52 protein-coding genes (1 of these 52 running past the window's edge) are annotated in these 56,048 nt (G+C 71.0%); 23 read left to right on the top strand and 29 right to left on the bottom strand.

Features of this window, described 5'->3' with window-relative positions; genetic code table 11:
• Positions 1-159: 159 nt before the first annotated feature.
• Positions 160-2,952 carry a BTAD domain-containing putative transcriptional regulator gene (locus tag ACGFMP_RS13380; protein ID WP_393672326.1) on the bottom strand — a complete coding sequence of 931 codons (2,793 nt, stop codon included), beginning with the start codon at positions 2,950-2,952 and terminating at the stop codon, positions 160-162.
• A 234-nt stretch (positions 2,953-3,186) separates the two neighbouring features.
• Here ACGFMP_RS13380 and ACGFMP_RS13375 point away from each other — a divergent pair, with 234 nt between their 5' ends.
• Both ACGFMP_RS13375 and ACGFMP_RS13370 read left to right on the top strand, forming a co-directional pair.
• On the top strand, positions 3,187-3,651 hold the full coding sequence (locus tag ACGFMP_RS13375; protein ID WP_393672325.1) for a peptidase inhibitor family I36 protein: 465 nt from the start codon (positions 3,187-3,189) through the stop codon (positions 3,649-3,651).
• Entirely contained in the window at positions 3,651-4,664 is a 1,014-nt protein-coding gene (locus tag ACGFMP_RS13370; protein WP_393672324.1) for a hypothetical protein, read from the top strand. Before ACGFMP_RS13375 ends, ACGFMP_RS13370 begins: the two co-directional genes overlap by 1 nt.
• A gap of 143 nt (positions 4,665-4,807) precedes the next feature.
• Here the strand turns inward: ACGFMP_RS13370 and ACGFMP_RS13365 are convergent, their stop codons facing one another.
• From ACGFMP_RS13365 to ACGFMP_RS13345, 5 genes are all read right to left on the bottom strand, one after another.
• Positions 4,808-5,485 (bottom strand): hypothetical protein, encoded by a 678-nt coding sequence (locus tag ACGFMP_RS13365; protein ID WP_393672323.1) that lies wholly within the window; start codon positions 5,483-5,485, stop codon positions 4,808-4,810.
• A 135-nt stretch (positions 5,486-5,620) separates the two neighbouring features.
• A complete protein-coding gene (locus ACGFMP_RS13360) occupies positions 5,621-6,814 on the bottom strand; it encodes a hypothetical protein (RefSeq protein ID WP_393672322.1) in 1,194 nt (397 codons plus the stop codon).
• Between the two features lie 134 nt (positions 6,815-6,948).
• Positions 6,949-7,827: a patatin-like phospholipase family protein gene (locus tag ACGFMP_RS13355; RefSeq protein WP_393672321.1), complete on the bottom strand. Its 879-nt coding sequence runs from the start codon at positions 7,825-7,827 to the stop codon at positions 6,949-6,951.
• Positions 7,828-8,112: 285 nt separating this feature from the next.
• Positions 8,113-8,430, bottom strand: a complete 318-nt coding sequence (locus ACGFMP_RS13350; protein ID WP_393672320.1) for a hypothetical protein — start codon at positions 8,428-8,430, stop codon at positions 8,113-8,115.
• Between the two features lie 1,077 nt (positions 8,431-9,507).
• A complete protein-coding gene (locus tag ACGFMP_RS13345) occupies positions 9,508-10,434 on the bottom strand; it encodes an NADP-dependent oxidoreductase (protein WP_393672319.1) in 927 nt (308 codons plus the stop codon).
• A 383-nt stretch (positions 10,435-10,817) separates the two neighbouring features.
• Here ACGFMP_RS13345 and ACGFMP_RS13340 point away from each other — a divergent pair, with 383 nt between their 5' ends.
• Positions 10,818-11,615, top strand: coding sequence for a TetR/AcrR family transcriptional regulator (locus tag ACGFMP_RS13340; RefSeq protein ID WP_393672318.1), 798 nt, complete (start codon positions 10,818-10,820; stop codon positions 11,613-11,615).
• A gap of 15 nt (positions 11,616-11,630) precedes the next feature.
• Here ACGFMP_RS13340 and ACGFMP_RS13335 read toward each other — a convergent pair whose 3' ends face one another.
• A complete protein-coding gene (locus tag ACGFMP_RS13335) occupies positions 11,631-12,125 on the bottom strand; it encodes a cupin domain-containing protein (RefSeq protein ID WP_393672317.1) in 495 nt (164 codons plus the stop codon).
• 313 nt (positions 12,126-12,438) lie between these two features.
• Here ACGFMP_RS13335 and ACGFMP_RS13330 point away from each other — a divergent pair, with 313 nt between their 5' ends.
• The 3 genes from ACGFMP_RS13330 to ACGFMP_RS13320 all read left to right on the top strand — a co-directional run bounded on the left by ACGFMP_RS13330 (position 12,439) and on the right by ACGFMP_RS13320 (position 14,031).
• Entirely contained in the window at positions 12,439-13,020 is a 582-nt protein-coding gene (locus ACGFMP_RS13330; protein WP_393672316.1) for a hypothetical protein, read from the top strand.
• A gap of 187 nt (positions 13,021-13,207) precedes the next feature.
• A complete protein-coding gene (locus ACGFMP_RS13325; RefSeq protein ID WP_393672315.1) occupies positions 13,208-13,678 on the top strand; it encodes a hypothetical protein in 471 nt (156 codons plus the stop codon).
• A gap of 161 nt (positions 13,679-13,839) precedes the next feature.
• Positions 13,840-14,031: a hypothetical protein gene (locus ACGFMP_RS13320; protein WP_393672314.1), complete on the top strand. Its 192-nt coding sequence runs from the start codon at positions 13,840-13,842 to the stop codon at positions 14,029-14,031.
• Between the two features lie 143 nt (positions 14,032-14,174).
• Here ACGFMP_RS13320 and ACGFMP_RS13315 read toward each other — a convergent pair whose 3' ends face one another.
• Entirely contained in the window at positions 14,175-14,798 is a 624-nt protein-coding gene (locus tag ACGFMP_RS13315; RefSeq protein ID WP_393672313.1) for a TetR/AcrR family transcriptional regulator, read from the bottom strand.
• Between the two features lie 85 nt (positions 14,799-14,883).
• Between ACGFMP_RS13315 and ACGFMP_RS13310 the strand changes: the two genes are divergently transcribed.
• The 4 genes from ACGFMP_RS13310 (at position 14,884) to ACGFMP_RS13295 (ending at position 18,362) form a co-directional block, all read left to right on the top strand.
• Positions 14,884-15,819, top strand: coding sequence for an aldo/keto reductase (locus tag ACGFMP_RS13310; RefSeq protein ID WP_393672312.1), 936 nt, complete (start codon positions 14,884-14,886; stop codon positions 15,817-15,819).
• A 124-nt stretch (positions 15,820-15,943) separates the two neighbouring features.
• Positions 15,944-16,492 (top strand): hypothetical protein, encoded by a 549-nt coding sequence (locus ACGFMP_RS13305; RefSeq protein ID WP_393672311.1) that lies wholly within the window; start codon positions 15,944-15,946, stop codon positions 16,490-16,492.
• 158 nt (positions 16,493-16,650) lie between these two features.
• Positions 16,651-17,700: a sensor histidine kinase gene (locus tag ACGFMP_RS13300; protein ID WP_393672805.1), complete on the top strand. Its 1,050-nt coding sequence runs from the start codon at positions 16,651-16,653 to the stop codon at positions 17,698-17,700.
• The gene (locus tag ACGFMP_RS13295) at positions 17,697-18,362 is read left to right on the top strand and encodes a response regulator (RefSeq protein WP_393672310.1); all 666 of its coding nucleotides are present in this window, start codon (positions 17,697-17,699) and stop codon (positions 18,360-18,362) included. The genes ACGFMP_RS13300 and ACGFMP_RS13295 overlap by 4 nt, the downstream gene beginning before the upstream one ends.
• A 240-nt stretch (positions 18,363-18,602) precedes the next feature.
• On the opposite strand, the gene ACGFMP_RS13290 is transcribed toward ACGFMP_RS13295, so the two are convergent.
• The 5 genes from ACGFMP_RS13290 to ACGFMP_RS13270 form a co-directional block, all read right to left on the bottom strand.
• Positions 18,603-19,037, bottom strand: coding sequence for a YdeI/OmpD-associated family protein (locus ACGFMP_RS13290; RefSeq protein ID WP_393672309.1), 435 nt, complete (start codon positions 19,035-19,037; stop codon positions 18,603-18,605).
• Between the two features lie 133 nt (positions 19,038-19,170).
• Positions 19,171-19,764, bottom strand: coding sequence for a VOC family protein (locus ACGFMP_RS13285; protein WP_393672308.1), 594 nt, complete (start codon positions 19,762-19,764; stop codon positions 19,171-19,173).
• Positions 19,765-19,769: 5 nt separating this feature from the next.
• The gene (locus ACGFMP_RS13280; protein ID WP_393672307.1) at positions 19,770-20,288 is read right to left on the bottom strand and encodes a helix-turn-helix transcriptional regulator; all 519 of its coding nucleotides are present in this window, start codon (positions 20,286-20,288) and stop codon (positions 19,770-19,772) included.
• Positions 20,289-20,331: 43 nt separating this feature from the next.
• Positions 20,332-20,742: a VOC family protein gene (locus tag ACGFMP_RS13275; protein ID WP_393672306.1), complete on the bottom strand. Its 411-nt coding sequence runs from the start codon at positions 20,740-20,742 to the stop codon at positions 20,332-20,334.
• A gap of 379 nt (positions 20,743-21,121) precedes the next feature.
• Positions 21,122-21,721 carry a hypothetical protein gene (locus ACGFMP_RS13270; RefSeq protein ID WP_393672305.1) on the bottom strand — a complete coding sequence of 200 codons (600 nt, stop codon included), beginning with the start codon at positions 21,719-21,721 and terminating at the stop codon, positions 21,122-21,124.
• 478 nt (positions 21,722-22,199) lie between these two features.
• Here ACGFMP_RS13270 and ACGFMP_RS13265 point away from each other — a divergent pair, with 478 nt between their 5' ends.
• The 5 genes from ACGFMP_RS13265 to ACGFMP_RS13245 all read left to right on the top strand — a co-directional run bounded on the left by ACGFMP_RS13265 (position 22,200) and on the right by ACGFMP_RS13245 (position 29,493).
• The gene (locus ACGFMP_RS13265) at positions 22,200-23,390 is read left to right on the top strand and encodes a PP2C family protein-serine/threonine phosphatase (protein WP_393672803.1); all 1,191 of its coding nucleotides are present in this window, start codon (positions 22,200-22,202) and stop codon (positions 23,388-23,390) included.
• A gap of 165 nt (positions 23,391-23,555) precedes the next feature.
• A complete protein-coding gene (locus ACGFMP_RS13260) occupies positions 23,556-23,897 on the top strand; it encodes an STAS domain-containing protein (protein ID WP_393672304.1) in 342 nt (113 codons plus the stop codon).
• Between the two features lie 217 nt (positions 23,898-24,114).
• Entirely contained in the window at positions 24,115-24,519 is a 405-nt protein-coding gene (locus tag ACGFMP_RS13255; RefSeq protein ID WP_393672303.1) for an ATP-binding protein, read from the top strand.
• Between the two features lie 558 nt (positions 24,520-25,077).
• Entirely contained in the window at positions 25,078-26,562 is a 1,485-nt protein-coding gene (locus ACGFMP_RS13250) for a condensation domain-containing protein (protein WP_393672302.1), read from the top strand.
• A 354-nt stretch (positions 26,563-26,916) separates the two neighbouring features.
• Positions 26,917-29,493 (top strand): glycoside hydrolase family 9 protein, encoded by a 2,577-nt coding sequence (locus tag ACGFMP_RS13245; RefSeq protein ID WP_393672301.1) that lies wholly within the window; start codon positions 26,917-26,919, stop codon positions 29,491-29,493.
• Positions 29,494-29,616: 123 nt separating this feature from the next.
• On the opposite strand, the gene ACGFMP_RS13240 is transcribed toward ACGFMP_RS13245, so the two are convergent.
• Positions 29,617-31,212: an FG-GAP repeat domain-containing protein gene (locus ACGFMP_RS13240; protein WP_393672300.1), complete on the bottom strand. Its 1,596-nt coding sequence runs from the start codon at positions 31,210-31,212 to the stop codon at positions 29,617-29,619.
• Between the two features lie 425 nt (positions 31,213-31,637).
• On the opposite strand from ACGFMP_RS13240, the gene ACGFMP_RS13235 reads away from it, so the two are divergent.
• The gene (locus ACGFMP_RS13235; RefSeq protein WP_393672299.1) at positions 31,638-34,361 is read left to right on the top strand and encodes a glycoside hydrolase family 97 catalytic domain-containing protein; all 2,724 of its coding nucleotides are present in this window, start codon (positions 31,638-31,640) and stop codon (positions 34,359-34,361) included.
• Positions 34,362-34,463: 102 nt separating this feature from the next.
• Here ACGFMP_RS13235 and ACGFMP_RS13230 read toward each other — a convergent pair whose 3' ends face one another.
• On the bottom strand, positions 34,464-36,953 hold the full coding sequence (locus ACGFMP_RS13230; protein WP_393672298.1) for a discoidin domain-containing protein: 2,490 nt from the start codon (positions 36,951-36,953) through the stop codon (positions 34,464-34,466).
• Positions 36,954-37,237: 284 nt separating this feature from the next.
• On the opposite strand from ACGFMP_RS13230, the gene ACGFMP_RS13225 reads away from it, so the two are divergent.
• Positions 37,238-37,690 (top strand): SRPBCC domain-containing protein, encoded by a 453-nt coding sequence (locus tag ACGFMP_RS13225; RefSeq protein WP_393672297.1) that lies wholly within the window; start codon positions 37,238-37,240, stop codon positions 37,688-37,690.
• 85 nt (positions 37,691-37,775) lie between these two features.
• Here the strand turns inward: ACGFMP_RS13225 and ACGFMP_RS13220 are convergent, their stop codons facing one another.
• A complete protein-coding gene (locus ACGFMP_RS13220) occupies positions 37,776-38,354 on the bottom strand; it encodes a GNAT family N-acetyltransferase (protein ID WP_393672296.1) in 579 nt (192 codons plus the stop codon).
• A gap of 166 nt (positions 38,355-38,520) precedes the next feature.
• Positions 38,521-39,210, bottom strand: a complete 690-nt coding sequence (locus tag ACGFMP_RS13215; protein WP_393672295.1) for a hypothetical protein — start codon at positions 39,208-39,210, stop codon at positions 38,521-38,523.
• 239 nt (positions 39,211-39,449) lie between these two features.
• Between ACGFMP_RS13215 and ACGFMP_RS13210 the strand changes: the two genes are divergently transcribed.
• Both ACGFMP_RS13210 and ACGFMP_RS13205 read left to right on the top strand, forming a co-directional pair.
• Positions 39,450-40,022, top strand: a complete 573-nt coding sequence (locus ACGFMP_RS13210) for a TIGR03086 family metal-binding protein (RefSeq protein WP_393672294.1) — start codon at positions 39,450-39,452, stop codon at positions 40,020-40,022.
• Positions 40,023-40,695: 673 nt separating this feature from the next.
• Entirely contained in the window at positions 40,696-41,025 is a 330-nt protein-coding gene (locus tag ACGFMP_RS13205) for a MerR family transcriptional regulator (protein ID WP_393672293.1), read from the top strand.
• 191 nt (positions 41,026-41,216) lie between these two features.
• On the opposite strand, the gene ACGFMP_RS13200 is transcribed toward ACGFMP_RS13205, so the two are convergent.
• Both ACGFMP_RS13200 and ACGFMP_RS13195 read right to left on the bottom strand, forming a co-directional pair.
• On the bottom strand, positions 41,217-42,677 hold the full coding sequence (locus ACGFMP_RS13200) for a ricin-type beta-trefoil lectin domain protein (RefSeq protein WP_393672292.1): 1,461 nt from the start codon (positions 42,675-42,677) through the stop codon (positions 41,217-41,219).
• A gap of 484 nt (positions 42,678-43,161) precedes the next feature.
• A complete protein-coding gene (locus tag ACGFMP_RS13195; RefSeq protein ID WP_393672291.1) occupies positions 43,162-44,199 on the bottom strand; it encodes a hypothetical protein in 1,038 nt (345 codons plus the stop codon).
• A 221-nt stretch (positions 44,200-44,420) separates the two neighbouring features.
• Here ACGFMP_RS13195 and ACGFMP_RS13190 point away from each other — a divergent pair, with 221 nt between their 5' ends.
• Positions 44,421-45,032, top strand: coding sequence for a hypothetical protein (locus tag ACGFMP_RS13190; RefSeq protein WP_393672290.1), 612 nt, complete (start codon positions 44,421-44,423; stop codon positions 45,030-45,032).
• 110 nt (positions 45,033-45,142) lie between these two features.
• Positions 45,143-46,204, top strand: a complete 1,062-nt coding sequence (locus ACGFMP_RS13185) for an aldo/keto reductase (protein WP_393672289.1) — start codon at positions 45,143-45,145, stop codon at positions 46,202-46,204.
• A gap of 181 nt (positions 46,205-46,385) precedes the next feature.
• Here the strand turns inward: ACGFMP_RS13185 and ACGFMP_RS13180 are convergent, their stop codons facing one another.
• The 9 genes from ACGFMP_RS13180 to ACGFMP_RS13140 form a co-directional block, all read right to left on the bottom strand.
• The gene (locus ACGFMP_RS13180; RefSeq protein WP_393672288.1) at positions 46,386-46,589 is read right to left on the bottom strand and encodes a hypothetical protein; all 204 of its coding nucleotides are present in this window, start codon (positions 46,587-46,589) and stop codon (positions 46,386-46,388) included.
• 90 nt (positions 46,590-46,679) lie between these two features.
• Complete coding sequence (locus ACGFMP_RS13175; RefSeq protein ID WP_393672287.1) at positions 46,680-47,708, bottom strand: YihY/virulence factor BrkB family protein; 1,029 nt, start codon at positions 47,706-47,708, stop codon at positions 46,680-46,682.
• 143 nt (positions 47,709-47,851) lie between these two features.
• Positions 47,852-48,265, bottom strand: a complete 414-nt coding sequence (locus tag ACGFMP_RS13170) for a hypothetical protein (RefSeq protein WP_393672285.1) — start codon at positions 48,263-48,265, stop codon at positions 47,852-47,854.
• Between the two features lie 45 nt (positions 48,266-48,310).
• The gene (locus ACGFMP_RS13165; RefSeq protein WP_393672284.1) at positions 48,311-48,691 is read right to left on the bottom strand and encodes a protease inhibitor I42 family protein; all 381 of its coding nucleotides are present in this window, start codon (positions 48,689-48,691) and stop codon (positions 48,311-48,313) included.
• 91 nt (positions 48,692-48,782) lie between these two features.
• Complete coding sequence (locus tag ACGFMP_RS13160; RefSeq protein ID WP_393672283.1) at positions 48,783-50,366, bottom strand: peptidoglycan-binding protein; 1,584 nt, start codon at positions 50,364-50,366, stop codon at positions 48,783-48,785.
• Positions 50,367-50,377: 11 nt separating this feature from the next.
• On the bottom strand, positions 50,378-50,740 hold the full coding sequence (locus ACGFMP_RS13155; protein WP_393672282.1) for a hypothetical protein: 363 nt from the start codon (positions 50,738-50,740) through the stop codon (positions 50,378-50,380).
• A gap of 201 nt (positions 50,741-50,941) precedes the next feature.
• Entirely contained in the window at positions 50,942-51,475 is a 534-nt protein-coding gene (locus tag ACGFMP_RS13150) for a TerD family protein (protein ID WP_393672281.1), read from the bottom strand.
• A 229-nt stretch (positions 51,476-51,704) separates the two neighbouring features.
• A complete protein-coding gene (locus tag ACGFMP_RS13145; RefSeq protein ID WP_393672280.1) occupies positions 51,705-52,190 on the bottom strand; it encodes a hypothetical protein in 486 nt (161 codons plus the stop codon).
• Between the two features lie 140 nt (positions 52,191-52,330).
• Positions 52,331-53,527, bottom strand: coding sequence for a glycoside hydrolase family 76 protein (locus ACGFMP_RS13140; RefSeq protein WP_393672279.1), 1,197 nt, complete (start codon positions 53,525-53,527; stop codon positions 52,331-52,333).
• A 162-nt stretch (positions 53,528-53,689) separates the two neighbouring features.
• Between ACGFMP_RS13140 and ACGFMP_RS13135 the strand changes: the two genes are divergently transcribed.
• On the top strand, positions 53,690-54,184 hold the full coding sequence (locus ACGFMP_RS13135; RefSeq protein ID WP_393672278.1) for a DUF664 domain-containing protein: 495 nt from the start codon (positions 53,690-53,692) through the stop codon (positions 54,182-54,184).
• 85 nt (positions 54,185-54,269) lie between these two features.
• On the opposite strand, the gene ACGFMP_RS13130 is transcribed toward ACGFMP_RS13135, so the two are convergent.
• Positions 54,270-55,463 carry a cytochrome P450 gene (locus ACGFMP_RS13130; RefSeq protein ID WP_393672277.1) on the bottom strand — a complete coding sequence of 398 codons (1,194 nt, stop codon included), beginning with the start codon at positions 55,461-55,463 and terminating at the stop codon, positions 54,270-54,272.
• A gap of 422 nt (positions 55,464-55,885) precedes the next feature.
• On the opposite strand from ACGFMP_RS13130, the gene ACGFMP_RS13125 reads away from it, so the two are divergent.
• Positions 55,886-56,048, top strand: the 5' portion of a protein-coding gene (locus ACGFMP_RS13125) for a universal stress protein (protein WP_393672276.1). 704 nt of this gene lie beyond the right edge of the window; 163 of the gene's 867 nt are visible here — the first part of the coding sequence; its start codon is at positions 55,886-55,888; its stop codon lies off the right edge, out of view.

The following is a 56,048-nucleotide window of genomic DNA, read 5'->3' as shown; positions in this document are numbered from 1 at the left end:
TTCCCCTCGTACCGCCCGACGACGGCGTGGGCGATCGTCCGCGCCGGAGCGGTGGCGCCGGGCCGCGGGCCGGGCACGTCGGCACGGTGATGCCGGCGTCGACCCGGTTCACGTACGGGGTCGTCGAGGTGGCACAGCGCAACAGGGCAGAGCGTGTGCTCACGGGCGCCCGCTCGGGCGAAGCGTGAGGGCGGCGAGCTTGGCCTGGATCCGGGCGGCATGCGGATGCTCGAGTTCGGTGAGGATGGCCAGGGCGCTTTGCCACGCGCTGCCGGCGGCATCCGGCCGGTGTGCGGCCAGGAGGGCGTCGCCGAAGCGGTGAAGGATGTCCGCCTCCAAAGGGCGGTCGCCGAGGCCGCGGCAGAGATCCAGGGCGCGGCGGTAGCACAGGGCGGCCTGGGAGTGCCGGCCGAGGTGGTGGTGGGCGAAGGCGACGCTGTCCCAGGTGTGGGCCAGCCTTTCACGGTCGTCGAATTCCTCGAGGACCGGCAGAGCCTGGTGGCAGCAGGCCAGCGCCTGTGCGTAGTCGCCGAGGCGGGCGTGGGACCAGCCGATGGCCGTCAGGCTCTGGGCCTGTCCCAGCCGGTGATCACAGGACTGGTAGAGGGCGTGGGCTCGGCGGGCCAGTGTGAGGAGTTCGGGAGCGGTCTGTGGACCCTGCCATGCCTCCAGCCTTGCGAGTTCGATGTACGTCTCCGCCTGACCGGGCACGTTTCCGGTCAGGACGAAAAGGCTCAGGGCGCGGCGCAGGTGGGAGCGGGCGTCGTCGTGGTTGCCGTGCCTGCGGTAGGCGCGGGCAACGATGTTGTGGGCCACGGCCTGCGCGAAGTGGTCGCCGAGCCGGTCGGCGGCTTTGATCGCGGCATGGCCGACAGCGGCCAGGTCGTGCCACTGCCCGCGCCGGTCGAGGTAGGTGGCCATTGAGCGCGCCAACTGCCAGGTATGGGTGTCGAACCCCGTGGCGGCGGCATGCTGCAGGGTTGCCAGCAACACCGCATGTTCGGCGGCGAACCACGCCAGCGCCTGCTCGCGGCCGGCGAATTGCTCCGTGCGGGCCCCGGCGTGCGGTACGGAGAGGGCCAGTAGGTCCCGAGCGGGTTCCAGCAACCGGTCGGCGGCGCAGGCGGTGTTCACGTAGTGGTCGAGCATCCGGTGCACCGTGGCCTGGCGTTCATGGTCGGTGTCCGTCGAGTCGGCCTGCTCCGCGGCGTATTCGCGCAGCAGGTCGTGGTGGGCGTAGCGGCCGGGGGCGTGCTCGGTCAGCAGGCTGGCTCGGGTCAGCTCGGCCAGCAGACCCCGTGCCTCACGCGCGGGCAGGGCGGCCAGGCCGGCCGCGGCCGCGCAGGAGATGTCCGGGCCCGGGTGCAGCCCCAGCAGCCGGAAGAGCCGCGCTGCCGCCGGGGTGAGCGCGGTGTAGGACCAGGAGAACACCGTCCGCACCTCACTGGCCGGGTCATCGGCGGACAGGACATCGAGCCGCTGAGCGGCCTGCGAGAGCTCCGCCGCCAGCGTGGTGAGCGGGAAACCGGTCTCGGCGGCGCGGGTGGCGGCGATGGTCAGCGCGAGCGGGAGGCGGGCGCACCGGGTGATGATCTGCCGCACCGCTTCGGGCTCTTGGGCCACCCGCCCGGGTCCGAGGCGGTGGTCGAGCAGTTGCCGGGCCTCCTTCTCGGTGATCAGGTCCAGGCTGATGGGGTGCGCGCCGTCCACGGCGACCAGGCCGGACAGCCGGTTGCGGCTGGTCACCACCGTCACTGCCCCCGCGCTGCCGGGCAGCAGTGGCCTGACCTGCTGGGAGTTGCGGGCGTTGTCGAGCACCAGGAGGATCCTCTTGCCGTCCAGCAGACTGCGATACAGACCGATCTGTGCCTGCGTGCCCGGCGGGATGTGCTGCCGGACGACACCGAGCGCGTCGAGGAAGCCGCGCACCGCTTCCGCCGGGTCCATCGCCTGCGCCCGCGGGTCGAAGCCCCGCAGGTTGACGTACAGCTGACCGTCGGGAAACCGGTCCCGAGCCTGGTGGGCCCAGTGCAGGGCCAGCGCGGTCTTGCCGATGCCCGCGGTCCCGTCGACCGAGGTGATCACCACGGACCCCGCAACGGCTGCCGACTCCACCTGGGCGGTGAGCGCGGCCGTTTCGCGGGCCCGGCCGACGAGGGGGTTGGCCGCTGCGGGAAGCTGGTGCGGGACCACCACGCTCTCCGGACCGAGGACGACGGCGGTGCTCGGCAGCGCCAGTGACGGATCAGCGGTCAGTATCCGCTGGTGCAGGTGCTGAAGGTCCTGCCCGGGATCGGTGCCCAGCTCGTCGGCGAGCCGACGGCGTAACCCCTGGTAGTGCTCCAAGGCGTCGGCTTTGCGGCCGCTGCGGTACAGCGCGAGCATCATCTGGACGGCCACCCGCTCGTCCAGCGGGTACTGCGCTGCACGGGAGGACAGGTCAGGGACAAGCTCCGCATGCCGGCCGCACCGCAACGCGGTGTCGGCACGGTCGAGTTCGGCGGCCAGCCGTTCGTCGTCCAGGGTGACACGCAGGCCGTTGGCCCACGGCGTGTCCAGGCCGAACAGCGGCTCACTCCGCCACAGCCGAAGGCCCTGCTCGAACAGCTCAAGGGCCTGCTGATCGTCGTGGACGGTCCGGGCCTTCGCCACGACCTGGCGGAACCGATGGATGTCCACGGTCTGCTCGTCGATGTGGAGGAGATAGCCTCCCGAGCGGCGCGCCAGGCGGACATCATCGACGGCATGCAGGGCGGCTCGCAGCCGGGACAGGTAGTTGTACACGGTTTCCCGCCCGCGCCTCGGAGAGTTCTCCGCCCACACGCGGTCGAGTAACTGGTCTGTGGAAACAGGCCGGTTGGCCTCCACCAGCAGCACTCCCAGCACCGCGCGCTGTTTCGGATGCCCCAGATCGAGCGCCACGCCGCCGACCTGAGCCTCGACGCCGCCCAACAGCCGAAACCTGACCTCCCCCATGGCAGCCCCCGACCTCTTCGGCGTCATCCCTGGTGCACCACTGTGAACAGGGATTTTAGGTTCCTCGCACGGTTTCCGCACGATCGGCGATGCATCGTGTCTCCGCAGTGTCCGCAACCGGCAGGAGTGCACGGGCGGCAAAGGACCTACGCAGCCCTGGCAGAGCCTCACCCGCCGGACGAGACCACCATCACTGGGAGGGAATTGAAGATGCGAAAGCATCACGCATTGGCTTTGCTGGCGTCGATCGCCGCCTTCGGATTCTTCGGCTCGACTTCGGCTTCCGCAGCGCAGCCGGCGGCGTCCGTCGAGACAGCACACGGTTCGGTCGCCCCCGCCGCGAAATCGGACTGCCCTGCCGGGTCCTTCTGCGTATGGGTGAACTCGAACTACTCCGACGGGCCGGCGAAGTTCTCCGGCAACAATTCGGACTGGACGCAGTTCTCCCACGCGAGCTGTGCTTCGGGCACGTGGAACAACTGCGCCACGTCCGGCTTCAACAACGGCACCTCAGGCCTCGGCGTCGTGGTGTGGCAACTCGTCGGCGGCAGCGGCGACGGCGCCTGTCTGCCGCGAGGCTGGGCGCTGAGTGACTTCCAAGGGTACGTCTGGCCGAATACGACCGATTCGTTCAACGACTCCATCAGCGCGAATGTCTGGAGTTCCAACTGCTGATGGCCGACAACGAGCAGGGCGGGCGGCGGAGTTCACGTACGTGGCTGCGCCGCCCTGCCGTTCGCATCGCGGCCGTCACCCTGACGCTGCTGGCCGCACTTCCCGGCTGCGCACACCGGACGCGCACTCCCGGTCCGCAACTTCCGACAGCGTCCGTCCCGCGGACCACGGCGTTTGGCGAGGCAGCGTCGCTGCTTACCATCGATGTCGCCCAACGGCGCCAGCGGTGGCTCCTGTTCCGGGCTGAGCAAATCCTCGACGAGCAATGCATGCGGCGGAAGGGCTACACCTACCTGGTCACCGAGCTGAGCCACGAACCTGTCGCGGGCGCGGTCACCGAGGACACGCCGGGCAGTGGCACCGCGACGTACGATGTCGCGGCTCTCATGCCCGACATCCCCACCGCGAGGACGACCGGCGGCCGAGCCGACGAGCAATCCACTGTCCTGCCCCAGGACCGCTATGTGAGCCGGCTGGCTCCGGCTGTCAGGAGCCGCTATCTTGCCGCCCTCGACGGAAACCCCCAGGACTCCGGTTCGCTCACGCTGCCCAGCGGTGCGAGCGGCACATATACGAGGGGCGGATGCGTGGGTGAGGTCCGCGCTCGGATCTACCACAGCGTCAGGGCAGCGCTGCAGGACGAACTCGTCCCGCAGGATGTGACGCGGACCTTCCACCGATTCCTCACATCCGATCACTCCTATCAGTCGGCGCTCACCACCTGGCAGCAGTGCATGGCCCGCAACGGACTGAGAGTGCTGACCCCGGCGGACGCCATCCGCACGATCGAGGCGCTGGCGGAGAAGGAACCCGACATCGCCTCTCTTGACCGCCGTCAACATGCGACAGCGCAGCAGGACAGGGCCTGCGACGCGCGTTCCCATCTGCGGGAGCGCATCGGTCAGGCGCGTGGGGTCTTCCTCAAGGAAGAGCCACAAGCGGTCCTCCTGGCGCTGCACCAGGTGTACGTATCGCGAGCGCAAGCCCTGCGGTCCATCTCCTCGGTGGTATGAATCCGGTATCGGCCCAGCGCCGGACACACGATCAGCCGGATGCTGCGGAGGCGTTCGGGTCCGACTCGGTGACTGGGGCGCGAACCGGAGCGCCCACAAACGACTGGATGTCGAACATCCGGCGAGGACGTCCGGGAGATCTTCTACCAGCCGCCCTGGGGGCCGCCGAGGTCGAGGCCGCAGGTCTCCCGCCACAGGGGGGAGACCGAGCGGATCTCCTCGCTGTTGCCGACGGACACCCACAGTCCGAACTCGCCGGGCGCTTCGGGAATGCACTGCTCGCCCCACACGCCGTTCAGGCACAGTTGCAGCCCGCACATCTTGGCGTGAGGCAGGCCCCGCCACTTGCAGTCCCACCGCACCTCCAGGGAGAGCGGACCGAGGGCGGCGACCATCTCGTCCACTTCCGCATCGGTGCTGTCGTCCTCGTCGGTGCTGTCAGGGCCGCCGAACGGGCTGGTCATGCCCAGGCTCATGCGCAGCCCGTCCGGCAGCGGCCACAGGTCGAGGAGTCCGGGCCCCAGCCGCAGGTCGATCATGAATCGGTAACTCGGATCCTCACGGTCGAACACCGCACCTCGACGCGCAAGCTCGTCGAGGAAGAGCGGCACCGCCGGCAGATCGCGGCTCCCGTAGACCTGGGCGGCCGGGAACCCGGCCACCGCGTGCTCGAACTGTTCGCGCGTGGCGATCGGCCTCGGCCGGACCCAGGGAGCGGTCGACCACTCGGGCAGCGCACCGAGGATCTCCCGCGCCCGTGCGACGCCCGTCGCCGCGTCGGGGATGGGCTCGAGCACCCGGTGGAGAGTGGAACTGCCCATGGACACACCGTTCGCAGGCGGCAGAAGCGCAAAGATGCTTCATTCTCGGCTCACCCTGGCGAGGGCGAGCGGCCGCCCCCCTCCGCGCCCGCACATCCGGGGGCGTAAGGCACCCGCGGGGTCCGGCCCGCGGGTTCAGACGTGCGGGGTCTGCGGGACGGCGTGAGCCGCAGTCCAGCGGTCGACGCGTTCCCACTGGGCGAGCAGCCACTCGCTGCGGGCCTCCTCGCCGGGCGGGACCTCCGCGGCCGGTACGCGCCACCAGTGGGCCTGCACCGGGCGTTCCAGGGGCAGGGCGGACCAGGCGCTGCGCGGCGAGTCCATGATGTCCAGCCCCGCGTGCGTGACGAAGACGACGTCCGCGGTCGGTGCGGCGGCGAGCGCGGCCAGCGCCCCGCCGTCCCGGGGCGGCAGGACGTAGTGCAGGTGGGAGGCGCGCTCGGCGCGCCGCCAGAGGCCCCGGCGGCGCAGCGCGGCGATCGCCCGGCGGTGGCGGCGCGGGGTGAAGTTGCCGCCCTCAGGGAAGAGCACGAGGGCGTCCCCCGGGCGCAGGCCGGCGGCGAGCGTGGCTATGCCGTCCGCGGAAGTGCCGGAGGCGGGCGGCAGGAAGCGGTGCGGTACGCGTCCGAGGAGCACGTCGAGGCAGGGATCCGCGCGCAGTACGCCCTTGAGCACGGTGTGGGGGAGCAGTCCTGCCTCGGTGAGCAGGATCTGGAGCAGCAGGAAGGAGTCACCGAGGCCCGCGTGCCGGACCAGGACGAGCAGCGGTGCCCGATGGGCGCTGCCGCGCGGGGGGATGGTGGGAGTGATGTCGACACTGAGCCGGAAGACGCGTTCGGCGGCGCGGCGCAGCAGGGACAGCAGCCGGGCCAGAACACCGAAGGCCGTGGCCTGCCGCCTGCGGCGGGCGGCCGGGTTCGCGAACGGGTCCCGCAGGAACGACACGGTGGCCAGCACGAGTCCTGCCAGGTCCGCCAGCAGGTACAGCAGCGCGAAACCGGTGAACCGGGTCTGCCGCCACGGACCGCGCGCGAGCAGGGAGACGGGTGCGCCGATGACGGTCCCGGTCACCATCACGGCGGCCGTGACCGGGATGAGTGCAAGCAGCAGAGCCAAGGTGGCGGTGCGCCGCGCGAAGGACACCGCGGCAGAGACGGCCGAGTTGACGGAGTGGCTGGAGCGGGCCGCGCGGGGTGGACCGGGGGACGCTGCCTCCGCCGTCGCGGCGCCCGCGGTGTCGGGCGAGACCGCGCCGGTGGCCGATCCGGGCGGGGGAGCGGCGGCGGGGGCGGTGAGCGCGGGCGTGGCGGGCGGCGCTGGCGAGGGCACGGCCGACTCCGGAGTGCCGCCCGTCGAAGCCTGCGGCACTACCTGTCCGGGCACCGTCGGCGTGGCTCCGGGCACACCGCCGCTCCGGGCATGGGGAGTTGCCGGGGGGCCGTCCGGCCGGGGGGACGAGGCCGTCATGCTCGCGGGCCGCCTTTCGCGTCCGGGACGCCGTCGAGGTAGCGCGCGGACGCCGCGTAAGCCCGTTCGATGCGTGCGGCGGTCTGGTCGAAGGCAGCCCGGTGGCGCAACCCGCGCAGGGTTCCGCCGGTCTCCTCCCGGGTGGAGGCGCTGGGCAGGACATGGACCGTGACGCGCGGGGGCAGGTCGGCCATGTCCCGGGCGAATCGGTGCCTGCGGGCGATCTCGAAGGCGACCGTGGCCACCTCCCAGGGCAGGCGGGGCGGGGTCAGGGCGTGCTCGACCCGCCCGACCTGGAGGACGTAGATCTCGCGCGCCCCCAGCGCGACGGCCCGGCCGACCGGGATGCTGTTGACCAGCCCGCCGTCCACGAAGTGCGCGTCACCCAGCCGGACCGGCGGCAGCAGCCCCGGCACCGAGCAGGACGCGACCACCGCGTCGACGAGCGGCCCGCTGCAGAACCAGTGCTCGGCCGCGTCCTCGATACGTGCCGCGACGCACTGGAACGGTACGGCCAGGTCCTCGATGCGGGTGACGGGCAGGTGCGTGCCGAGCAACGTACGCAGCGGCCCGTCCGCGTACAGGTGGGTGCCGGTGCGCACCGCCGTGGTCACCCGCCCCATCAGCGACCCGGTGAACACCCCCGCCCGCCCGAGGCCGGTCCACAACTCCTCCAGCCGTGCCACCGCGTCCTGCGACGGATCGGCCGCGACCGCCGCGCCGTTTATCGCCCCCACCGAAGTGCCGAGTACCAGGCCGGGCCGCACCCCGGCGGCGAACAGGGCCTTGAGCATGCCCACTTCGTGCGCCCCCAGCGCCCCACCCCCGCCGAGCACGAACGCCGGGCCGCGCACCGCTGCAGGACTGCTTTCCATGTTCCCCCGCGTGCCCCGCCCCGGCGCCCGCATTCCCGCGATCCCCGAGCGGCCGGCGACGTGGCCGCCCTCGCGGAGGTGCCGGAAGACCGGAATCTCCCTCATCCGGCCACGCGGGGTCCACAGCGGCGCGGACGGTCGCCGCCGATGCCCCGGCCCCCGGCCCAAGGGGGCGGCCCGCCCGAATCGAGGCGGAGGGGGAACCCTCCGGCCAGGCGCCCGCTTTCAGGCAACGCCCCTTCCTCCGGCATGCCATGGCCGCCGCTCACCGATGGATGAAGCCGGTCACTCGGTCGCGATGAGCAGCTCGCCGACAGCAGTGCGGATGTCCTCGTCCTCGGTGAAGGCCCGCCAGCCGCCGGAGTAACGGAGTCGCCGGTCACTGGTGGGCAGGCCGCGCAGAAGGTGGGCGGCAGGCCGAGCGGCAGGGCCGATCCGGGCCAGGTGGTGCACCGCGGGGAGCATGACCGGCAGGTACGTGCCCTCGGCCAGGTCCCGCACGACCTCCAGGAGAGCCGGGACGGTGCTCTCGGTCTCGCCGGTCGCGGCCCACAGGGCGTGCGCGGCCTCGACGCTGGTCCAGGTGTCGGAGACGCCGACCATCGTCCGGAGCCGATGCGCGAGGGGAGCCGCGTGCGGCCCGAGGTCTGCGACCTTGCGCAGGGTGGGATGCGAGAGGCCGCCCCCAGCGGCAGGCCCCAGCACTTCAGCGCCGTGGCGGGATCGCCGCCGACCCGGCAGTACGCCGAGGCGGCGAGTACCGCATCCGCGCCGGCGGCTTCGGCCGACCGGGCCAGCAGCGGTTCACGTCCGCCCTTGCCCGCCGAACCGATTCCGGCCAGGGCCTTCGCTGCCGCAGTCCACCTCTGGTCGCCCCCCAGCAGGTCGATCAACTGTGGCACCGCTGCCTTCGCGACCGGTCCCCAGGCCGCAAGCATGTCGGAGACCCGATTGAGGATGCGAAGGTCCGTGGCGGTGCCGAGTCGGCCGCAGCTCTCGGGCAGCAGCAGCTCCGCATGGTCCGGAAGGCGGATCAGAACCTCATGGAGAGCAGGGAGGGCGGGATGGTGACCCGAGCGGGCGCTGCCGTAGGAGGCAGAGTCCCATCCGAAGCCGGACGGGGCACCGGCCACCCGCCTGGCCAGGCCCGGACCGCAGCGCGGATCGTTCATGCGTGCCAGCGCCCACAGAGCCGCCTCGGCAACCGTCTCGCCGGGTCGTGGCGTCCGGGCGGCGGTGTCGCCGAGCAGCCCGGCGACCGCGTCGGCATGGGCAGCGGCTGATGGACCGAGGCAGGCGAGCAGCTCGGCTGCCCGGTAACGGACTTCGGTGACCGGGTCGTCCAGTCGCGACACGATGGCCGGCAGCAGGGCATCCGCCGGTGAGCGCCACTGCGACAACAGCCCGCCCGCCTGCGAGCCGGGGCTCACCGTGGCCGTGGAAAGCCGCGAGCCACGGCCCGGCCGGTCGGGGAGCCGACACGGGTCGGCTGCCGCGCCCGGCCCGCCGCCCGCGACGGCCAGTGGGTACCGCTGCGTTCACGCCGCGGCACCGGCATGGCAAAGGCGTCCCCGGATCGTCGCGCGCCGCCGGCTTTCGGGAGACTGTGGGAGGGGCAGCGTGATGTGCCACCGTCGGACCCGTGCAGCGCCGCGGGTGCTCAGCCCGGAATCCGCCAGGTCACCCGGCGGGCGGCGGCTGGATCAGCACGATCTTTCCGCGCAGGTGGCGCTTCTCGATCTCCCGGTGCGCGGCGGCAGCGTCGGCGAGCGGGAACTCCTTCCAGATGGACACTTTGACCTTGCCTCCGGTGTAGGCGTCGACCAGGCCCTTCAATCGCTGCGCGGCCCGGCGGGTGCCGATGGCCCGCAGGCCCAGGCGCGCCGCCCCGGCCTGGTCGGCGATCGTGCCGATCCGCTCCCGCTCCGCGACGAGCTCGATCGAGGACTCCAGCGCCTCATCGCCGCCGGCGCCGTCCAGGGCCGCGTCCACACCGTCGGGGGCGACGGCCCGCACACGGTCCGCCAGACCGGGGCCGTAGGCCACCGGAATTGCGCCGAGAAAGCGGAGGAACTCGTGGTTCTCCTCGCTTGCGGTGCCGATGACGCGGGCGCCCGCGGCACGGGCCAGCTGAACGGCCAGGTGGCCCACCCCGCCCGCGGCGGCGTGGATCAGAAAGGTCTCGCCGGAGCTGACGCGCAGGTCCTCGATCGCCGTTGAAGCCGTCTGGCCCGAGGCGGACAACGCCCCTGCCTCGCTCCACGGGATGACCGCCGGCTTGTGGACGATCTGGTCCGCCTCGAAGATCACCGACTCCGCGTAGGCACCGCCGGCCGGGCCGAGAATCTCATCACCGGCTGCGAACGCGGTGACCCCGGGGCCGACCGCTTCGACGACTCCGGCGCCCTCGTTGCCGAGCCGGGAGGGAAACGTCGCCGGCATCCGCGCCCTCCATGCGCCGCTGCGCATCCGGATGTCGGCGGGCTGGACACCCGCGGCCCGGATCGAGACCCGGACCTGTCCGGGCCCGGGCTCCTGCTCGGGGACGTCGACCAGACGCAGGACGTCGGGGTCGCCGTACTCGGAAAAGATGATCGTTCGTGCCATGTCCGGCTCCTGTACCTCGTGTGCATCGCATGGAAGCTCTATCTCAGGGGAACGTCGCGATTCCCGACCGCACTCCGCCGTCGGCCGGCGCTGCTCCTGATGGGCCGCCTCAAGGCTGGACGCGGCAGCTCACCGTCCGATCGACCGCCCGCCACCCGGGAGCGTCTGTCCAGTCGACGTCTCGCGTGCCCCCGCAGTCCTGAGCGTCCCGGTCCTCCCGCTCGGCCGCCCCGCAGGTGCGGCACCAGGTCATGACGGCTGCCTCGCAGGAGTGATGAGCGGCGGATGGACGTTCCCCGATCGCTGCTCGTTTTGCGAATGCCATTCGACTAACGATCGTTGATCGTGTCAAGTACGCTGGTCGGGACGTGAGGAGACGGCGCATGACGGAGACGCAACAGGACCTCGACCTGCCCGCGCCGCCGTGGCGGTCCAGGCGGGCACCGAAGCGCAAACCGCGGCAGCGGGCCCCCTTGTCGAAGGACCTGATCATCGCGACGGCGCTACGAGTGGTCGTCGCCGAGGGCCTGGACGCCGTGACGGTCCGCCGCATCGCCGAGGAACTGGAGACCGGTTCTGCGAGTCTCTACACGCATGTATCGGGCAAGGAGGAGATCTTCGATCTCGTCCTGGACCTGGCCGCGGCCGGGATCGAGGTGCCCGCTCCCGAACCGGAGCAGTGGGCCGAGCAGGTCAAACAGGTGGCCTGGGACATCTACCGGGTGTTCTGCGCGCACGGCGACGTGGCCCGGATCGCGCTGGGCACCATCCCGACCGGGCCGAACATGCTGCGGATCGCCGAGGGCCTGCTCGACCTGATGGTCAGCGCCGGCATTCCGGTGCAGGCGGCGGCCTGGTCCATCGATCGACTGCTGCTCTATGTGGCCTCGGACGCGTATCAAAGCGCGCTGTTCCTGACCCACCGCCGCGATGGCCAGACCATCGCGGAATTCGGCGCGCAGTTCCTGGGCGAGATCCGCGACTTCTACGCCTCGCTTCCCGCCGACCGCTTCCCGCACACCAGTGCCAACGCGGTGACGCTCACCACCGGGGGCGGGGACCAGCGCTTCGGCTACGGGCTGGAGTTGCTGCTGGACGGGTTGACCGGGCGACTGGCCGCGGGTTGCGGGACGGGCCTGGACGCAAGGGCGGACGGGAAAACGGAGCGGAAGGCGCACTGACAGGTCCGCGCCTGATCAGGCCGGCGGCTCGTCCACGAAGAAGCTGTCGTGGCGGACGAGGAAGTCCCTGAACTCCTCACCCCCGCGTTGCGCCATCTCGGCGACCTGCTCGAAGTACTCCTCGCGCGGCGCTCCGGGGGAGAACAGCAGAAGCATCGAGGCCGGCTCGTCGGACGGGTTGCGGAAGGCGTGCAGGCCGCCGACGGGCACGTAGAGGAAGTCGCCTGCCTGGGCGGTGACCCAGCTCTCGCCGCCGAAGAGCTGCATCGTCCCCGACAGGATGAAGAAGGACTCCGAGATGGACCGGTGGAAGTGGGTGCTCGGCCCCGGGGAGCGCGGGCCCATGTCGATCCGGTAGAGGCCGAACTCGCCCCCGGTCGAGGCCTGGGTGGCGAGATGGTGCGTCCGGTTGCCGGACGCGGCCGTGAGCTCCGCGGGGGTGTCGGCGGGCCGGAAGGTCGCGTTGACCTCGCCGTCCTCTCCGAGATAGCGCGGCGGCGGGTAGGACATGAGCCGTCTCCTTCGCATCGGGTAGGCGCATCCTCCCGCGCATCACCCCAGGACGAGGGGAGGCGCTTCACGCGTACGACCGGACGGCTGAGGCGGCGGCACCCGGCGGAACGGGGTGACGATGTGGCCATGGGGAACCTGTCCGCGGCCCTGCATTGCAACGGGGTGATCGGGCAGGCGCGTTGCACTGGTGGGGCCGGGAGACGGCTCGAAGAGGCCGACAGGGTACGGGCCGCGGAAGTGCGGCGGGGGAGGGAACCCGCGTTGTCGCGGCGCCGTCTCACCGTGCGGGACACCACTGGGAGGGGACGGCATGAGCCACCGGGCGGGTAGGCGGATCGGGCGGGGACCGGCGGTCGTCGCGTTCGTGCTCGCGGCGGCGGGAGCGGGCCTGCTGGCCGTGCACGACCGGGCGTCGGCCGCGCCCCCGCACGTCGACCCGGCACTGGGACGCGAGGTCCGCCCGGTCGTGGACCGCTACGTGCTGACGGCCGCGGCCGGGCCGCTCGGCAGCGCCAGGCCCGCCGAGCCGGGCGGCAACGCGCCCCGTGCCTTCTGCACCGAGCGCGTCATCGAGATCCGTCCCGCCGGGTCGGCGGTACGCGTCGGCCTGGTCGCCTGGTGCGGGCACTACGTCCGGGACGGCGACGGCGTAAGTGCGGTGGACGCGGGCATCTCGGCCGGCGTGCTGACCGTGTCCCCGGCCTCGGCACCCGCCCGGGTGACCGGGGCCTCATGGGAGCCCGACGACCGGCTCTCCACCTGGGCACCTGCGCACTTCTCCCCGGAAGGAACCTCCGAGGTCGAACGCGTCCTGGGCGACAGCGCCGCGCACCTCGACGACCCCGTGGCCCTGGCCCGCACCGCGTTCGGCGTGGGAGCGCCCGCCCGCTGAGCGCGACCAGCCGTTCACCTCGGCGTCGGCTCGGGCGAGGTGCGCGGTCGGCCGGCTCCGGCGAAGCGCCTCCCGGCGCAGGTCGGTACGGATCCGGCGCTGACCGCTCACCGCTCGCCGCGGTGCCCGCGCCCGGCGGCTGCCGTGGTCCCAACGACCGTGCCGTACAGGACAATAGGATCAGCCCATGGAATGGGGACTACTGGCCAGCACCTCCCTGGGTGCCCTGATCGGTATCGGGACCACGCTCGCTGCCGACCACCTGCGGGCCAGGCGCAGTCGCCAGGACGCCGACGACGCCACGAGGCGGCAGCTGTACGGCGACTATCTGGCCGCCCTCGCCCGGACCAGGAACCACCTGCGCGTGGCGGCCAGGCCGTCCGGGCTGTCCCCCGACGAGCGGGCGCGCCGGGCCGCCGAGGCCTTCCACGAGTCCAGTGCCTACGAACTGCGCTACCAGATCGCGGTGGTGGCGCCCGTGGGCGTCGTCGAGGCGTCCACGTCCGCCTTCCGTGCCCTGAGGGACATCAAGGACCAGGTGGAGGTCGGGGCCCTCCACACCGACGACAGCTACGTCGCGGCACGTGAGCGATGGGAATTCCTGCTCGCGGAGTTGCGTATGGCCATGAGGCGTGACCTCGGCCGCCCGGTGTTCTGAGAGGGCGTCACAGCGGTGTGGTTCGCGGACGCGAAATGCCCGGTCGGGACACCTGGCCCCGCTGCGGCAGGTTTCCCGGGCTTTACCGCGAATGGGCGGCAGGCGACAATACAGGTCAACGAGGGACCGCGGGCCGGTCCCATCAGCCGTACGGGGGGAACATGATCTTCGTCGTCTCCATGCTGGTCGCGCTCGCGGCCACGATCGGGGTGTGCTCGCTCATACTGCGGCGCGCAGGCGGTTCGGGGGAACGCGGGTCACTGGAGCGTGCGGCGGCGGCCCAAGCACTCGCACAGGGGATGAGCGCCGCGAGCGCCGCGAGGCAGAACACGGGTCCCGGTGGAGGGGCCTGACATCCGTTCGTGATCGCCCCGTTGAGCCGGGGGACTCACAGGGGGGCGAGGGCGGAGAGGGCAGCGCGTAGGCGCACGGCATCGCGGCGGTCAGGGCCGCCAGGCCGAGGACGGCAGCGATGACGCCGGTGAGTCCCGCAGGGTCACTGCGAGGGTGGCCCGTCCGTCGTGGGCCGCAGTGCATCCGCCACCAGATCCAGTAGCCGTTCCGTCAGGTGGGGGCTGTTGGCGGCTGTCGTCGACATGAACACTCCGAGGAGCATCATCGTGACGTCCTCCGGTTCCACGTCCGCCCGGAGGGAACCCGTCTTCGCGCCTGCGTCGAGGATCGCCCCGATCGCTGCGGTGATCCGCTCCCTGGTGGCCGGTGTCGCGATGGTGCCCGAGGTCCACCCCGCGTGCAGGGTCTCGGAGATGCCGCGCTTGACCGCGAAGAACCCCGCGTAGCGGTCCATCCATGCGCGCAGCGCCACCTCGGGCGGCAGATCCGAAAGGAGCGCGGGGGCGCTGGTGACGACGGCGTCGAGTTCGGCGGAGTAGATGGCCTCGACGAGCGCTTCGCGGGTGGGGAAGTGGCGGTAGAGCGTGCCGATCCCGACGCCGGCCTCCCGGGCGATGGCGTCCAGGGCGGCTTTGCCGTCAGTCGCGGCGAAGGCTTCGCGGGCGGCGGTGAGCAGCCGTTCCCGGTTGCGCCGTGAGTCGGCCCGGGCCGGGCGTCCTGGCGCTTTCGCCGACGGGTCGGGGGTGGGGGAGTCGGGCGACGCCAAAACGGAGACCCTCCGGTTGCTGTACGGTGGTTCGTAAACGGAGTGTCTCCGTTTACCTCCATCATCTCATGAGAGTGAGACTGCCATGGCGTCCACTGCCAGGTCCGACGAACTCACCGCCCTCGGAGTGGCCCGACCCGGCGGGCCCGGCGCGCTCGCGGGCCGCAGCGTCTCCCGTGTCGGCTACGGCGCCATGCAGTTGCCGCGGCTGGATCGTGATGCCGCGATCTCCCTGCTGAGGCAGGCCGTCGACCTGGGTGTCGATCACGTCGACACCGCGCACTTCTACGGCAACGGCTTCGCCAACGAGGTGATCGCGGCCACGCTCCGCCCCGAGGACGACGTCCTGGTCGTCAGCAAGGTCGGTGCCGAGCCCGACCCCACCGGGCCGCGCCCGCTGCGCCTGGCCCAGCGGCCCGAGCAACTGCGGGCCGGCGTCGAGGACAACCTCAAGAGCCTCATGCTCGACCGGATCCCCCTCGTCAACCTGCGCCGCGCCGACCACGGTCCGGGTCTGCGCGCCGAGGGCGACCAGATCGTCGACCTCGACGACCAGCTCGCCGTGATGACCGAAATGCGCGACGAGGGCAAGATCGGCGCCATCGGTCTCAGCAGCGTCTCCCTCGACGTACTGCGCCAAGCCCTCCCGGCGGGCATCGCCTGCGTGCAGAACGCCTACAGCCTGGTCTCCCGTGCCGACGAGGACATGGTGCGCTTCTGCCTCGCCGAGGACATCGCCTGGGTGCCGTACTTCCCGCTCGGCGGCGCCTTCGCAGGCCTGCCGAAGGTCACAGAAGAGCCTGCCGTCGTCGCAGCGGCGCGAGCACTGGGTGCCTCCGCCGCGCAGATCGGCCTGGCATGGCTGCTCCACCACACCCCCAACACGCACCTCATCCCCGGCACCGCCGACCCCGAGCACCTGCGGGCGAACGTCGACGCAGGCGCGATCACCCTCGACGAGGCGACGCTCGCCACGCTCGGCGCCGTCCCCTCGCGCTCGGGCGATTTCGAGGACCGGTGACCTGAGCGGGATGCTCGCGCCGGGGGAGCGAGGCGGCCGAGCGTGACCGGCCGCCTGCTTCTCCACCCCGGGTTCCACCCGTGGGTCCAGGCGTCGCGGGCCGTGTGACAGCAGGCTTGAGGGCATGACAACGACCGAGTGGATCACCGACATCGCTCTCATCCTCGTCGTCTTCCGGCAGCTGCGGGAAGACCGGTTGGACCTCAAGACCTTCCTGATCCCGCTGGGGATCGTGGCCTTCGTGGCCCACACGTACCTGGACTCCGTTCCCACCGGGGGCAACGATCTGGTGCTGGTCGGAGCGCTCGTGGCCGTGGGCGCCGTGCTCGGCATCGCCGGCGGCGTCCACACCCGGGTCAGGACCGCGGGCCGGCACATCCTGATCAAGGCGGGCGCGGTCTCCGCGGTCCTGTGGGTGCTCGGCATGGGTGCCCGGATGGGCTTCCAGCTGTGGACCGAGCACGGCGGCGCCGACGACGTCGCCCGGTTCAGCGTCGCCCACCACATCACCAGCGACCAGGCATGGGTGGCGGCCTTCGTCCTGATGGCGCTCACCGAGGTCGTCACCCGGCTGGCCACGATCTTCATACGCAGCCGGATGCTGACCGCCGGGCAGCCCGCCTCCGCCTCTGCCTCTGCCTCTGCCTCGGACCGTGTCGCGGTCCGACCGTGAGTTATGGTCTGGCCGTGCCCACCGCCGAAACCGAGTCCTCCCCCGGACAGGTCCCGCCCCCATCGGCCGCACCCCGGCCGATCCCGGGCCGGGACCCCCGGGCGCAGTGGGTTCTGACCGCGGCGGTCATCGTCTGCGGGGCCCTGACGATCCGGCCGATGGGCGTCACCGGGCGGGGGCTGGTGGTCGCGGTCCTGTTCGTACTGAACTGTGCGGCGCTGCTGGTCCGGGGCCTGCCCCCGGCCAAGGTCCCGCCGCGTGCCGTCGTCGTCTGGCTGTCGCTCGGCATCCTCGCGGCGGCCGCGCTGATCGGCGTCAGCCGCAGCGGAACGGGCTACCTCTTCGCCTTCTTCCTCGCCGGTCACATCGGATACCGGCTGCCGGCCAGACAGGCCCTCCTCCTGGCGCTGGCCTGCGGTCTGCTCTGCGGCGGCGTCCTGTACTTCCATCTCGGACCCGGTCACGACCTGCTGCCCTGGGCCGTCGGTCTCGCCACCGGAACACCGGTCCTGATCGGGATACTCAACCGCGTCCAGCACCAGGCCGTGGCCGCTGCGCTCTCGGCAGCCGAGAGCGCGGAACGCGCCGCACGGGCCGAGGCGCAGGCCGCCGTGCTCACCGAACGCGGCCGGATCGCCCGGGACGTGCACGACGTCCTGGCGCACACGCTGGCCGGGATCAACATGCAGCTGGAGCTGGCCGACGCGCTGCTCGACACCGGCGACCTGGCGAAGGTCAGGGCGGCCAACGACAAAGCCCACAGCCTGGTCAAGGAGAGCCTGAAACAGGCGCAGTGGACCGTACACGCGCTTCGCGAGGACTCGCTTCCGCTGGTGGAGACCCTCACCGCGATGCTCGAGTCGTCCGGCCACCGCGACGCCCTGACCGTCTCCGGCACCCCCGTCGGGGTACCGGCCCGGGTGACCCAGAATCTGCTGCGGATCGCCCAGGAATCCCTGACCAACGCCGCGCGGCACGCCCCGGGTGGTGAGGTGCGGGTGGAGTTGGCCTTTGCGGCGTCCTCGACGGCGCTGACCATCCGCAACCGGCACGCCACCCGTACGGTGAACGCGGCGGTCGGCAGCGGAATGGGGCTGATCGGAATGCGCGAACGCGTCGCCCTGCTGGGCGGCACCCTCACCGCGGGACCGGTCACCGAGGGACCGGACCAAGGCGGCTGGCAAGTGAAGGCAGTGATCCCGCGATGAGTGGACCCACCGAGAGCACACGGCCGTTGCGCCTGGTCGTCGCCGACGACCAGGCCGCCATCCGCGAACCGCTCGCCGCGGTGCTGAGTCTGGCCGAGGACCTCGATGTCGTCGCGGCCGCAGCGGACGGCAACGGCGTGCTGGACGCGGTCGCCGCCGGTCCTGTGGACGTCGTGCTGATGGACCTGCGCATGCCCGTACTCGACGGAATCGAGACCACGCGCAGGCTGAGCGACGAACACCCCGAGGTGGCCGTCGTCGTGCTCACCACGTTCGCCGATGACGACTCGATCCTGGCCGCCCTCAGCGCGGGCGCCCGCGGCTATCTCACGAAGAACTCCGGACGCCAGGACATCATCCGCGCGATCCGTGCCGCCGCCGCGGGCCAGTCCGTCCTGGACCGCGAGGTCCAGGACCGGCTGCTGGCCACCGTCCGCGCCAGACCTACGGCGTCCGGACCGCAACTGCCCGCGGATCTCACCCCCAGGGAACGCGAGGTACTCACCCTGATCGGCCAGGGCCTGCCCAACCGTGCGATCGCCGAGAAGCTCTTCGTGAGCGAGGCGACCGTCAAGACGCACATCAACAACCTCTTCGCCAAGGCCGACATCCGGGACCGGGCCGACGCCGTGCGCCGCGCCATCGCGGCCGGCCTGGCCTGACCTGGGGGCCCCCGGGGCGGCCCCACAGCAGGCGGCGGCCACCGCCAGCGTCGAGCGTCTGGCCGGTGACCACCCGGGTCCACGTTGCCGGCGCCTTCCGCCGGTCCGCTTTGCCGATCCAAACGAGGCTGCCTGGCCGCCCTTGGCAGGGAGTTGCCGGGGTGCGGCAGCGGCCAGGGGGCACATCGTGCGGAGTCCGCCCGCATCAGGGCAGCAGGCCCGCCCACGCGGTCCCCGGGGTCAGCCTCGCAGGGTGGCGACGGCCTTCTCGATCCGCCTCCGGCGCGTCTCGGGCATCTTCGCGCTTTCGACGCTGCGAACGTGCTCGCGCTTGCGGCTGTACGTGAGGTGGTCGTACGCGGCGCGGGCGACCGGGTCGTCGTCCAGGGCCCGGGCGAAGTCCTCCGGCTCGACGACGACGCGCGGCTCGGTGTCGAGCTCCAACTCGACCTCGACCTCCTCGCCGATCTCGACACCCGCGGCCTGCCGATTAGCATGGCTGAGGCCGATCAGATGGCGGCCGCGCAGGAGGGCGACCCGGCTCTTCCAGGAATGCCCGTTGAGCGTGATCGTCACCGGCGGCCGCGAGCCCTCGCCGAGAGCTTCCACCACCTCGGGCGGAACCAGCAGCCCCCGCATGGGCTCGGGCGGTTCGACGTGGGACAGAAACTTCATGATCTTTCTCCTGTCGTTCTGCCGGCTCGCCGCGGATCGGGCCCGCCCGGCTCGGACAGCCGTTCCCGCTTCCGGCACGGGCCCATCGCAGTCTGGGGGAGGTGGGGAGGGCTGTGAGGCAGGGAAGCCGCGGCTATTCGGCGTAGGGCTGGTCGGTTCCCTGGCTGCTGAAGCCGACACTCCAGACGTAGCCGTCCGGGTCGGCGAAGGTGCCGCCGTACCCGCCCCACGGCAGAGCGCCGGCGGGCTTGAGTACCGTGGCGCCGGCCTTCGCGGCCTCCGCCATGATCTCGTCGACCCGCGCCTCGCTGCGGACGACGTAGGTCAGGACCAGTCCGCTGAAGCCGCTGCCCTCCTGGTCCGTGCCCACCTGCTCGGCCAGTCCCTCGCGGCCGTAGAAACCGACGGGCGAGGCGCCGTCCGATTCGAAGAACACCGAGATGCCGTAGTCCTTGCTGACCTTCCAGCCGAGGCCCTCGGTGTAGAACTGCTTGGCCCGGTCCATGTCCCGGACGCCGAGAAGGATCGAGCTGACGTATGCCTTCATGTCGTACTCCATGAGCAGTGGTTGTGTATGTGTCGGACATCGCGCGTCGGATGTCAGCAGGCGCAGCCACTCGTCCACGCCGAAGGCGCTGCGGAAGCGCCGGGCGGCCTCGACGTCGGCCACATCGAGGCTGATCGACGCGGTGGACGCGGTGGCCGGGGTGGACGTGCTGGTTGCCATGACCATCACCGTAGGGGCCCTGCGGAGGCCGGGGCTTCTCGATTCCTGACCGGTCTCGGGACCTGCTTCGCCGCGTACCCCGGCACCCCCTGCGACCTGCTCGCCGGCCTGGCATCACGGTTCGCACCAGCCGCATGGGGATGGTCGGCCGCCGCTTCCGCCGCCCGCCGGAAGGCCTCGGGCGGCATGCCGACCAGCTCGGTGAAGCGGGTGGTGAAGGTGGCCGGCGACGCGCAACCGACCGCGAAGCAGACCTCGGTGACGCTGAGGTCGCCGCGCCGCAGCAGGGCTGTCGCCCGCTCGATGCGGCGCCTCGTCAGGTAGGCGTACGGCGACTCACCGTAGGCGGCCCGGAACTGCCGGCTCAGGTGCCCGGCGGACACGTCCCCAGCACGGGCGAGCGCTTCCACGTCCAGGGGCTGAGCGTATTCCCTGCCGATCCGGTCGCGGACGCGGCGCAGTCCCGCCAGATCAGCCAGGCGCTGCGCCTGTATGCGCGCTCGCCGCCATTCAGGCTTGCACATGAGAAGTGCGCCTCCTCTGCCTTTCCCGGTGTGTCCGCACAGCTCAGCGGACCTCTTGGATGCGGACCAGGTTGCCCGCCGGGTCGCGGAAGGCGCAGTCGCGGATTCCGTATGGCTGCTCGATCGGCTCCTGGACGACCTCGGTGTCACCGGCCTGCACCTTCTCGAACGTGGCGTCGATGTCCGGGGTGGCCAGCAGGATCCAGCCGTAGGTGCCCTTCGCCATCATCTCCGTGATCACGTGGCGCTCGTCCTCGGTGATGCCGGGATCGGTGGCAGGGGGTGTCAGCAGGATCGAGGTGCCCGGCTGGCCGGGCGGGCCCACCGTGATCCAGCGCATCCTGCCCTGGCCGACATCGCTGCGCACCTCGAAACCGAGGACGTCGCGGTAGAAGGCGAGCGAAGCATCCGGGTCGTCATGCGGCAGGGAGACCGTGTGAATGGTGATGTCCATGGCCAGCAGGTTAGAGGCGACCACGCGAACGGGGCTTCTCGGTTCCTGACCGACCCGGCACGCAGTGGCGGTCACGGCGCATTGCCGCGCGGCGTGCACTCGTCCCCCGCGGGGACGTGCTCGCGCCGGCCTGTCAGGGCGACGGTCCCGGAGGCTGAGCGGCGCCGAAATGCGTCAGAGCAGCGGCAGTTGTACGGACCGGCGATGTGCGGAACGCCCGACCGGGAGACTCCGGTCGGGCGTTCCGTACGAGCTGACATGTGCGGCCGGCCGGCTGCCACAGTCCCTGGGCTCCGAGGTCCTTCACCGGACGGCCGTCAGCGGAGATCCGCTACGGGGAAGGGGGCGACTCGGCACCGGCGGACGGCCGGGGCGCGGGTCAGATCGTGGGGGTGTCGTCGACGATCTCCTGGTGCAGTTCGACGATGAACTTCCAGCCGTCGCTGGGCTCCAGGAACCGCACCCGGGGCGGGTAGATGTCCAGGGCGCGGCGGTCACGGTTCTGGTTGTTCGCGCTCTTCCGGCCCCTGACCGGCTCCTCGAACAGGTCCACCTTGACGTCCGGCACCGCGACGGACTCCTCACTCCAACGCTGGACGATCCCGGCGCCGAAGGCGTCCCGCGCGGCGGCGTAAAGCGCCTCCAGCGATTTGGCGTCGCCGCCGGGAACGAAGAGGGCGAGATTCAGCAGTACGCCCGCGCTCTGGAGGACCTCTATTTCCTCCCCCGCCTTGTCGGCGACCCAGACCCCGGATTCTTCCGCATTGTCCGGGAGGAGGGTGATCTCGTCACCGAATATCGTCCGCGCGGTGAAGGACCCTCCCTCGAAATTCCGGCCCGGCTTCGTGAGGCTTGCTGGGGCGTAGCAGTCGACAGGAAGGCCGTCCGTCCTCGCGGGGACGAAGATGCCGTCCTGGGGGCCCAACTCCGCGACCTCTTCAGCCGTGAGACGTCGAGCCGCAACCTTCTCGGTGTTCACGCCATTCCCCTTTTTTCGGCGCTTGTGAATTAGTCATTACCCTATCATGGAGGTGTTCGGTCAGTTCCCGCCCCATATGACGTCGGGGCGCTGATGGCGGTCCTGGCCCGGCGCTCGGAGAATTCCTTCAACCGGTCGCGAAATCCATCGGCGGCGACGCGTTGGGACCCGTCCTCGTACGTCGACCATTCGATGCAAGCGCGTCGGAAATGCGCCGGCCCCGACCTCCATCCCTGCGGGGCTGGTGCCGGACACGGCCATGGATTCCGGTGGACGCCCGGTGCCCACTGCGAGAAGCGTAGGACCGACCACCGACAGCGCCGCGGGTGCGAAGGCCGGCGAGCGGTTCGAAGCCGGCGGCCACCGGTCGGGGCATCGGTCGCGTCGCCCGGCCGGGCAGCGGCGGACGGCCTTATGCTCGGCTGCGCGTGAAGGGTTCGCGTGACTGAGGCCGGGGGAAGGCGGGTTCGTGGCAGGCATGGAGGATTCCGCCTTTGCGAAGGCGATGAGAGGGCTGCTGGCGCAGGCTCACACCTGTGATCCTGGCCGGCTGCAGGATCTGGTGTCGCGGGCCGCCGAGGCCATGGGTGCGGTGTCGGCGGTGGTCTACCTGGCCGATCTCCAACAGCGTCATCTGGTGCCGCTGCCGGGAAGCCGGGGCACTGAGGGCGGGCCGGCCGTGCCGGTGGCGATCGAGGGCACTCTTGCGGGACTGGCCTACCGCACGATGACCGTGCAGATGCCGGATGAGGGCGGGCCGGCGTTGTGGCTGCCGATCCTGGACGGTTCGGCACGCGTCGGTGTCCTGTGGATGGCGGTGCATGAGGCCGGCGCGGAGGTGATCGAGAACTGCCGTGCCCTGGCCTCGGCGACCGGCCTGCTGGTGGGTTCGCAGGCGGCCTTCAGCGATGAGCTGGCCCGGGTCACGAGAAGCAAGCCCATGCGGGTCGCGGCCGAAATGGTGTGGGCCTTCCTGCCGCCGACCACGATCGGCAACGACGAGGTGACCTCCACCGCGCTGCTGGAACCCGCCTATCAACTCGCCGGCGACGCCTTCGACCACACACTGACCGAAGGCCGGCTGCACCTGACCGTGGTGGACGCCATGGGCCACGACCTCGCCTCGGGACTGTCGTCCGCGGTGGCTCTGGCCGGCTGCCGGGCCGCCCGCCGCGCCGGCGGCACCCTGGCCGACATCGTCACCGGCGTCGACGAGGAGCTGACCCGGTGGGTGCCGGGGCGGATGCTCACCGGCATCTTCGCCGACCTCGACCTTTCCTCCGGCACCCTCGAGTGGGTGAACTGCGGTCACCTGCCGCCGCTGCTCATCCGCGAGGGCGGCGTCGTGCGCGGTGCCCTGGAGCGGTCCCCGGTGCTTCCTCTGGGCCTGGGATCCCGCTTTCCGCGTGAGCGCGCCAGTCACCGCGCTTCGCTGCAGCCGGGTGATCGCGTCCTGCTCTACACCGACGGCATCACCGAGGCCCGCTCGGCCGGCGGCGAGGTCTTCGGCGAGCAACGCCTGATCGACTTCGTCCTCAAGGCCACCGCCGCGGGTGAACCCTCGCCGGAGGCCACCCGCCGCTTGCTGCACGCCATCCTGGAGCACCACGACCACCAGCTGAGCGACGACGCTGTCGTGATGCTCGTCGAGTGGCACCCCGCATCCTGACCGGCGCAGCCGGGGGGCCGGGGCGGCGCCTGGCGCGATGGCCGACCCGCCGTCCCACACCTGCTGTGCGATCTTTACAATCGGCTGCCGGGAATGCAGCGCCGGTGCTCCCGGCAGACGGGCCGGAGCCACAGACAGCAGGGGGCAGGCGTGGACCGAGGCGATATGGCCAGACTTGACATCCACGCCGCCTACCGCGACGGCACACTGACCGTGACGATCGCCGGTGAGATCGACCTCGACTCCGCCCCCCAGGTGTACCAGGCAGTACAGGCAGCCGACGCTCCGTGGGGCACGCACGTAGTCGCGGACCTCTCCGGGGTGACGTTCATGGACTCCACCGGTGTCCGCATGCTGCTGGCCTGCTACGAGCACGCTCAGGAGCACGGCGGGACGCTGAGCGTCACCGGTGTCCACGACCTGGTCGAGCGGATTCTCTACCTCAGCGGCGTCCTGTCCCTGTTCCGGCCGCCCCCTCCCGGCAGCACCCGCCCCGGCCTGAACTGATCGGGGGGCCGGGGAGCCGAGCGGCGGACGCCGCACGGGGGCAGCCTTCGCGGACTTGTGGCCGGGATGTCTGGATCGACCGTGGCGGGGCAGACGCCCGGCGACATTTTCTTGCGACGATCGCTGCTTGGCGGTTTATTGTGTGCCTCGGCGTGCTGCGTGCGGAGTGCAAGGAGGAGCGGTCGTGACCAAAGCCCTGCCCCACGAGGGAGAAATCGTGTCTCGTGACGGCACGCTGCGGGTCGCCGGTACCTTCCCGGGGGTATCGCCGTCCATTGCGCAGGCCCGGGACTTCACCGCTGCCTTCGTGGACCAGGCGGCCGGGGCCGACCCCCGGATCCAGCCGGGGCAGCGCGGCGACGCGCTGCTGGTGATCAGTGAGCTGGTGACCAACGTGGTACGGCACGCGCCGGGGCCGTGCGAGGTGACGCTGGAGGTGACCGGTGTGGAACTCGTCATCACGGTGGGCGACACCAGTGTGCAGCCGCCGACCTTCCACCCGTTCTCTCCGCACCGTATCGGGCGTCACGGCCTGGAGATCGTCCTGGCGTTGTGCACGAGCGTGGACTGTCGCCCCACACCGCGAGGCAAGGCCATACGCGCCGTCATGTCCCTGGCCTGAGGCCACGCCACCGCCCGTGGCGAATGTCTGCCATGGCGCGACCGAACCCGCGGGGGGCCAGATGTCGGCGCCCGGGTTCGAGCAACGGCACGCGAACTTTCGTCGACCTCGTCCACCGCGCATCAGGCCTCGGCGGACGTGAATTCCCACGGATTTCGAAAACCCGGAGCACGGGAATGCGAAAGGCGCTGGGAATGCGAAATGCGAATCGAAAACACCGCTGCCCAGTAGGCCGGTTGCCCGGACGTCAGCCATCTCCACCACGGCCGTCACGCTCCGTCAGCGCGAGTAATTTGGTGCCTGCGTGACGGATCGGCACAGCAGAGATCGATGGTGAATTTGGGACTCCGTTCAGGCGGGGGCTTGACAGCGCGGAATTCAGCGATGAAAGTTCGGGTTGCGAATACCGCACGGCTCGCAGACGGTTCCGCCCCATTGATCCAGACCATTGACCGGCGTCGGCCGGCCGGTGAATCCCGTCGAGGACAGGTGTCCTCCCGGTTCTCTGTACTTCCCCCGGTTCACCGTGGCGACAGGTCGACATGAAGGAGGAGCGTCGTGACCGGCAAGGACATGCGTGCCCGGCCCGCCACCGACCCGGAAACGGGGGCGGGCGACTTATCGCCCGGTTTGCCGGCGGAGCCGCCGGTGCCGCCGCTCGCCGAGCAGGTCACCGTCGACTTCGCCGGGGAGGGCGAGGGCGAGGGCGAGCTGTCCTGGGGCATGTGGGAGATCTGGGGCGCGATGTGCCGGCAGGAGTCAGGTCTGCCGATCGGCGGACGGGCACCGCTGGAGCCCGGTAGGACGCTCGCCGACGTGGCGGAGGAGCTGCGCTACCTGATGGGGCGCTTCCCCGCCATGCGCACCCGTTTGCGCTTCGACGCCGCGGGCCGACCCCGGCAGCGCCTCTTCGCCACCGGCGAGATCACTCTCGAGGTGTACGACGCCGACCGGGGCTCCGACCCGGACGAGGTCGCCGCGGCTGTCGAGGCGCACTACCGCCGTGCCCCGTTCGACTACGCGAACGACTGGCCGGTCCGGATGGCGGTGGTACGGCAGCAGGGCCGGCCCGTGCAGATGGTGAGCATCATGCACCACCTGGTGATGGACGGGCGCGGGGGCGCGATCATGCTCCGTGACGTCAGGGCGCGCGAGACCGCGACCGTCACCGGTACGCAGCAGCTCGAACAGGCCCGCTGGCAGCGGTCGCCCGCCGGGCAGCGGCAGAGCGAGCGGACGCTGCGGTACTTCGAGAACATCCTGCGAACGGTCTCCGCGCGGCAGTTGCCCGGGCCGACGGACCCGCGCACGCCGCGGCACTGGCAGGCGGAATTCCGCTCTCCGGCGCTGGCGGCGGCCTTGCCGAGGATCGCGGCGCGAACGGGCACCGGCACACCGGCTGTTCTGCTGGCGATGTTCGCGCTCGGCTTGCACCGGGCCACCGGAATCAGCCCCGTGGTGGTCCGGCCGGTGGTCAGCAACCGTTTCCGGCCCGGCCTGTCGGATGTGGTGTGCCCCGTCTCGCAGTCGGGCATGTGCTCCCTGGACGTCGGGGGAGCCACCGTGACCGAGGTCGTCGAGCGGGCCGAGCGAGCCAGTATCTCCGCCTGGAAGTACGCCTACTACCAGCCGGAGGACCTGGACGCGCTGATCGCCCGACTCTCCCGCGAGCGCGGTGAGGACATCGTCATCGGAACCTACTTCAACGACCGCACCACGCACGCGCCGACGCCGGAGACCACAAGGCAGAAGGCCGCCGAGGAGCTGGTGGAGGAGATCCGGGCGGCACGCGGGCGCAGCACCTTCGCCTGGACGCGGCGCCAGGACACCTCCTCCGAGCGGTTCTTCGTCTACGCCGACGACACACCGGACGGCGGGCTGGTGTTCGACATCCGCATCGACACGCACTTTGTCTCACCCGGCCAGGCCGAGGCGTTCGCGCGCTGCATGGAGGAAGCGGCGGTCGAGGCGGCGTTGGAGGATGTGTCCGGGGGCGGGACACTGCACGGCGCCGCGGTGCCGCTGGACGGGACGGCCCGTTGACGGCACCGGGTGGCGAAAGCCGACCGGCATCCCCGCCTGGCTGGGCGTCAGTCGTATGCGGCCCACGGCCGTACCTTCGAGTCGTCATCCGGGAGGACGGCCCCGCTGCGGGTCGTGTTCTGTTTCCACTGCCTCTTCCGGCCGGTCGGAACAGGGCGTCTGCCTCGCGAAGGCATGTTCGACATCTTGACGGCGTCTCCAAGAGCCCGCACGATTCGTGGGAGCGCTCCCATGGCGCCACTTCCACCCCACGGGAAGGAACGATTCGTGATCCCGCACCCGCCCCGCTCCCATCCTCCGAGGTCTTCCGGAGGTGCCCGACGAGTCCGCGGCCGCATCCTGGGCACGCTGGCGGTGGCCGGTCTCTTCGGGGCCGCGCTGGTGGCCCCGGCCGGGGCCGCCTCGAACGCCGACGACGACGCGCCGGAGCAGATCGTCAACGGCGACTTCTCCAACGGCACCACCGCGCCCTGGTGGTGGACCGAGAACAACCCGGCCTCCGTGGTCGACGGCCGGCTCTGCGCCGACATCCCGGGGGACACGGCCAACCCCTGGGACGCCATCGTCGGGCAGAGCGACCTGCCGCTCATCGCCGGCGAGAGCTACACACTCAGCTACACCGCGACCGCCTCGGTGCCGGTCACCATCACCACCAACGTGCAGATGGCGGTGGACCCGTACACCACAGAACTGGGCGAGCACGACCAGATCGACGACACGGCGGTGCCGATCACCCACACCTTCACCGCCAAGGCGGACAACGACGCCGCCCAGCTGGCCTTCCAGGTCGGCGGCAGCTCCAAGCCGTTCACCCTGTGCCTGGACGACGTCTCGCTGCGCGGCGGCGCCGAGCCGCCCGTCTACACGCCCGACACCGGCTCCCCGGTCCGGGTGGACCAGGTCGGCTACCTGCCCGACGGGCCGAAGGACGGCACCTTCGTCACCGACGCCACCGACCCGCAGACCTGGACCCTGAAGAACGCGGCCGGGACGGCCGTCGCCAGCGGCACCACGGAGCCCGGCGGCATCGACCCGACCTCCGAGCAGAACGTCCAGACGTTCGACTTCAGCAGCTACACCACCGCCGGCGACGGCTACACCATCACCATCGGCGACGAGACCAGCGAGCCGTTCGCCATCGCCAAGGACGTCTACTCCACGCTGCGGACCGACTCCCTCGCCTACTACTACAACCAGCGCAGCGGCATCGCCATCGACGGCTCCATAGCCGGCGCCGCGTACGCCCGCCCCGCCGGGCACCTCAACGTCGCCCCCAACACCGGTGACAACGACGTGCCGTGCCAGCCGGGCGTCTGCGACTACACCCTGGACGCGGCGGGCGGCTGGTACGACGCCGGCGACCAGGGCAAGTACGTCGTCAACGGCGGCATCTCGGTCGCCGAGCTGATGAACACCTACGAGCGCACGCTGACCGCGAAGGGCGCGAACGGCGCGGCGCTGGGCGACGGCAAGCTGAAGGTGCCCGAGAAGGGCAACGGTGTGCCCGACATCCTCGACGAGGCCCGCTGGGAACTCAACTTCCTGATGGAGATGCAGGTACCCGACGGCCAGCCGCTGGCCGGCATGGCTCACCACAAGCTGCACGACCAGGCGTGGACCGGCCTGCCCCAGGCACCTGACAAGGACTCCCAGCCGCGCCTGCTGCACCCGCCGTCCACCGCCGCCACCCTCAACCTGGCCGCGGCGGGCGCCCAGTGCGCCCGGCTGTTCAAGTCCTACGACGCGGCCTTCGCCGACCGCTGCCTGACCGCGTCCCGGAAGGCGTGGACCGCGGCCAAGGCCCACCCGGCCGTCTACGCCGACGCCGGCGACGCCACCGGCGGCGGCGCCTACAACGACAGCAACGTCACGGACGAGTTCTACTGGGCCGCGTCGGAGCTGTTCATCACCACCGGTGACGACACCTACCGTCAGGCGGTGCTCACCTCTCCGCTGCACGGCCACTTCGAGGCGGTCTTCCCGCCCGACGGCTTCTCCTGGGGCTCCACCGCGGCACTCGGCGCCCTGGACCTGGCGACCGTGCCCAGCAAGCTGACCGCCGACCAGCTCGCCACCGTGCGCGCCATGGTGACCGACGCCGCCGACGCCTACGCGCAGGACTCCAGGAACACGCTCTACGGCCTCCCCTACGCGCCGTCCGGGAACCACTACGTGTGGGGCTCCAACAGCCAGGTGCTCAACAACGCCGTGGTGCTCGGCGTGGCCGCCGACCTGACCGGCGACACCAAGTACCGGGACGCCGTGCTGCACGCCCTGGACTACATCCTGGGCCGCAACCCGCTGAACCAGTCCTACGTCACCGGCTTCGGCGAGCGTGACTCGCACAACCAGCACAGCCGCATCTGGGCGCACCAGCTCAACGCCGACCTGCCCAACCCGCCCGCGGGCACCCTGGCAGGCGGCCCGGACAACCAGTTGGAGGACCCCACCGCGCAGAGCAAGCTGACCGGCTGCGCCCCGGCGATGTGCTACATCGACGACATCGAGTCCTACTCGACCAACGAGAGCGCCATCAACTGGAACGCGCCCCTGGCCTGGGTCGCCTCCTACGTGGACGACCTCGGCAGCGGCGACAACGGCGGCGGCAAGGCGGCCTGCCAGGTCACCTACACCGCCTACCGGTGGAACGGCGGCTTCACCACCCAGGTGACCCTGAAGAACACCGGCACCACGGCGATCTCCCCCTGGGAGCTGAAGTGGTCCTTCGCCGACAACCAGAAGATCACCGACCGCTGGCAGGCCGAGATCACCCAGAGCGGGCGGAACGTGAGCGCCAAACCCGCCGGCTGGAACGGCTCCATCCCACCCGGCGCGACGGTGAACTTCGGGTTCAACGGCACATCGAGCGGCCAGGTCGGCGACCCCAAGGTGTTCACCCTGAACGGCGGCACCTGCGACACGGCCAAGTGACCGCCGGCCACCCCTAGGACGGCGAGTGGCCGGAGCAGCCCCACGAGGGACGGCTCCGGCCACTCGGGACGAACAGCCCCGCGCGCCCACCCGGCAACTCCCCGTCTGCCAGGGCGCGACCGCTCAGTCCGCCGCGACGACGGTCGTCCAGTCGAGCCCGCCGTGAGCGGCGACCCCGGGTGCGAAGCCGCCGCCGGGAAGGCCGGCGAAGAACCTCAGGGCGCCGTGGCCGGTGGCCGCGTAGAGGTCCGCGACCCCGTCGCCGTCGGCGTCGCCCGCGCTGAGGACGCGCGGATAGCGGGCGGTGGTGAAGCCCGTACCGACCGTCGTCCTGTCGGCGGGACCGGCCGGCGTCCCGTCGGCGCCGACCGCGGCCAGCGTGAGCGCGCCTGAGGTGTCGTCGCGGATGAGGATGTCGGGTATGCCGTCGCCGGTCATGTCGCCAGGGGTGATCACCGTGCTGTGGTCGAGGCCGGTGGCCAGGACGGTGGAGTCCATTCCGCCGAAGTCGCCCGCCCAGCGCAGGAGCCGGCCGTCCTCTACGGTGAGGATGTCCTGGAAGCGGCTGACGGCGCCCAGACTGCCCGTGTCGCCGTGCAGGATCTGCGTGGCGCTCGTCCAACTCGTGCCGTCGGAGCGGCTCCAGGGACCCGTGCTCGACCCGGATGCGGCGAAGTCCCCGAGGCCGTCGTTCCTGACGCCCGTGACATAGCCGGTGCCACTGATCCGGAGCAGGTCCTGGTAACCGTCGAACGTGAGGTCACCGTCGCGCAGGATGGTGCCCTGGTCCCAACCGGCCCCGCTGTCGGCATAGGTCACCGCCTTCCTCAGGGTGCCGTCGCCCTTGCCGTACAGCACGTACAGCTTGCCGTCGGTGCCGGTGGCCAGCAGATCGGCCTTCCCGTCGCCGTTGAGATCCCCGGCCCGGTCAGGCCCGGGGGCCGAAGCGACGTAGAAGGCGTACTGCACGGTGCCGGAGACGTTCCCCGCCCGGTCCACCGTCCGGACGTTGAGATAGTTCGTCCCCCACTGGGCGGGTGTCAGCCTCACCTTCGCGGTGCCGTCGGGACCGAGCGGGAGAGCGCTGCCGCTCCCCGCGTCGCGGTTGAGCCCGTATTCGAAGCGCACGGTGTCCTGCGAGCCAGGCCCTGACACCTCGAAGGTGAAGGCGCCGGTGGTCCGCGCCGGGGGCGCGGGCTTCGCGGAGTCGATCGGCGGGAACACCCTGGACGTCACGACCGGCACGGCCGGCGGCGTGAGGTCGACGGTGAAGTGACAGTCACCGGACCATTCGGAGGCCGTCCCCGCCGGGTCCACGTCCCGGGCCCGCCAGGTGTACGTGACCCCGTCCGCGAAGTCCCCCGCGGGCAGACTCACCCCTCTCGTGTCCCCGCCGTATCCGGAGACGGTGGAGTCGTAGGGCGCCGATCCGTCGCCGGGCTCGACGAGGAATTCGGTGACATACCGGTACAACGGGTTGCCGTTCGAGGTCGCCGAGAAGGTGATTCCGCTCGGCCCGACCCTCCCCAGATACCTGTAAGGCGCGTCGGCTCCGCAGGCGTCGGCGTTCCCCCCGACCACCGGGGCCGGGCTCGTGCCGAGCCCGCTGGGCGCCGGCACCGCCCCATCGGCCGCCCGCGCCGCCGGACCCACCGCGAAGGCGGCACCAAGGAGCACCACGGCCGCCAAACCGGCCGACAACCGGCTGATCCCGCGCACGCTTGAGTGTTTCGCTGACATCCAACCCCCCAGGCAACCGGCGCGGCACGCGACACCCGCCGGTGTTCGAACGGTGATCGTCGGTGACGACACCGATGACGAATGTACGCCGGGGGTCCGACATCCCAACGGGATTCCGCCCGACCCGCGGGCGCGGCAAGCACGGCTCGCCTGCGGGTGCCGAGCCGGCCGGGACGGGTCCGGTGGGCGGGCGGTGTCACCGCCGTCGGCCGGAACCAGCCGCAGCGAGCGCCGCAGGAAGCTTCGTCCAAGTCCTTGACGGGCATGTGAGGATCCGGTGGTATGTGATGGAAATGTTTTGAAAACGTTTGTTGTTGTTCAACTGGCGGCTGCCGGACCGCTGATGGAGACCTGATCGGTGATCAGATCCGTTGGTGTTCGTCAGTCCGAGTCAAAGGACAGGCATGCGAAGAAGGCGTGAAAGACTCTGGCAGGCGGCGACCGGAGTGGCACTGTCGGGGCTGCTGGGCAGCGCGCTGGTCGTGGCGACCGCCGCGCCCTCCACCGCCGCCCAGAACCCCGCGGGCACCTGGACGGTGAACGGTCCCGGTGCGTCACCGCTCAACGCGCAGCTCGACCTGGACGCCGCCGGCGAACTGCACCTCGCGGTCGACAGCGGCGGCTCGCCGGTGCTGCTGCCGGGACGGCTGGGAATCCGCACCGACCAGCACGACCTGACCACGGGTCTGAAGCTGGCCAAGCTGCAGGAGAAGACCGTCCGCGAGAACTACGACACCACCACGGGCAAGCAGGTGAAGCGCTCCGCCACCATGCGGGAGGCCACCTTCACCTTCCGTGCCGCGGACGGCGCGAAGCTGGGCGTGGTGGTGCGGGTCTCCGACGACGGGGTCGCCTACCGCTACCTGCTGGACGACGACGGGCCGGTGACCGTGACCGGTGAGGCCTCGACGTTCGAGGTTCCGGCCGACGCCAAGGCCTGGGTCCAGCCGTACTCGCCGAGCTACGAGACCGAGCGGACCGAGACCACCGCGGGCGCGGCCAACGCGGCGACGCCCAAGGACTGCACCGGCACCACGTGCTCCTTCGGCTACCCGACGCTTTTCCAGGTGGGCAGCACCTACGTGCTGCTGACCGAGGCGGACGTCGACGGCCGCTACTCCGGCAGCCACCTCGACCACGTGGACGGCTCGTCCGGCTACTCGGTCGCCCTGGCGGGCAACGCGCCCGTCACCTCGCAGGGCCCGCTGTCGACGCCGTGGCGCACCGCGATCGTGGGCAGCCTCGACACGCTGGTCGGCTCGACCCTCGTGGACGACCTCGCGCCGCCCGCGAAGTTCACCGACACCTCCTGGATACGGCCGGGCGTGGACGACTGGTCCTGGCTGAGCAACGGGTCGAGCCCGAGCAACTTCGAGCGGCAGAAGGACTTCGTCGACTACGCGGCAGAACACGGGCTGCAGTACACCCTCGTGGACGCCGGCTGGCAGGAGAGCTGGGTGCCCGAGCTGGTCCGCTACGCGCGGGCCCGCGGTGTCGACGTGCTGCTGTGGTTCGCCTGGAGCGATCTGAAGACGCAGGCGCAGCGCGACGCCTGGCTGCCCAAGCTCAAGTCGTGGGGCGTGGCGGGCGTCAAGGTCGACTACATGGACTCCGACTCCCAGTCCACCTTCCAGTGGTACGACGCGATCCTGAAGGACACCGCGAAGTACCAGCTCATGATCGACTTCCACGGTGCGACGATCCCCCGCGGCCTGCAGCGCACCTGGCCGCAGGTGATGAGCGTCGAGGCGGTCCGCGGCGAGGAGAACGGGCAGAACGCCACCCGGGACATCTTCCTTGCCTTCACCCGCAACATCGTCGGCTCGATGGACTACACCCCGACCTGGTTCTCCCGCCCGAACCGCTCGGACTCCCTTGCGCACGAGCTGGCGCTCCCCGTGGTGTACGAGTCCGGCTGGACCAGCCTGGGGGACAACCCGGAGGGATTCGCCGCCCAGCCGGTGGCCGAGCGCTACATCGACCAGCTCCCGACCGTCTGGGACGAGACGCACCTGGTCTCCGGCGGACCCGGCCAGCAGCCGGCCGGTGACCGGCAGGCCGTCATCGCCCGGCGCAGCGGCGACCGCTGGTTCGTCGGCGGGATCCTGGCAGGCACGGCCGACACCATGAAGGCGCCGCTGAGCTTCCTCGGCAGCGGCAAGTGGCTGGTGGAGACCATCGGCGACAACGGCAGCCAGCTGCACCGCACCGTGAGCACGCTGACCGCCAGGGACACCCTCAGCGTGGCCGCGGCAGCCAACGGCGGCTTCGCCGCGGTCGCCTGCCCCGCCACCAAGGGCCGCGCCAACTGCGATGAGCCGGTCGTCACCGCGCCCGCAACCTCGCTGACCCTCGACCCGGCGACCGCGACCGCGGGCCCGGGACAGGACGCCGCGGTCAACGCGTCGTTCGTGCTCCCCGAGGGCGTCGCGCTGAAGAACGTGACGCTGTCCGTCGACCGCGACCGGCTCCCGGCGGGCTGGACCGCCACCGGCGACACCGTCACGGCCTCCTCGCTGCACGCGGGCAAGGTGCTCCAGGGCCACTGGACGGTGACCGTCGGCAAGGACCAGCCGGGCGGCCAGGTGGAGGTGCCCGTGGTGGCCACCTACACCAACCCGGCGGGCAAGAAGCTGCCGCCGATCCACGTCGAGGAGGTCGTGCGCGTCTCCATTCCGCTGCACGGCTCGGTCTACGCCAGTGACCAGCCCTTCCTCACGGCGACCAACGGCTACGGGCCGGTCGAGCGCGACCAGTCCAACGGCGAGGCCGGCGGGCAGGACGGCAATCCGCTGACGATCGGCGGGACCGTCTATCCCAAGGGCATCGGCACGAACGCCGCCTCCCAGGTGCAGATCGACATCCAGGGCCGCTGCACCCGCTTCGAGGCGCACGTCGGCCTCGACGACGAGGTCACCACCAACGGGAGCGTCACGTTCAGCGTCCTCGGTGACGACGGCACGGAGCTCGCGTCCACCGGTGTGATCCACGGCGGCGAGGGCGCGACCGACCTGGTCGCCGACGTCACCGGAGTGCACACCCTCAGCCTGGTCGTCGGCGACGGCGGCGACGGCAAGAACTACGACCACGGGGACTGGGGGCTGGCCCGGATCACCTGCGCGGACTGACCGCGCGGCAGCACCCGTGGCGCGTCACACAGCCGCTGCCCCGTCACCGTTCCCACGGTGGCGGGGCAGCGGCACGTTCCCGCCGGGCGGACCGCGCCCCGCTCAGCCGGCGTAGACCTCGAACTCCGCTATCTGGACGCCGGGGGCCCCGTTGTTGGCCGTGCCCTGGACGCGGACGTAGCGCCGCTGCGCGGTGGGGATCGCGATGTCGACCGTGTTGTCGTTGCCGGCGGGGTCGAAGACGTAGTCGGCCGCGGGGCTGAGGGTGGTGAAGTTCTCGCCGTCGTCGCTGCCGAGGACCTCCAGCCGCTGGGTGCGGCCGCCCCAGCCGCCGTTGAGCTTGAGCGACACCCGCGAGGTGGCCACCGGGGCGCCGAGGTCGACGGTGAGGGACTGTGGGGAGGTGAGTGCCCCGCTCTCCCAGTAGGTGTTGGTGTCGGAGTCGACCGCGCCCGCGGCCGGGAAGCCGTCGTGCGAGGTGCTTGCGGTCACCGGACGGCCGGCGGCGAGGTTGCCGGCGGTGCTGGTGACGACGCGGCCGCTGACGTGGACCTGGTAGCGGCCCGCGGACGTCCCGTCGGACACCGTGAGCGAGCCGTTGCGGTCGCCGCGCCGGGTGGGCACGAAGCGGATGTCGACGCTGCAGGTGGCGCCGGGGGCCAGGAAGGCCCCGCAGGTGCCGGACAGGGCGTAGACGCCGGTGATGCTGATCGAGGCGATACGGACCGGCCGCGACGTGGGGTTGGTGAGGGTGACGGTCTGCGGGTCGCTGGTGTTCCCGACCGCGTCGGTCTCGAAGGAGAGCGTCCTGTCCAGGCCGCCGACCTGGAGCGGACCGGGCGCCGGGTAGCCGCAGTGGCTGTCGGACCAGCCGTGGTCGCCGCGGCCCTCGGTGAGCGTGAAACCGGAGCCGCAGTCGTACCGGCCGCCGGCTCCGAGGGCGAAGGCGTTCACCGACTCGGCGTCCGCGGACCCGGGCGCGTTGAACTGGACGGCGAAGGTGCCCGCGTGGGCCAGGATGTTCCGCGCGAAGTGCACGTTGTCGACCGAGGAGCCGAGGAACTGGACGGCCTCGTAGGCGCTGTCCTGGATCAGGTTGTCGCGCACCTCGACGTCGCCGGTCAGCGGTGCGTCGGCGGCCCAGAACCACAGGGCGCCTTCGCCGATGTGCGAGAAGAGGTCGAGCGTCCCGGTCCGCTGCAGCACGTTGCCCGCGATGGTGGTCGTGCCGGACAGCGGCACCGCTCCGAAGCGGTTGCCCACATGGATACCGCCGCCCTGGACCAGGGTGTCGGAGACCGCGTTGCCGATCACTTGGTTGTCGCCGCCGCCGTACAGGGCGATGTTGTTGGCGAGGGCGGGGTTCTTGACGGTGTTGCGCGCGAAGAGGTCTCCGGTGTCGGGGTGCTGGTCGGACCACATCGCCAGACCGTCGTCACCCGTCCCGCGGATGTAGCTGTCGGTCACCGAGGAGTGCGTGACGCCGTCGTGGAAGTTGAGTCCGTCGGCCGTCTGGTCGAGGATCCGCAGGTGCGACAGCGCGAGCCCGTCGAAGGGTCCGTCCATCCAGACGCCGACCTTGGTGTGCTGGATCCACAGGTCGTCCACGGTCGAGTGCGCCAGCGCGCCGCCCACGCCGTTGACCTGGTCGGCGTCGTCGCGCTCTGCCACCTCGCCGAAGATCGCGAAGTCGGCGAGGTGGACGTCGGAACTCGCGTCGGGGGCGTACTTGCCGTAGACGCCCACGCCGTCGCCGCGCAGGACGCTGTACCACGGTCCGCTGCCGCGCACGGTGACGCGGTCGACGATCAGGTGCCGGGTGACGGTGTACGTGCCCGGCGGGATCCACACGGTCGTGCCGGTGCCGGACGCGGCGTCGATCGCCCGCTGGATGGCGTCGCTCGCGTCGGTCCTGCCGGTCGGGTCGGCGCCGAAGGAGGTGACCGGCAGGGCGTTGCGCGGCCGTTGCCCCGGTGCGGCGACCTGTTCGAAGTCGGCGGTGTCGATCAGGTACCAGGGGGCGGTGTCACCCTTGCCGATCTGGAGCCGTACGGTGCTGCCGGCCGGCAGGGTGCGGCCGAACATCAGCCGGGCGTCGTCGTAGATCTGCCGCCGGCCGCCGTCGGCCGGGTCGTTCGTCCAGGGGTACTGGCCGTAATACCAGCTGTAGCGCGACGTGACCGGGAGCGAGGCGGTGAACCGCCCGTCGACGTAGGCGCCGAGGGTGGCGTCGATGCCCTTGCCGTCGGCGGAGTCCGGGACGCTGTAGCGGACGTTGACCGCGTCGGCGGCCTTCCTCAGCCGGAATTCCACGTACTGTCCCGGCTTCTCCAGCCGGACGGCCCTGCGTCCCACCGCTTCCGCGGCAGCCGTCCCGTAGGCCCAGTCGGGCCCGATCACGGTGCCGTTGGTCCGCCCGTCCTCGGCCTGGTACTCGAGGAAGGGGACCCGAGCGCCGGCCCCACCCCCCAGGTCCGCACCGGCCACTCCGCGAGCCACCTCAGGAGCAGTCGGCCGCGGGCTTGCGCCGGCGGGTTGCGCGAGGAATCCGGTGAGAACCGCGGCGATCACCGCGGCCACCGGCACGCGCATGCCTGTCCACCTCATCGTGAATATCCCCAAGTGACCTGGTAGTTGACGGGTCGGACCCCCGGGCGCGCCCGCAGGCCGGCTGCCACCGAGGCATGCCGTGGCGCCCGCCGGACAGTCAAGCAGCAGGACCAGGTGGCTACAAGATGTCGATGAAGTTTCGCAAAAAGCAGACAGAAAATGCGTGAGAATTGACGAGGATGACGTCGCGCAGAGCGATGAGTTTCCGGGCGCGTGGCCGTCTACAGCTGCGAGAGACCATCGAGGTCGAGACCAGGAGACGAGACATGAGCACCGAGCAGAGCACCGCGGCCGACCGCTTCCCCTACACGCTGACCCGAACACTGGACGCTCCCGCGGCGAAGGTGTGGCGGGCGTGGACGACCGCCGAGCAGTACGCCCAGTGGGCTTATGCCGCTCCCGGCTCCGTCGAGATGGACGTACGGCCGGGCGGCGCGTGGAAGGCCACGATGGTCACACCCGACGGCGGACAGTTCCCGCTGACCGGCTCCTATCTGGAGGTCGACGAGAACCGCCTCCTGGTGGTCGGCATGGACGTCCCCGGCAAGCCCGAGCCCTCGGTCATGACCATGGAACTCGACGAGCAGGACGGCCACTCCGCGCGGATCGTGCTCCGCCAGACCTGCGACACCGCCGAGGAACGCGACATGGCCGAACAGGGCAGCACCATGCTCCTCGACAGCCTGGGCGCCTTCCTGGCCGAGAAGCCGGCGGGCTGACCCTGTCCCTGGGGCATTTCGTGGAGACGGAGGATTCCGCCGGGCCGGTCCCCCCGGCGGACCTCCGGGTGCCTGGGCCGTCGCGTCACGGGAGGGCGGGCGGCGCCCCGGGCCGGTCGAGGACCATCTCGACCTCCGTTTTGGAGGGGTCGCCCTTCATCGGGGCGGTCACCCCGGAGCGCACGAAACCGAACCGCCGGTAGAAGCCCTCGGCCCGCGCGTTGTCCTCGTGGACGTACAACCGCACCCGCGTCACTTTCGCGACCGACACCGCCCATTCGACGGCAGCCTCGAAGAGCGCGTCGATCGCCCCGCTCCCACGGTGTTCCGGGCGCAGGAACACGCCGACAATGTGCGCTTGACGCTGCTCGACCGTCACGCCGAACACGTCGTCATTGCCCGCCTCCTCGATCAGCACGGTCACCGTGCCGCTCCAGACCCCGTCCGGCCCCTCGGCCACGAACTGCCGCACCCGCGACCCGCCGGCCGCCGCTTCGGCCCGTTCCTTCCAGAAGGAGTCCGGCTCGGCGAGCGCCCGCTCGTAGCTCTCGAGAAAGGCGATCGCAGCCGCGGGGTCCCGCAGCGCGGACAGCCGCAGCTCCTTCACCCGGGGCCACTCATCGGCGCTTATCGGGCGAACGGCATCGCGCCAAGGCTGGTTCATGAGGCCGACCCTACGGCAGGGACACTTCGCGGCACCACGGCATTTCCGCAGGTGGCCGCCGTCCCCACGCCGTCCTCACGCCGTCCTCACGCCGTACGGGCCCGGCGGCCCCGAGGGGCCGGGTACGCGCCGCCGTGCCCGGGGCCGGCTCCCGCTGTGCCACCGGCTAGAAACCCTCCAGGATCCGGCCGAGCTCGTACCCGCGGTCCGAGCCGGACGGAAGCCCCCGGTACAGATTGCGCAGCCTCCTGAGCGTGTTGTTGTCCATCAGGTCGTGGCCGCCGCTCGCGATCACCCGCCGCAGGCTCCGAAGCGCCCAGTACTGTCCGAACGGCTTGTCCTCGAGGTCGATGAGACTGTCGACCAGGGGGATCAGCATGGCGGTGTCCGGCCTGACGTACAGCGAGACGTATGCCACCAGCCGCAGGCCCCGCCTCCCGCTCCCCAAGAAGTCCCTGACGTCGGCCTCTTCGCCGCTCTCGACCGCCGAGATCATCCTCCCCACCAGCGTGGTCATCGCGTTCGTGCGGGCGTCGCCCGGGGACATGTCGGCCCGGGTGCGGTCGTATTCCGCCGCGAGCTCCGCCAGGCTCTCGGCGGAGCCGGCGAACCTCGCGTCCTGCCGTGCCAGCTCCCGCGCCTCGCCCGTCTCCGCGATGCGCCGCGCGCTCTGGGTCTCGCCCGTCAGTTCGTCCAGCCGCCGCTCCATGTCGCGGTACTCGACGCCGCCGAAGGGAGTCTGGATCGACTTGAACAACCCGTCGAGCCAGGGGAGTACCCCCACGACCAGCAGCCCCACGCTGATCAGGTCGATCTTCAGATGAGGCCACACCACATGCGCCACACCCACCGTCACGGCCGTCGCGGTGAGACACACTTTCGCCGGCAGCCTGCCCCGATGCGACGTGCGCTCATGCGAAGAAGTCCCAGCACCCAATTCCCCACCAACCCGCACACTGCCGCGCCGGGCAGCCTCGACGACATTCCGGCCCCAGGCCAGGGTAGTGACGACCTCCCCGGTCTCCCGGACCTTCCTGAAAGGTATGTCGCCTTTGTTCAATACCCCACCGGTCCTGGCCGCCTAGCGTCGCTGCCATGACACATCTGTCCAGCGCTGCCGAGGCCATGGCCGCCATCGCCCGCACCATCACCGACGACCAGCTCGCCAGCAGGACTCCGTGCACGGAGTACGACGTGCGGGCCCTGGTCAACCACCTCCTGTTCTGGGGCCCGTCCCTGGCCGGCGGCGGCCGCAAGGAGTCGGTTCCGCAGCCGGCGGGCGCCGAGTCCGATGTGGACCTGACGGCCGGCGACTGGCGCGGCAGCCTGCTCGTCATGCTGGACGAGATCACGTCGTCGTGGGCACCGCCGAGCGCCTGGGAGGGCGAGACGAGCATGGGTACGCCGCAGACGCTGCCCGCGCCCGTCCTGGGGGACATGATCGTCGGCGAACTGGCCCTGCACGGCTGGGACCTGGCGGTCGCCACAGGGCAGCGGCTGGAACTGCCCGCAGACCTGCTGGCGCATCTGCACGGCACGGTGTCCGCCGGTGTGGAGCAAGGGCGGGAGATGGGCATGTACGGACCGGAGGTCGCGGTGCCGGCCGGCGCACCCTCCTTGGACCGCGTCCTCGGCCTGACCGGCCGTGATCCTGCCTGGAGCCGCTGACCGGTGACGCCGGTCGGTCGCAGAGGCCGGCCACCGGAGCCCCCGAGGGGGTCGGTGACGCGCCGTGAGCGAAGGATTCCCCCAGTGACCGGTGTGGGTTACCTCTTCCTCTGTTGCCGAAAAATCTATGGTGGTGAGAGTAGACATTGGGCCGCGGTGTGGCTATGGTTTTTCTTGTAGTCGAGATCGGCAAGGCCCGGCAGAGATGAACTGCCGGGCAGCAGTACACGCAAGTGCATGCGCAGGACGGTGCGGTGGTGGAGTTCCGAAGCCGGAGCGGTTGCATGATGGCGACGGGGCTGACGACCGGACCGGGTGGCCCGCAGTGATCAGGGGCCGCCGCGAGCAGTGCCTCGGTGAAGGCGCCCGCTGAGGGCGCGTGCACCGGGATGTTCGGCAGGCAGTGATCCAGAGGGAAGGACGGAGGGTCCGAGCGCCATCAGGATCGCCCGGGCGGAATGACGTTGAGCCCGGGTACCGCAGGACATCGATAGTGAGGTGGTCTCCGGTCAAGCAATCGCGATCCCCGCGCCCCCGGCAGCAGTACGGTCGGGTCCGCGGAAACAGAAGGCCGGCGCAGTAGCCGCGTCGGCAGATGGTGTACTGGTTCCTTCGGGGCCTTGGTGCCGTACGGCACCAAGGCCCCTCCACGCGCGTTCCGCAGAGAGGCGAGATGACAGCAGGCGACTCGTACAACCGGCTCGAAGACGACGACTACCCCGCCTACACCATGGGCCGGGCAGCCGAACTGCTGGGCACGACCCAGAACTTCCTGCGCGCCATCGGTGAAGCCCGCCTGATCACCCCGCTGCGCTCGCAGGGCGGTCACCGCCGCTACTCCCGCTACCAGCTGCGCATCGCCGCCCGCGCCCGCGAGCTCGTCGACCGCGGCACGTCGATCGAGTCCGCCTGCCGCATCGTCATCCTCGAGGACCAGCTCGAAGAAGCCCAGCGCATCAACGAGGAACTGCGCGCCTCCTCCCGCAACCCCGCCGAAGCCTGACCGGCTCGCCCCGATCCGGCCGATCGCCACGGGCCACACTGGTTCTCGGATCCCGTGGCCACCGTCGCCGAAGCGCGCCCGGCCACCGGCTCCGCACCGCGTTCGGGGCCGGTCCGCGACCGGCGCACGCGGGCCGGGCGGGTCCGGGAGGCCCGGACCCGCCCGCCGTGGACAGCGCGCAGCTGACGGAGCTACTTGCGGGTCCACTTCTGGTTGCTGCCGCCGGTGCAGTTCCACAGCTCGATCGGGGCGCTGTCGGCGGTGGAGGCACCGGTCACGTCCAGGCAGAGGCCGGACTGGACGCCGGTCACGGTCCCGTCGCTGTTGAGGTTCCACTTCTGGTTGGCACCGCCGTTGCAGTCCCAGATGACGACCTTGGTACCCGCGGCGGTTCCTGCTCCGGAGGCGTCCAGGCACTTGCTGCCGTAGACGCGCAGCTCCTTGGCGGAGGTGAGGTTCCACTGCTGGTTGCCACCGCCGTTGCAGTCCCAGAGCGCGGTCTGGACGCCGTTGGTGGAGGACGCGTTGGGTACGTCCACGCAGCGGTTGGAGCCGACGCCGCGCAGAGGGCCGGTGTTGCCCGTGTCGGTGCCGCCGCCGGGGTTGGTTCCGATGCCCCAGCCCCACTGGAGGCGGTCGAGCCCGGACTGGTTGGTGACGCTCACGGAGAGGCTGGTGCCGCTGCCGTTCAGCGTCGTGATGGCGCAGGACGCGCTCTCGCAGGGGCCGGGGCCCTGGGTCTGGGCCGCCTGCTTGACGCCGGTCCACAGGACGGAGCCCATGCCCAGGTTGCGTACGGTGTCGGTGATTCCGTAGAGGTACGACAGGTCGTTGGTGCCGTTCTTGGGGCCGTTGTAGTTGACCCCGGTGTTCATGGGGACGCCGAACTCGGTCAGCACGGCGCGGTCGGCGTGGCCGCACAGGTTGCCGGTGAAGTCGTTGACCCAGTCGGCTTCGGTGGTGTGCGAGTCGCCGAACATGCCGTAGATGTGGATCGACAACAGGGTGCCGGAGAGGCGGGAGTCAGAGCCGACGGCGCAGAGGTTCCCGTCCGAGTACAGGCCGGGCACGATCACATGGCCGCGGGGGAGGCTGGGGTAGCGCGCCAGCCAGGAGGCTTCGAAGTTGGTCAGGTCGGTGGCGTTGTAGCCGTAGGGCTCGTTCATGATGTCGAAGTAGAAGTTGCTCTTGGCGCCGTACTTGTTGATCATCGTGTCCCACATCTGGTTGAACGATGCGGTGTCACTGACCTTCCCGCCCTGGAGCCAGGGGGCGACGATGACGTTCATGCCCAGTGCGGTGGCGGTGTCCAGGGCCGCGGTGTAGCTGTTCCACCAGGACCCGGAGGTGGTCGCCGCGTTGAATCCCAAGCGGACGGTGTTGGCGCCGAGGTTCTGGAAGCCCTTGAGGATGGCGGTGGACTTCGTGGCCACGGTCGCGTAGCTGTCCGACGTCGACAGGCCCACGGGGACGTTCGGGCCGGTGATGAAGTTGTCGTCGGGGTCGGCCCAGTTCACTCCGTGGAACTGCCCGGTGGACGCGGCAGCCGCTGCCGGAGCGGCATGCGCGGTGATGCTCCCGGTCAGCAGCCCGACCGACATCATGGCTGTGGTGAGGACTGCGGCGGCAAGGCGCGGAACTCTGATCTTCACTGCGAACTCTCCTGGCGGTGTGGGGGGTGACGGCCAAGGTGGTGCGGTGGCGAAGGTGGCCTGTGAGACGTACTCCTTGCCCGGGGCCGGCCGGAGCGGGTGAGGGTGGGCGTGGCTGGGACCTGTGGGGCCCGATGGCCCCTCGGCAGACGCGAACTCCCGCCGACGCCCGCAGGGGTGCAAACCTCGCGATTCTCGGCATGAAGGCGTCCTTCGGCATGCAATTGACGGAAGAGGGCGCGTGCGGTGAGCCCACCGGGAGTGCGACGTACCGTCAGGAGGATGGTGCACAGTGTGCTGTCATGTTTCTTTAGGGGTCAACCCTCGCGACAAAGAAACAAGTTCACACACATCTGATCCGCGGGCTCCTTGCGTCTGGGCCCTCGCGAACGGCCGGGACGGCTGCGACTCAGGCAGAGGCCGACGTACCAGCTGATCTGCGCACGCATTGGCCAAGCGCTGGACAACCGCTTTCCGGCGCGTGTCAGGCGCCCACGCGGGTCCGCCAGGCGAGGAAGGGCACGACCGGGGACTGGCCGTTGATGTAGATCCAGGGCGTCTCGGTGACGCGACCGCCCAACGACCGGAACATGACGCGGGCCGCGGCGTTCTCCCCGGCGAGCGCGAAGGCCATGGCGAAGATGTTGACGCCGATCGCCCAGTCGCGCTCCCGCACGAACGCCGGGTGGTGCACCGACAGCGCGGCCGTCGCGTGCAGCTCACGGACCACCCCGGGGTCGCGCAGGACCGGGGACACCTCGCCGCCGCCGTCGTCGAGCCAATTCTCCAGGTGCGCCATGGCCACGAGCTGGCCGAGCGGACTGCCCTCCGGCGCGGAACGGGCCGTCCTGCGGGCGAAGTCGAACATCTCGCGGTGCGAACCACCCCACTTCCCGCTCACCTGCTGGAGGTGCTGCAGGTGCGCGCCCACGTGGCCGGGAGCCCGGCGCAAGGTCGCCTCGAAGCGCTTGGCGGCCTCTTCCGGGCCGACCTGCAGTCCACGGCCGCACATCTGGAGGAAATACCACGGGGCGGCCCAGTGCGGTTCGCGCTCCGCGACCTCGAACAGCTGCCGCTCGGCGATCCGCAGCCGCTCCTGGAACAGTGTCAGCTGGGGTTCGGGAACGCTGCTTCCCCACCCGCCGCCGCGCGCCTGCCACGCCCACGCCACATGCCGGGCGCCGGAGACCAGCAACGCCAGGGTGTCGTCGGGGTGTTGCTCGACCTCGTCGGATATCCACCGCTCGACACCGGAGATCTTGTGTATCCCCGTGACCAGGAAGCTCTGGTCCTCCGGCCCATGGGCCGCGGCCAGTGGCGCGCGCACCGCGGCCCACCGCCCGGGGCCGCCCTCCAGAGCAGCCGCCCGCATCCGGGCGAGCCGCGGGTCCCCGAAGGAGGGGTCGACAACCGGGACCTTGCGGCCCCACAGCTTGCCGAGCAGAGTGCCCGAGCCACCCCACGCGCTCGGCATCGGGGTCCCTGTGCGGACCTTGCGATCGACGTCTTCCCACCGCGGCATGCCGCCCCCTCCGATGTCCCTGTCCGCGCGAGCCGCCCCCCGGAGGGCTCCGCGCCGGGCCCATCCTAGGTCCACCGCCGCCTGCGAGAATCCCGCAGGCCGGGGCTTCGGGTCACCGGCACCCGCCATGCAGGGAAAACCAGGCGGCGGGGTGTCGCGCCGGGCCGGATACTGGGCCGGTGAGCGACGCCGCGGCTGGGTACGGAGCGGATGCGGACCCTTTGCAGCGAAGGGTCCACCTCGGCCTGCGCGAGGGTGACCTCGACCCGCAGGACGTCGTCGCCCTCGCCTGCGAACTGCTCGACCGGTGCCTTGACACCGACGCCGTCCGGGAGGTCGTCGAACGGGATCCTGCCCAGGTGCCGCCGGCGGAGATGACCGCATTGGCCCGGCGGCTGCTGGACGCGGCGGGCTTCGAACCCGGCTTCACCCTCGCCCCCGAGCGTGTGGAGACCTTGCGCGCCGCGCTGCGCGTCATTGCCCGCGACCTGCCAACGCGCGGGATCGAGGGCGAACCGGAGATCGAGGTGCTGGAGGACTGGTTCCCGGTGGGAGCCGGGGTGCGCTTGGCCGGCGGCGAACCGCTCGACTGGGGCGGCCTCATCCTGCCGGACATGTGCGACGACCCGGCCACGGCGCTGGCCGCCCTGGCGGTCCTGATCCAGGAAAGCCTGCTCGAACGCACCTGGCAGGTCTGGCCGGTGTGCCCCCGCCACGACCTCGGTGTCCACGGCTCGGAACGAGAGCGCGAGGCGGTGTGGTGGTGCCCGGGTGACGGCGGGCACGTGCCGGCACCCGTCGGCGGACTCGCACGAGCTCTCGGCAGTCGTTGACGGCTCCCGCTCCTTTCGGGCTCGCCGACGGGCGGACACGGAAACGGCGGGCCGTCAGCGATAGGTTTTCCAGGGCCAGCCGGCTCGGTCCACGGAGGAAGGCAGAAACCATGGGACTCGACTCCTATCGCACCCTGGGCCGCTCGGGCCTGCGGGTCAGCCCGCTCGCCCTGGGGGCGATGACCTTCGGCGACGCCAGCTGGGGCGCCGACACCGAGACCTCCCACCGCATCATCGACCGCTATCTGGAAGCGGGCGGGAACTTCCTCGACAGCGCCAACGGATACAACGGCGGCAAGTCCGAGGAAACCATCGCCGGCTATCTCGCCCGGCACCCCGGCCTGCGGGACCGCCTGGTCCTGGCGACGAAGTTCGGCGGGAACATGTTCCCCGGCGACCCCAACGGCGGGGGCGCCGGCCGCAAAGCGATCATGCACCAGGTCGAGGCGTCACTGCGCCGGCTCGGCACCGACTACATCGACCTCTACTGGCAGCACAACTTCGACCGTCACACCCCGGTCGAAGAGACCATGGCGACGCTGGACGACCTGGTGCGCGCGGGGAAGATCCGCTACATCGGACTCTCCGACACCCACGCCTGGGAAGTCGCCCGCGCGGGCACCATCGCCGACTTCCGCGGCTGGGCGCCGGTGGCCGCGATCCAGGTCGAATACTCCCTGCTCCAGCGCACCGTCGAGGGCGAACTCTTCGGCGTCGCCCGCGAGCTGGGCCTCGGCGTCACCCCCTGGAGCCCGCTGGCCAGCGGAGTGCTCTCTGGCAAGTACTCGAGGGACAACCCCGCGCCGGAGGGATCGGGCCGCGCCCAATGGGCCGCCGCCCACCTCACCGAGCCCACCTTCGCGCTGCTGGACGTCCTCCAGCGCATCGCCTCCGACCTGAACGCCTCCGTCGCCGCCGTGGCGCTCGCATGGGTACGGGCCCGGACCGAGGTCACCTCCACCATCATCGGTGCCCGCACGGTGGAGCAACTCGACGCCAACCTGGCGTCCCTGGATGTCACCGTCCCGGACGAGCAGCTCACCGAACTCGCCGAACTGACCACGCCGAAGCTCGACTTCCCTGCCGATTTCGTCAGCGAGGTCGCCGTCTCCTGGCAGCAGGGCGGAACCACCATCAACGGCGTCCCGTCCGAGCCATTCGGCCGCGGCTGACCGCTGCCACGGGGCGGGGGCGAGACCCCCGCCCCGGCGGGCAGCCGCGCACGGAGATCCCGCTCCCGGCGCCCCCGGGCAGCGGGCCGCCATCGAGCCGGGTACGAAAAGCGCGGCACGGATCCCCCGGGTGTCCGGCACCCGCAGGCCATCTCACCCGCGGTCGTATGGCAGACCCTCGTCATGTCCAGACGTCGGATCCGCCGCCACGCCAATCGACCAGGTCAGGGTCGTCGAGGTCGACCTGGTCGGGGTCGAGGCCGGCGCGGCGCAGGAATTCGATGACGTCCACCGGGCCGCACGCCACGCCGAGGATCTCCGTCCCGACGCGCACCCGCCGGCGACCGCCCACCACTGGCTCGACGATGACGCGGGGCTGCTCCATACGGCCAGTCTGCTCGACGCCCGCCGGACCCGCACGCGGGGTCGGCCTGTCGGGGTTCCCTGCGAAGCTTCACGTCGGGGCGGTTTCCGCTCACTCCAGGCGGTGGCGGTCCTCCTCGCTCCACGCGCGCGTGTCGCGCGGCTGGACGTACGGCTCCTTGCCGCGGGGAAAGCCGCCGGCCACCGCGCGCTCACGGGCCAGCTCGGCGTCGAATTCGAGACCCAGGAGGATCGCCAGGTTGGTGATCCACAGCCACACCAGGAAGACGATCACACCGGCGAGGGTGCCGTAGGTCTTGTTGTAGGAACCGAAGCCCGCGACGTAGAACGCGAAGCCCGCGGAGGCGGCCAGCCAGATGAGCAGGGCCAGGACACTGCCCGGGGTGATCCAGCGGAAGCCGCGGCCCTTGGCGTTGGGGGTCGCCCAGTACAGGATCGCGATCATGATGATGACCAGGAGGACCAGCACCGGCCACTTGGCGATCGACCACGCGGTCACCGCCGGGTCGCCGACCCCGAGCCAGCCGCCCGCCTGACGGGCGAGGCCGCCGGTGAACACCACGATGAGCGCGCTCGCGGCGGCGATCACCATCAGCACCACGGTCACCCCGACCCGCACCGGCAGCACCTTCCAGACCGGGCGGCCCTCCGGGACGTCGTAGACGGCGTTGGCGGTGCGGATGAAGGCCGCCACATATCCGGAGGCGGACCAGACGGCCAGCAGGAGGCCGACCACCGCGAGGAGGGAGCCCAGCCCGCCCCTGCCCTGGAGCTGCCGCACGGCGTCGGTGAGGATGTCGCGCACCGATCCGGGGGCCAGCCTGTGGACGTTGTCCAGCACCCGGTCCGTCGCGGATCGTCCGGCGACCCCGAGCAGCGAGACGAGCACCAGCAGGGCCGGGAAGAGGGACAGGACGCTGTAGTAGGTGAGGGCGGCCGCCCGGTCCGACAGCTCATCCTTCCTGAACTCCCTGACCGTCCCCTTGAGCACGGCCCGCCACGACCCCTTCGGCAGCTCGGCCGGCCCTTCCGGCTCCCGCCGCCGCACCCTCTCGTCGGGTCCCGGACGTGCAGCCGGCCCCGCTGTCCGCTCGTCGGCCCCGCCGCCTGTGGTGTCCATGGGTGTCTGGTGGCCGGAACTCCGCCTTCCATGCGCGCCCCGGGCACACCCGCTCCGATCCCGGCAGGGCACAGGAACGTCGACCTGACGCCGCGGGGACGCGCTGTCGGGGTGCGGGCGGGGGAGGAGCCGGAGGGCTGGGATCAGGTACTGCGGCCCTGCGTGCGGGTCATCTGCTTCAGCTCGACGATGGTGGCGACGGCGCGCAGCCAGGCGGCAGCGTTGTCGTCCGCGGCGATCCCGCCCGCGAGTTCTGCGCCTGTCCGCAGCCACTCCCGTACGATGACGGCCGCCTCCTGGCGGGGCAGCGGCTCGGGGAGCTCCGCGGCGCGGACGAGTCCGCCGGCGCGCACGGTGTCGGCGAGGAAGGCGATCGAGCGCGGCTCGGTGCCGAGGCGGTCGAGGATGACGGCCGCGGCCGCGGCGCCGTCGCCGAACAGGGCGGTGCGCCGGGTACCGGGCGCGGCGGTGAGGCCGTAACGCAGCAGGATGGTGATGTTGAGCCGGGCCAGCTCATCGTCCGTGCGGTCCGGCGGGGAGGGGGCGTCGTCGTTCATGCGGGGCCTCGGGGGTCTCGTTTCATCCGACTGGTCCGCTGCGGCTCAGTCGACAGTGACGGTGTAGGTGATGCGCTCCGGGGTCCCGGACGCCGGCGCCGCGCCCGTGGTCGGGCCGGCGGAGGGGCCGGCCGTCTCGGGGGGCCGCGCGGCGGTGTTGCCCCGGCAGGTGCTGAAGGTGCAGTGCAGCAGCGTGAAGCGGGTGGTCCCTTTGCCCTTGGCTTCGAAGGTGAAGGTGAGCCGGCCACCGGAGCCGGGCGCCGCGTCGTCACCGGAGTCCGATGCGTAGTCCTGGCCGCGGCTGACCAGCACCGAGCCGTCGGGCTTGGGGTCGACCAGATACCAGTACTCGCGGGTGGAGGCGTTCTGGCCGACGGCGAGTGTGAAGCGCTCACCGGGCTTCGCGGTGATGCTGGTGTCCTTCACCGGGTGGCTCGTCGGGCCGCTCGCGGCGTCCGAGTCGCAGCCGGCGGCCAGAGCGAGGAGCGCGGCCGCCGCGAGCGCGGCGCGGCCCCGGTCACCGCGGGAGGTAGACGCTGTACGCGTTGGGGAGATCACTGGTGGAAGCCTTGCCCATTCGGCCGTTGATGAAGTCGTCCTCGCTGACCCAGGTGGTGGTGCCCCAGGGGTTGTACACCTGGAGCTTGTCACCCTCCTGGCCGATGATGGTCATCGCGTGGGCACCCTCCTTGCCGGAGACGTCGACCGGCACGGGCACCCCCTGCGCCACCGACTTCTCGACATCGGTGAGGACCGCCCGGCGGTCGGCGTCGCTGTTCAGGTCCTGACGGTCGTAGTCGGTTCCCGTGGCACTGCCGACGGTGGTGTCGTTGATCCGTTCCTGCCCCTCGGGCCCCATGCCGCCCCAGCCCTTGCCGCCGTCGCCCGCGGTGTGCAGCCTGTGCTGCTCGTCGACCAGGCGCTGCCGGAAGGCCGCGGGGTCGTCCTGCTGCCCGTCGGGACCGCCGGTGAGGTCGAGCGCGTACACGGGGTCGACCATCGCACGGGAGGTGACCGTGGACGAGGCCACGCAGGTGCCCTCGGAGCCGTCGCCGCCCTGGATCCACAATTGGCCGTCGAACGACACCGAGTCCTTGTTGTTGTTCGAGCCGTCCGACCCCAGGCCCTCGTCGTTCAGGCTGTCCGCGGCGGTGACCACGGGACTGAGGTGCCGGCGCAGCCAGTCGGGGTCCTTGCCGTGGATCTTGTCCTGGAACGCGGCTATCTCCGAGACGCTGTGACCGGCGGCCAGGGCCTTCATCAGGTAGGCCCGCTCCTGCGGGCTGTCCGACTGCGCGAGCATCCGCTCCATGGCCGTCTCGTCGTCCAGGCTCAACTGGTCCATACGCGCCGACGCGCGCTTCAGGTCGCCCGCCGTCATGATCTCGTTCAGCTCGGTGTCGGCGCCCGCGACGCCGGTGTCGGCGAGCATCAGCTTGTCGACGGCGGACAGCTCGCTGGTCCCCATCTTCCCGGCCCGTGCCTCGGAGGCCCACTTGTTCAGGTCCCGGGCCGCGACGCGGGTGGCCTCCTGCGCGTCGGCGACGGCTTCATGCATCATGTCGACCGCGTAGGAGCCGAAGTGGGCGCCCTGCAGACGATCCCACTCCTCCCCGTCGTTCTCGTGCAGGTTGTCGAAGAAGCCGTCCTTGCCGCCGAGCATCCTCTTCTGGTCCAGCAACTGCCCGCGGCCCTGCTCGTCCTTGCGCTGCGCGGCGCCTATCGCGTCGGCCAGCGTCACCAGCACCGTCGCGCCACCCTGGAAAGCCTCGATCATCCGGGTCACCGACCGCCCTGCGGCACCCACCGCGTCGGAGGCGAGGATGCTCGTCTCGCCGACCCATACCTGCGGCAGGCCCTTGCTGCCCACCCGGTCGACCTGGTCGGAGACGCTGCTGACATGGTCGACCTGGCCGCGGTAGAGGCCTGCCAGGCTCTCCAGGGTCCCTGTGTCACCGCCCGGTACCGGCACCGAGAGGGCGTCGTCGATCAGGTCGAGGAGCTCGTTCTTGCTCCCGGCATTGAGGATCTTCTTGGACAGTCCGGCGAGCTCCGCGAGGCGGACGGAAGGGGAGTCGAGGGGAGAGAAAAAGAACGACATCGGCCCGTTCCTCAGAATTCCGACAGGGACGAGATCCGGCCGCCCGGGGCCGACGTTTCGGTGAGGCGGCCGACGGCGAGGCTGTCCACGTCCGTCTCCACCAGGCCGTCGGTGCCGTGGTAGGTCTTCTTGCTCAACTGAACCTTGCCCGCGAGCTCGTGCAACGCCGACGCCAGCGTCTTGGCCTCCGCCTCCCAGGCCTCGACGAACGCATTGATCGCCGATGCGGCGTCATTCCCGCCGGCATCACCGTACGAGTAATGCATACGTGCCTTGACGGCAGCGCTGACACCGTCCATTCCCGTGCCGGCGTCGTCGAGTTGCCGGGCCTGGCCGGTCATGCCCGCCTTGGCCTGGTAGCCGTCGAACCCCACCGTGCCCCCCCAATGTTCGATTGTGACTGGAGGGAGGCTAACACGCCCTGTGGATAAGCCGGTTTGATGGCTGGTCCGCTGTTCTGCGGCACTGCGGGCGGCACAAAGGAAAGGGGTGGTCACCCGCCTTCCGGGGGTCAAATGAGGGTATAGGACTCCGGTTTGAAGGCTTGCCCTCACCGGCCTTTCGGCGGCCGGCGCTCAGGCCCGCAGATGGCCCATCGTCCGGCTGAGGGTGTCGGGGTCGGCGTCGTAGCCGACCAGCAGGCTGTGGAACTCCCACGCGCCCGAGGCGGTGCGGGTGAACTCCGCCACCGTCGCGCCCGTGGCCGGGCCGACCGGGGTGAAGTCGCCCTCGGCCAGCACCGTGTAGCCGGTCACGAGCTGGTATGCCGGGTTCGCGACGGCCTGGAACTCCAATCGGCCGAAGCCCTGCTGGATCGCCACGCCCACCACGACCCGGCCGTACTCGGAGCCGAGCCGGCCCAGGTCGAGGGTCATCACCTCGTCGAACCCCAGGCCTTTGCCGTCCGTGCTGTCGCGGTTGAGCCAGATCGTGCCGTCGGGTGAGAACCGGTGGTCGTAGGCGACCAGGTACGCCGGGTCGCCGTGCTCCGCCCCGACCCGGTACGTCGCCGCGATCAGGTCCAGATCGCTCGGCGGAGCCCCCAGCGGACTCGGGTCCCACATCAGCCGCGCCTCGGCCCGTTCGATGCCTTTGCTGAGGCCGCTCATCGGACGCCTCCCCTCGGGCGGCGCGCGTGGCCGCCGCCCCTCGTCTTCCATTGTCCCGTGCACGTCCCCGCTGTCCACAACTTCCCTCCCCGGGGGGCTTCGAGCGGCGTCTTCCGGCCATCCCCGGCGCGGACCCTGGCGTCGGCGGCGGCGCCGACGGAACCCGGGCCCGCGGCAGCGGCGGCAGCGGCGCCCGTGCCGCCGCCGAGCCCGCACCACTGCGCACTGCTCACGAAGACGCCGCCGGCGCGGGGCAGTTGATCGTCAGGCCCTGCTTCCCGCCGAAGGCGGTGACGGCAGCAGCGTCCTTGCGCCAGTCGCCCTGGCAGATGAACCGGCCGTCCGCCGCCTTGGAGACGACGACATGGACGAGGTAGGCCACCTCGGTCCCCTTGGCGTCCTGGAGCCGGACGAAGTCCTGTATCGCGGCACGGGCGTCGGCCGGGTTCCGCGCGTCGGTGCCCGTCAGCAGCAGGTCGGCGAGCCCGATGTCCGTGCCGCCGCCGGGAGAGTCCCGGTACACCCGGTAGGGGGGCGCTTCTGCCGTCGGCGGTGTCGCGGAGGAGGGCGACACACCGGGTGCCGAGGCGCTGGCCGCAGGTGTCCCGGTGGCGGGTGTCTCGGCGCTCTTGCCGTCGCCGCCGCCGGAAGAGCAGCCGGCAAGGCCGAGGAGGACACCGGACAGGACCGCCGCGGCGGGGAGAGGAAATCGCATGAAAAGATCGTGCATGACCGGGCCGGCCGGGGCAGGACCTGTGACGGTGCTGTGACCTGTCCGGGAATTCCGGCCCGGCCGCCGACGCCGGCCTCCCGCGGGAGGCGGCCCGGCGGTTCGGCCGCCGGGCCGCGGCGGGCTCAGTACAGCGTCGACCACTTCGACCGCGGCCAGGCGAGCGTCGCGAAGATCTGCGCTGCCGCCGCCTGCTGGATCGACTGCGTGGTCCCGCCGGTGTCGAAGTGCACCAGGCCGGTCTCCGGGTCGCGGGCGCTGCTCCACACCCAGTCTGCGTAACCGGTCATCGCCTGCTGGTACTTGTGGCCGCCGGTGACGGACTCCAGCAGCAGCAGGTTCTTGAAGAAGATCGAGTTGAAGTACACCGGCTGGCTCGTGAGCTTGTCGCCGGTGACGTAGTAGGTGTAGGCCGCCTTGGCGATCCGCTCGGCGCGCGCGAGGTACGTGCGGTCGTGGGTGGCCTTGTAGAGCAGGACGTTGACCCCGATGGGGACGCCCTGGTTGTAGGTCCAGAAGGTCTGGTCGATGTCGCCGGTGAGTTTGACGTTGTCCCAGTAGAGGCCGCTCGGGCTCTGCAGGTTGGCGTTGGTCCAGTCGTAGAAGCGCAGGGCGTCATCCAGGTAGGACCGTTTGCCGGTGATCTCGTAGAGCCGCAGGCCGAGTTCGGCGGCGGGCATGTTCGACACGGTGTTGCGGTCCTGGCTCCAGGGCGCCTGGGTCCAGAAGACGCCGCCGGGAGCCGCGTGGCTCGGGTCGTCGTCCCAACCGGAGTCGACCAGGGTGAAGATCTGCTCTGCCCGCGACAGCGCGGCTCGGTCGTGGTGCTGGAGGTAGTCCTGGACCTTCTCCAGGCCGACCCACTCGTTGTCGTCGTAGAAGAGGTCGCCGCCCGTCCCGTACGGGGCGATGACGTAGGAGTCGTAGCCCGCCACCCCGGTCGTCCCGCCGGCCGGGTTCCAGTAGTGCTCCTGGGCGCGGTCCGTGGCGGCGAGCTTCGACTTGTAGTGCGGGTCGACCGCGGAGATGTCCAGCGCCGCGATGTGCACCTGGGACAGCGGCCATTCGTACGAATACGGGTTGTCGGCTGCGGCCACCGGATACTGCTCGTGGAAGAGCCCGGAGCCGTCCGTCGTACCGAGGTACTTCTCCAGCGCCTCGTAGGTCGCGGTGGCGCGGAGCTCGTTCGTGCGGGCGGGGGAGTCCGGCCGGCCCGGGCCCGCGGGTCTGATCGCCTCAGGGGATGCCGCGGACACGGTGCCGGCTGCCAGGACGGCTACGACGGCGCCGGTCACGGAAAGTTTCAGGCGGCTTGAGCGCATGGAAGGCATCTCCTCTTCGGCCACCGCGATCGGCGGCGGCACGTCGGATGTATGACAACGTTGTCAAGCTTGGCTCCGTGCAGAAGTTATCGATCGTTCCGAAGCCCCGTCAATGGCAGGGACCGAAACCCCGCCGCGACGGGTGCCGCTAGAGTCACCCGCATGGCTGAGACGCAGCGCCGCCCCGTGCCCCGCAACGACGGCGGCGAAATGGACACCGCGATGGCTTTCCTGTCCTTCGCCAGGCAGTGCGTGGTGAAGAAGACCGAGGGTCTGACGGAGGAGCAGCTGCGCCGGGTCCTGGTCGAGTCGGGGACCACATTGCTGGGCTTGGTCCATCACCTGACCCTGGCGGAACGGTTCTGGTTCGGGTACCACGTGGCCGGTCGGGAGTCGGAGAATCCCGGGGACATCGACATGGAGGTGCCGGCCGGTCGCAGTGCCTTGCAGGTGCTGGCCGATTACGACGCGGCGATCGCGGCAAGCGACGCCGCGATTCTTGCCGCCGGCGACCTGGAAAAGCCTGTCGCGATAGCGGTCGACGGCACGTTGCACTCGGTGCGGTGGGTCGTTGCCCACATGAGCGGCGAGACCACCCGGCACGCCGGCCATGCCGACATCCTGCGGGAACAGATCGACGGGACGACCGGACGCTAGCGCTGAGACCTGTGAGGGCCGCCGGAAGCTCGCGGCGTGATGTGCGCTGCGTCGCAAGGCGCCGAAGCGGGCCCGCGCCCCCGGGTCACCAGCGCACGGGGAGCTGCCGCGGGCCGCGCATCATCACCCCGCCGCGCCACGGGAGTTCGGCCGGGTCGGCGTCGAGGGCCAGGTCAGGGAAGGCGTCGAGGAGGCCCCGCAGCGCGATCCGGGCCTCCAGCCGGGCCAGCGGGGCTCCCACGCAGTAGTGGATGCCGTGGCCGAAGGCGATGTGCCCGCGGGCGTCCCGCCGGATGTCGAAACGGTCGGGTTCGGGGAAGCGGGCCGGGTCGCGGTCGGCGTCGGCGATCGCGATCAGCACCAGCCGCCCGTCGCCCGGGATGACCGTGCCGCCGATCTCGACCGGCTCGACGGTGAAGCGGTAAGTCGGGGTCTCCACCGGCCCGTCGTAGCGCAGGATCTCCTCCACGGCGCCGTCCAGCAGCCCCTCGGGGTCGGCCCGCAGCGCGGCGAGCTGCTCTGGGTGGGTGAGCAGCGCCAGTACCCCGTTGGAGATCAGGTTGACGGTGGTCTCGTGCCCGGCGACCAGGAGCACCCACGCCATGCCGAGCAGTTCCTCCGCGCTGAGCTGGTCGCCGTCCTCGTCCGCGGTGTGGATCAGGGCACTCAGCAGGTCCTCGCCGCGGCGGTCGCGTTTCGCGGAGATCAGCCCGACCAGGTAGTCCTTCAGCGCCGCAGCCGAGGTCATCCGGGTGTGCTCGGCGGTGGCCGCGACGACGTCGTTGGACCAGCCGCGGAAAGCGGCACGGTCCAGGAAGGGCACCCCGAGCAGTTCGCAGATGACCGTGATGGGCAGCGGGAAGGCCAGCGATTCGACCAGGTCGGCCCGCCTGGACGGCTCCGCGGCCATCGTCGCGACAAGCCCGGCGACGATCTCCCGCACCCGTGGCGCCATCGCACCCACCCGCCGGGTGGTGAACTCGCGGGCCACCATCTTGCGCAGCCGGGTGTGCGCCGGCGGGTCGCTGCTCAGCAGCGACAGCCCGGCGGAGACCCGCATCGCCTGGAGGTTCGAAGCGGCGTTGGCCCACACCTTCGACAGCCGGGGGTCGGCGAGTGCGGCCCGCCCCGCCTCGTAGCCGACGACCAGCCACGCCTCGGCGCCCTCCGGCACCACCACCCGGTGGACCGGACCCCGGGCGCGCAGCTCGGCGTAGACCGGATAGGGGTCGCGGGTGAAGTCCGGGCCGAGGGCCAGGAGGTCAAGGGCAGTGGTCATGCGCGTCCTCCCCGGACTGCTGGGCGGACCGTACGATACGCGTGCCGGGATCCGCGAACGGCCCTTCGGCCCCATCTCGCCCCGTGTCCTGCCCGGTTCGGCGCGATGGCATCGCTTGTCGCGCGTCAGTGGCTGATTTGTCCATGGTGTACCGCCTGGCGGTCGCCGCCGAGGAGGAAAGGGCGGTGCTCTCGTGTTCGTGACCGAGTCCTGGGCGTTCCCTGACGACAGCCCTGTCCCTTCGCATGGCCGGGCCGCGCCCCTGCCTGAGCCGGTCGGAGGACCGTTCGACCGCGCCGTGCCCTTGCCGCCCAGGCATATGGCCTGACAGCGGATGCGGCCCGGCGGGATCGCGGTGAGGATGAGGGGAATCGCAGGAGTGTCCCCGCAGCCACCGTGTCCCGGAAGGCAGAGCCGCAGCCATGCAGAGCCCTCTCATCGTTGGCATTGACGACTCGGAGCCCAGTTGGCACGCGCTCGACTGGGCGATCGCGGAGGCCGGCTACCACGAGGTCCCGCTGCGGCTCGTCCACGTTTCGGAGTCCTATCAGGGCGGAATGCCGCCTGATCCCGGCAAGGTGCCCC

It is taken from the genome of Streptomyces sp. NPDC049040 (genome assembly GCF_043197715.1).
Taxonomy (GTDB): Bacteria; Actinomycetota; Actinomycetes; order Streptomycetales; family Streptomycetaceae; genus Actinacidiphila.
Note: the sequence above shows the minus strand (reverse complement) of the source record. Positions and strands in the feature narration are given on the sequence as shown.

Coding starts and splice junctions, on each gene's coding strand:
- ACGFMP_RS13375 (WP_393672325.1), top strand. CDS start 3,187: ATGCGAAAGCATCACGCATTGGCTTTGCTGGCGTCGATCGCCGCCTTC.
- ACGFMP_RS13370 (WP_393672324.1), top strand. CDS start 3,651: ATGGCCGACAACGAGCAGGGCGGGCGGCGGAGTTCACGTACGTGGCTG.
- ACGFMP_RS13365 (WP_393672323.1), bottom strand. CDS start 5,485: ATGGGCAGTTCCACTCTCCACCGGGTGCTCGAGCCCATCCCCGACGCG.
- ACGFMP_RS13355 (WP_393672321.1), bottom strand. CDS start 7,827: ATGGAAAGCAGTCCTGCAGCGGTGCGCGGCCCGGCGTTCGTGCTCGGC.
- ACGFMP_RS13350 (WP_393672320.1), bottom strand. CDS start 8,430: ATGGTCGGCGTCTCCGACACCTGGACCAGCGTCGAGGCCGCGCACGCC.
- ACGFMP_RS13345 (WP_393672319.1), bottom strand. CDS start 10,434: ATGGCACGAACGATCATCTTTTCCGAGTACGGCGACCCCGACGTCCTG.
- ACGFMP_RS13340 (WP_393672318.1), top strand. CDS start 10,818: ATGACGGAGACGCAACAGGACCTCGACCTGCCCGCGCCGCCGTGGCGG.
- ACGFMP_RS13335 (WP_393672317.1), bottom strand. CDS start 12,125: ATGTCCTACCCGCCGCCGCGCTATCTCGGAGAGGACGGCGAGGTCAAC.
- ACGFMP_RS13330 (WP_393672316.1), top strand. CDS start 12,439: ATGAGCCACCGGGCGGGTAGGCGGATCGGGCGGGGACCGGCGGTCGTC.
- ACGFMP_RS13325 (WP_393672315.1), top strand. CDS start 13,208: ATGGAATGGGGACTACTGGCCAGCACCTCCCTGGGTGCCCTGATCGGT.
- ACGFMP_RS13320 (WP_393672314.1), top strand. CDS start 13,840: ATGATCTTCGTCGTCTCCATGCTGGTCGCGCTCGCGGCCACGATCGGG.
- ACGFMP_RS13310 (WP_393672312.1), top strand. CDS start 14,884: ATGGCGTCCACTGCCAGGTCCGACGAACTCACCGCCCTCGGAGTGGCC.
- ACGFMP_RS13305 (WP_393672311.1), top strand. CDS start 15,944: ATGACAACGACCGAGTGGATCACCGACATCGCTCTCATCCTCGTCGTC.
- ACGFMP_RS13300 (WP_393672805.1), top strand. CDS start 16,651: ATGGGCGTCACCGGGCGGGGGCTGGTGGTCGCGGTCCTGTTCGTACTG.
- ACGFMP_RS13295 (WP_393672310.1), top strand. CDS start 17,697: ATGAGTGGACCCACCGAGAGCACACGGCCGTTGCGCCTGGTCGTCGCC.
- ACGFMP_RS13290 (WP_393672309.1), bottom strand. CDS start 19,037: ATGAAGTTTCTGTCCCACGTCGAACCGCCCGAGCCCATGCGGGGGCTG.
- ACGFMP_RS13285 (WP_393672308.1), bottom strand. CDS start 19,764: ATGGCAACCAGCACGTCCACCCCGGCCACCGCGTCCACCGCGTCGATC.
- ACGFMP_RS13280 (WP_393672307.1), bottom strand. CDS start 20,288: ATGTGCAAGCCTGAATGGCGGCGAGCGCGCATACAGGCGCAGCGCCTG.
- ACGFMP_RS13275 (WP_393672306.1), bottom strand. CDS start 20,742: ATGGACATCACCATTCACACGGTCTCCCTGCCGCATGACGACCCGGAT.
- ACGFMP_RS13265 (WP_393672803.1), top strand. CDS start 22,200: ATGGAGGATTCCGCCTTTGCGAAGGCGATGAGAGGGCTGCTGGCGCAG.
- ACGFMP_RS13260 (WP_393672304.1), top strand. CDS start 23,556: ATGGCCAGACTTGACATCCACGCCGCCTACCGCGACGGCACACTGACC.
- ACGFMP_RS13235 (WP_393672299.1), top strand. CDS start 31,638: ATGCGAAGAAGGCGTGAAAGACTCTGGCAGGCGGCGACCGGAGTGGCA.
- ACGFMP_RS13230 (WP_393672298.1), bottom strand. CDS start 36,953: ATGCGCGTGCCGGTGGCCGCGGTGATCGCCGCGGTTCTCACCGGATTC.
- ACGFMP_RS13225 (WP_393672297.1), top strand. CDS start 37,238: ATGAGCACCGAGCAGAGCACCGCGGCCGACCGCTTCCCCTACACGCTG.
- ACGFMP_RS13220 (WP_393672296.1), bottom strand. CDS start 38,354: ATGAACCAGCCTTGGCGCGATGCCGTTCGCCCGATAAGCGCCGATGAG.
- ACGFMP_RS13210 (WP_393672294.1), top strand. CDS start 39,450: ATGACACATCTGTCCAGCGCTGCCGAGGCCATGGCCGCCATCGCCCGC.
- ACGFMP_RS13205 (WP_393672293.1), top strand. CDS start 40,696: ATGACAGCAGGCGACTCGTACAACCGGCTCGAAGACGACGACTACCCC.
- ACGFMP_RS13195 (WP_393672291.1), bottom strand. CDS start 44,199: ATGCCGCGGTGGGAAGACGTCGATCGCAAGGTCCGCACAGGGACCCCG.
- ACGFMP_RS13185 (WP_393672289.1), top strand. CDS start 45,143: ATGGGACTCGACTCCTATCGCACCCTGGGCCGCTCGGGCCTGCGGGTC.
- ACGFMP_RS13180 (WP_393672288.1), bottom strand. CDS start 46,589: ATGGAGCAGCCCCGCGTCATCGTCGAGCCAGTGGTGGGCGGTCGCCGG.
- ACGFMP_RS13175 (WP_393672287.1), bottom strand. CDS start 47,708: ATGGACACCACAGGCGGCGGGGCCGACGAGCGGACAGCGGGGCCGGCT.
- ACGFMP_RS13170 (WP_393672285.1), bottom strand. CDS start 48,265: ATGAACGACGACGCCCCCTCCCCGCCGGACCGCACGGACGATGAGCTG.
- ACGFMP_RS13160 (WP_393672283.1), bottom strand. CDS start 50,366: ATGTCGTTCTTTTTCTCTCCCCTCGACTCCCCTTCCGTCCGCCTCGCG.
- ACGFMP_RS13150 (WP_393672281.1), bottom strand. CDS start 51,475: ATGAGCGGCCTCAGCAAAGGCATCGAACGGGCCGAGGCGCGGCTGATG.
- ACGFMP_RS13145 (WP_393672280.1), bottom strand. CDS start 52,190: ATGCGATTTCCTCTCCCCGCCGCGGCGGTCCTGTCCGGTGTCCTCCTC.
- ACGFMP_RS13140 (WP_393672279.1), bottom strand. CDS start 53,527: ATGCGCTCAAGCCGCCTGAAACTTTCCGTGACCGGCGCCGTCGTAGCC.
- ACGFMP_RS13135 (WP_393672278.1), top strand. CDS start 53,690: ATGGCTGAGACGCAGCGCCGCCCCGTGCCCCGCAACGACGGCGGCGAA.
- ACGFMP_RS13130 (WP_393672277.1), bottom strand. CDS start 55,463: ATGACCACTGCCCTTGACCTCCTGGCCCTCGGCCCGGACTTCACCCGC.